The 57,671-nt window shown below is 65.3% G+C and carries 50 protein-coding genes and 1 tRNA gene (2 of these 51 only partly in view); 19 read left to right on the top strand and 32 right to left on the bottom strand.

Annotated features, from left to right (window positions below):
* Window positions 1-791 carry the beginning of a hypothetical protein gene (locus AYK61_RS14370; protein WP_397484955.1) on the bottom strand. Its footprint begins 946 nt before the window's first position, so only the first 791 of its 1,737 coding nucleotides appear in the window; its start codon is at window positions 789-791; its stop codon lies beyond the left edge, outside the window.
* Between the two features lie 25 nt (window positions 792-816).
* Between AYK61_RS14370 and AYK61_RS14365 the strand changes: the two genes are divergently transcribed.
* A complete protein-coding gene (locus AYK61_RS14365) occupies window positions 817-2,022 on the top strand; it encodes a polysaccharide biosynthesis protein (protein ID WP_183130284.1) in 1,206 nt (401 codons plus the stop codon).
* A gap of 67 nt (window positions 2,023-2,089) precedes the next feature.
* On the opposite strand, the gene AYK61_RS14360 is transcribed toward AYK61_RS14365, so the two are convergent.
* Both AYK61_RS14360 and AYK61_RS14355 read right to left on the bottom strand, forming a co-directional pair.
* Window positions 2,090-2,788: a phosphotransferase enzyme family protein gene (locus tag AYK61_RS14360; RefSeq protein ID WP_259468191.1), complete on the bottom strand. Its 699-nt coding sequence runs from the start codon at window positions 2,786-2,788 to the stop codon at window positions 2,090-2,092.
* Between the two features lie 98 nt (window positions 2,789-2,886).
* On the bottom strand, window positions 2,887-4,023 hold the full coding sequence (locus tag AYK61_RS14355) for a DUF3068 domain-containing protein (RefSeq protein ID WP_121871265.1): 1,137 nt from the start codon (window positions 4,021-4,023) through the stop codon (window positions 2,887-2,889).
* Window positions 4,024-4,189: 166 nt separating this feature from the next.
* Between AYK61_RS14355 and AYK61_RS14350 the strand changes: the two genes are divergently transcribed.
* The gene (locus AYK61_RS14350) at window positions 4,190-5,338 is read left to right on the top strand and encodes an acyltransferase (protein WP_259468061.1); all 1,149 of its coding nucleotides are present in this window, start codon (window positions 4,190-4,192) and stop codon (window positions 5,336-5,338) included.
* Here the strand turns inward: AYK61_RS14350 and AYK61_RS14345 are convergent.
* The 3 genes from AYK61_RS14345 to AYK61_RS14335 all read right to left on the bottom strand — a co-directional run bounded on the left by AYK61_RS14345 (window position 5,316) and on the right by AYK61_RS14335 (window position 10,327).
* Window positions 5,316-9,563: an alpha-(1->3)-arabinofuranosyltransferase gene (locus AYK61_RS14345; protein ID WP_121871263.1), complete on the bottom strand. Its 4,248-nt coding sequence runs from the start codon at window positions 9,561-9,563 to the stop codon at window positions 5,316-5,318. The two genes, AYK61_RS14350 and AYK61_RS14345, sit on opposite strands and share 23 nt — an antisense overlap.
* Window positions 9,564-9,585: 22 nt before the next feature.
* Entirely contained in the window at window positions 9,586-9,756 is a 171-nt protein-coding gene (locus tag AYK61_RS14340; protein ID WP_082073827.1) for a DUF2613 domain-containing protein, read from the bottom strand.
* A 103-nt stretch (window positions 9,757-9,859) separates the two neighbouring features.
* A complete protein-coding gene (locus AYK61_RS14335; RefSeq protein ID WP_027495380.1) occupies window positions 9,860-10,327 on the bottom strand; it encodes a universal stress protein in 468 nt (155 codons plus the stop codon).
* A 154-nt stretch (window positions 10,328-10,481) separates the two neighbouring features.
* Here AYK61_RS14335 and AYK61_RS14330 point away from each other — a divergent pair, with 154 nt between their 5' ends.
* Window positions 10,482-11,657: a glycoside hydrolase family 3 N-terminal domain-containing protein gene (locus tag AYK61_RS14330; RefSeq protein ID WP_121871262.1), complete on the top strand. Its 1,176-nt coding sequence runs from the start codon at window positions 10,482-10,484 to the stop codon at window positions 11,655-11,657.
* Window positions 11,658-11,719: 62 nt separating this feature from the next.
* On the top strand, window positions 11,720-12,322 hold the full coding sequence (locus AYK61_RS14325; protein WP_121871261.1) for a TetR/AcrR family transcriptional regulator: 603 nt from the start codon (window positions 11,720-11,722) through the stop codon (window positions 12,320-12,322).
* Between the two features lie 67 nt (window positions 12,323-12,389).
* On the opposite strand, the gene AYK61_RS14320 is transcribed toward AYK61_RS14325, so the two are convergent.
* Entirely contained in the window at window positions 12,390-13,247 is an 858-nt protein-coding gene (locus AYK61_RS14320) for a MaoC/PaaZ C-terminal domain-containing protein (protein ID WP_121871260.1), read from the bottom strand.
* Window positions 13,244-14,590 carry a 3-oxoacyl-ACP reductase gene (locus tag AYK61_RS14315; RefSeq protein ID WP_121872753.1) on the bottom strand — a complete coding sequence of 449 codons (1,347 nt, stop codon included), beginning with the start codon at window positions 14,588-14,590 and terminating at the stop codon, window positions 13,244-13,246. Before AYK61_RS14315 ends, AYK61_RS14320 begins: the two co-directional genes overlap by 4 nt.
* 83 nt (window positions 14,591-14,673) lie before the next feature.
* On the opposite strand from AYK61_RS14315, the gene AYK61_RS14310 reads away from it, so the two are divergent.
* Window positions 14,674-16,017: an acetyl-CoA C-acetyltransferase gene (locus tag AYK61_RS14310; protein ID WP_121871259.1), complete on the top strand. Its 1,344-nt coding sequence runs from the start codon at window positions 14,674-14,676 to the stop codon at window positions 16,015-16,017.
* A 150-nt stretch (window positions 16,018-16,167) separates the two neighbouring features.
* Here the strand turns inward: AYK61_RS14310 and AYK61_RS14305 are convergent, their stop codons facing one another.
* Genes AYK61_RS14305 through AYK61_RS14285 form a run of 5 tightly spaced genes read right to left on the bottom strand, consistent with a single transcriptional unit; the run spans window position 16,168 to window position 21,000 of the window.
* On the bottom strand, window positions 16,168-17,487 hold the full coding sequence (locus tag AYK61_RS14305) for an ABC transporter substrate-binding protein (protein WP_121871258.1): 1,320 nt from the start codon (window positions 17,485-17,487) through the stop codon (window positions 16,168-16,170).
* The gene (locus AYK61_RS14300) at window positions 17,484-18,527 is read right to left on the bottom strand and encodes a branched-chain amino acid ABC transporter permease (protein ID WP_121871257.1); all 1,044 of its coding nucleotides are present in this window, start codon (window positions 18,525-18,527) and stop codon (window positions 17,484-17,486) included. The genes AYK61_RS14305 and AYK61_RS14300 overlap by 4 nt, the downstream gene beginning before the upstream one ends.
* Before the next feature lies 1 nt (window position 18,528).
* The gene (locus tag AYK61_RS14295) at window positions 18,529-19,407 is read right to left on the bottom strand and encodes a branched-chain amino acid ABC transporter permease (RefSeq protein WP_121871256.1); all 879 of its coding nucleotides are present in this window, start codon (window positions 19,405-19,407) and stop codon (window positions 18,529-18,531) included.
* 26 nt (window positions 19,408-19,433) lie between these two features.
* The gene (locus tag AYK61_RS14290; RefSeq protein WP_121871255.1) at window positions 19,434-20,156 is read right to left on the bottom strand and encodes an ABC transporter ATP-binding protein; all 723 of its coding nucleotides are present in this window, start codon (window positions 20,154-20,156) and stop codon (window positions 19,434-19,436) included.
* Complete coding sequence (locus AYK61_RS14285) at window positions 20,146-21,000, bottom strand: ABC transporter ATP-binding protein (RefSeq protein ID WP_259468060.1); 855 nt, start codon at window positions 20,998-21,000, stop codon at window positions 20,146-20,148. The genes AYK61_RS14290 and AYK61_RS14285 overlap by 11 nt, the downstream gene beginning before the upstream one ends.
* Before the next feature lie 148 nt (window positions 21,001-21,148).
* On the opposite strand from AYK61_RS14285, the gene AYK61_RS14280 reads away from it, so the two are divergent.
* From AYK61_RS14280 to AYK61_RS14265, 4 genes are all read left to right on the top strand, one after another.
* Entirely contained in the window at window positions 21,149-22,453 is a 1,305-nt protein-coding gene (locus tag AYK61_RS14280; RefSeq protein ID WP_310886828.1) for a helix-turn-helix domain-containing protein, read from the top strand.
* Between the two features lie 229 nt (window positions 22,454-22,682).
* Window positions 22,683-24,995: a VanW family protein gene (locus AYK61_RS14275; protein WP_121871254.1), complete on the top strand. Its 2,313-nt coding sequence runs from the start codon at window positions 22,683-22,685 to the stop codon at window positions 24,993-24,995.
* A 150-nt stretch (window positions 24,996-25,145) separates the two neighbouring features.
* The gene (locus AYK61_RS14270) at window positions 25,146-25,637 is read left to right on the top strand and encodes a flavin reductase family protein (protein ID WP_068049175.1); all 492 of its coding nucleotides are present in this window, start codon (window positions 25,146-25,148) and stop codon (window positions 25,635-25,637) included.
* Window positions 25,638-26,150: 513 nt separating this feature from the next.
* Window positions 26,151-27,137, top strand: a complete 987-nt coding sequence (locus AYK61_RS14265) for a hypothetical protein (protein ID WP_121871253.1) — start codon at window positions 26,151-26,153, stop codon at window positions 27,135-27,137.
* Window positions 27,138-27,373: 236 nt separating this feature from the next.
* Here AYK61_RS14265 and AYK61_RS14260 read toward each other — a convergent pair whose 3' ends face one another.
* From AYK61_RS14260 to AYK61_RS14250, 3 genes are all read right to left on the bottom strand, one after another.
* Complete coding sequence (locus AYK61_RS14260; protein ID WP_121871252.1) at window positions 27,374-29,209, bottom strand: acyl-CoA dehydrogenase; 1,836 nt, start codon at window positions 29,207-29,209, stop codon at window positions 27,374-27,376.
* 79 nt (window positions 29,210-29,288) lie between these two features.
* Complete coding sequence (locus AYK61_RS14255) at window positions 29,289-29,912, bottom strand: bifunctional 2-polyprenyl-6-hydroxyphenol methylase/3-demethylubiquinol 3-O-methyltransferase UbiG (protein WP_121871251.1); 624 nt, start codon at window positions 29,910-29,912, stop codon at window positions 29,289-29,291.
* Between the two features lie 23 nt (window positions 29,913-29,935).
* Entirely contained in the window at window positions 29,936-31,006 is a 1,071-nt protein-coding gene (locus tag AYK61_RS14250; protein WP_121872750.1) for a DUF4185 domain-containing protein, read from the bottom strand.
* A 178-nt stretch (window positions 31,007-31,184) separates the two neighbouring features.
* Between AYK61_RS14250 and AYK61_RS14245 the strand changes: the two genes are divergently transcribed.
* The gene (locus AYK61_RS14245; RefSeq protein WP_121871250.1) at window positions 31,185-31,619 is read left to right on the top strand and encodes a MarR family winged helix-turn-helix transcriptional regulator; all 435 of its coding nucleotides are present in this window, start codon (window positions 31,185-31,187) and stop codon (window positions 31,617-31,619) included.
* Between the two features lie 6 nt (window positions 31,620-31,625).
* Here the strand turns inward: AYK61_RS14245 and AYK61_RS27330 are convergent, their stop codons facing one another.
* The 5 genes from AYK61_RS27330 to AYK61_RS14220 all read right to left on the bottom strand — a co-directional run bounded on the left by AYK61_RS27330 (window position 31,626) and on the right by AYK61_RS14220 (window position 35,129).
* The gene (locus tag AYK61_RS27330) at window positions 31,626-31,787 is read right to left on the bottom strand and encodes a hypothetical protein (RefSeq protein ID WP_183130283.1); all 162 of its coding nucleotides are present in this window, start codon (window positions 31,785-31,787) and stop codon (window positions 31,626-31,628) included.
* A 196-nt stretch (window positions 31,788-31,983) separates the two neighbouring features.
* The gene (locus tag AYK61_RS14235) at window positions 31,984-32,634 is read right to left on the bottom strand and encodes a DUF2064 domain-containing protein (RefSeq protein ID WP_121871248.1); all 651 of its coding nucleotides are present in this window, start codon (window positions 32,632-32,634) and stop codon (window positions 31,984-31,986) included.
* Window positions 32,631-33,284 (bottom strand): glycosyltransferase, encoded by a 654-nt coding sequence (locus AYK61_RS14230; RefSeq protein WP_121871247.1) that lies wholly within the window; start codon window positions 33,282-33,284, stop codon window positions 32,631-32,633. The genes AYK61_RS14235 and AYK61_RS14230 overlap by 4 nt, the downstream gene beginning before the upstream one ends.
* The gene (locus AYK61_RS14225; protein WP_121871246.1) at window positions 33,277-34,335 is read right to left on the bottom strand and encodes an NAD(P)-dependent oxidoreductase; all 1,059 of its coding nucleotides are present in this window, start codon (window positions 34,333-34,335) and stop codon (window positions 33,277-33,279) included. The genes AYK61_RS14230 and AYK61_RS14225 overlap by 8 nt, the downstream gene beginning before the upstream one ends.
* A complete protein-coding gene (locus AYK61_RS14220; RefSeq protein ID WP_121871245.1) occupies window positions 34,332-35,129 on the bottom strand; it encodes an S-methyl-5'-thioadenosine phosphorylase in 798 nt (265 codons plus the stop codon). The genes AYK61_RS14225 and AYK61_RS14220 overlap by 4 nt, the downstream gene beginning before the upstream one ends.
* A gap of 111 nt (window positions 35,130-35,240) precedes the next feature.
* On the opposite strand from AYK61_RS14220, the gene AYK61_RS14215 reads away from it, so the two are divergent.
* Window positions 35,241-36,524 (top strand): hypothetical protein, encoded by a 1,284-nt coding sequence (locus AYK61_RS14215; protein ID WP_397484943.1) that lies wholly within the window; start codon window positions 35,241-35,243, stop codon window positions 36,522-36,524.
* Here AYK61_RS14215 and AYK61_RS14210 read toward each other — a convergent pair.
* From AYK61_RS14210 to AYK61_RS14190, 5 genes are all read right to left on the bottom strand, one after another.
* Window positions 36,511-37,176, bottom strand: coding sequence for a methyltransferase domain-containing protein (locus tag AYK61_RS14210; protein WP_183130282.1), 666 nt, complete (start codon window positions 37,174-37,176; stop codon window positions 36,511-36,513). The two genes, AYK61_RS14215 and AYK61_RS14210, sit on opposite strands and share 14 nt — an antisense overlap.
* Window positions 37,173-37,643, bottom strand: coding sequence for a hypothetical protein (locus AYK61_RS14205; RefSeq protein ID WP_121872748.1), 471 nt, complete (start codon window positions 37,641-37,643; stop codon window positions 37,173-37,175). The genes AYK61_RS14210 and AYK61_RS14205 overlap by 4 nt, the downstream gene beginning before the upstream one ends.
* A gap of 91 nt (window positions 37,644-37,734) precedes the next feature.
* Window positions 37,735-38,418: a hypothetical protein gene (locus AYK61_RS14200; protein WP_121871244.1), complete on the bottom strand. Its 684-nt coding sequence runs from the start codon at window positions 38,416-38,418 to the stop codon at window positions 37,735-37,737.
* Between the two features lie 164 nt (window positions 38,419-38,582).
* Window positions 38,583-40,169 carry a GMC family oxidoreductase gene (locus AYK61_RS14195; protein ID WP_121871243.1) on the bottom strand — a complete coding sequence of 529 codons (1,587 nt, stop codon included), beginning with the start codon at window positions 40,167-40,169 and terminating at the stop codon, window positions 38,583-38,585.
* Window positions 40,170-40,201: 32 nt separating this feature from the next.
* A complete protein-coding gene (locus AYK61_RS14190; RefSeq protein WP_183130439.1) occupies window positions 40,202-41,920 on the bottom strand; it encodes an aldehyde dehydrogenase family protein in 1,719 nt (572 codons plus the stop codon).
* A gap of 190 nt (window positions 41,921-42,110) precedes the next feature.
* On the opposite strand from AYK61_RS14190, the gene AYK61_RS14185 reads away from it, so the two are divergent.
* Window positions 42,111-43,298 (top strand): CdaR family transcriptional regulator, encoded by a 1,188-nt coding sequence (locus AYK61_RS14185; RefSeq protein ID WP_121871241.1) that lies wholly within the window; start codon window positions 42,111-42,113, stop codon window positions 43,296-43,298.
* A gap of 3 nt (window positions 43,299-43,301) precedes the next feature.
* Here AYK61_RS14185 and AYK61_RS14180 read toward each other — a convergent pair whose 3' ends face one another.
* The 6 genes from AYK61_RS14180 to AYK61_RS14155 all read right to left on the bottom strand — a co-directional run bounded on the left by AYK61_RS14180 (window position 43,302) and on the right by AYK61_RS14155 (window position 50,392).
* Window positions 43,302-44,258, bottom strand: coding sequence for a triacylglycerol lipase (locus tag AYK61_RS14180; protein WP_121871240.1), 957 nt, complete (start codon window positions 44,256-44,258; stop codon window positions 43,302-43,304).
* Window positions 44,259-44,425: 167 nt separating this feature from the next.
* Window positions 44,426-45,277 (bottom strand): glycoside hydrolase family 16 protein, encoded by an 852-nt coding sequence (locus tag AYK61_RS14175; RefSeq protein ID WP_121872746.1) that lies wholly within the window; start codon window positions 45,275-45,277, stop codon window positions 44,426-44,428.
* A gap of 271 nt (window positions 45,278-45,548) precedes the next feature.
* Window positions 45,549-45,622: transfer RNA gene (locus AYK61_RS14170), tRNA-Gly, on the bottom strand.
* A 31-nt stretch (window positions 45,623-45,653) separates the two neighbouring features.
* Window positions 45,654-47,435 carry a bifunctional diguanylate cyclase/phosphodiesterase gene (locus tag AYK61_RS14165; protein ID WP_121871239.1) on the bottom strand — a complete coding sequence of 594 codons (1,782 nt, stop codon included), beginning with the start codon at window positions 47,433-47,435 and terminating at the stop codon, window positions 45,654-45,656.
* A gap of 117 nt (window positions 47,436-47,552) precedes the next feature.
* Window positions 47,553-49,682, bottom strand: coding sequence for an Rv1355c family protein (locus tag AYK61_RS14160; RefSeq protein ID WP_121871238.1), 2,130 nt, complete (start codon window positions 49,680-49,682; stop codon window positions 47,553-47,555).
* Window positions 49,679-50,392: a hypothetical protein gene (locus AYK61_RS14155; RefSeq protein ID WP_121871237.1), complete on the bottom strand. Its 714-nt coding sequence runs from the start codon at window positions 50,390-50,392 to the stop codon at window positions 49,679-49,681. Before AYK61_RS14155 ends, AYK61_RS14160 begins: the two co-directional genes overlap by 4 nt.
* Before the next feature lie 140 nt (window positions 50,393-50,532).
* Between AYK61_RS14155 and dcd the strand changes: the two genes are divergently transcribed.
* The 7 genes from dcd to AYK61_RS14120 form a co-directional block, all read left to right on the top strand.
* A complete protein-coding gene (gene dcd / locus AYK61_RS14150) occupies window positions 50,533-51,111 on the top strand; it encodes a dCTP deaminase (protein WP_032396620.1) in 579 nt (192 codons plus the stop codon).
* A gap of 168 nt (window positions 51,112-51,279) precedes the next feature.
* Complete coding sequence (locus AYK61_RS14145; protein ID WP_147458333.1) at window positions 51,280-52,809, top strand: Hsp70 family protein; 1,530 nt, start codon at window positions 51,280-51,282, stop codon at window positions 52,807-52,809.
* A 55-nt stretch (window positions 52,810-52,864) separates the two neighbouring features.
* Entirely contained in the window at window positions 52,865-54,307 is a 1,443-nt protein-coding gene (locus AYK61_RS14140) for a CYTH and CHAD domain-containing protein (protein WP_121871235.1), read from the top strand.
* Window positions 54,308-54,388: 81 nt separating this feature from the next.
* Entirely contained in the window at window positions 54,389-55,489 is a 1,101-nt protein-coding gene (locus tag AYK61_RS14135) for a hypothetical protein (protein ID WP_121871234.1), read from the top strand.
* A 151-nt stretch (window positions 55,490-55,640) separates the two neighbouring features.
* The gene (locus tag AYK61_RS14130; RefSeq protein WP_121871233.1) at window positions 55,641-55,928 is read left to right on the top strand and encodes an ANTAR domain-containing protein; all 288 of its coding nucleotides are present in this window, start codon (window positions 55,641-55,643) and stop codon (window positions 55,926-55,928) included.
* Between the two features lie 140 nt (window positions 55,929-56,068).
* Complete coding sequence (locus tag AYK61_RS14125) at window positions 56,069-57,037, top strand: Hsp70 family protein (RefSeq protein ID WP_259468059.1); 969 nt, start codon at window positions 56,069-56,071, stop codon at window positions 57,035-57,037.
* Window positions 57,038-57,087: 50 nt separating this feature from the next.
* Window positions 57,088-57,671, top strand: partial view of a fused (3R)-hydroxyacyl-ACP dehydratase subunits HadA/HadB gene (locus tag AYK61_RS14120; protein ID WP_121871231.1) — the 5' portion only. Its footprint extends 532 nt past the window's final position; 584 of the gene's 1,116 nt are visible here — the first part of the coding sequence; its start codon is at window positions 57,088-57,090; its stop codon lies off the right edge, out of view.

Here is a 57,671-nt window from a genome sequence, read left to right as displayed (position 1 = left end):
CCTGTCCGAGAGCCGGGTACGGCATCGGAATTCCAGATTCCGCCGAGACCGGCGAGGCTGCCGAGGGTGCCGAGACCCGGCTCGGCCCGCGCCGCGAACGCCGCCCAACCCGCCGGATCCGCCTGCTCGACGCCACCGCCGGACACCGCCGTCGCCACCAGCCACGGCGCCGACGCCACCGCCGCCAGCCCGAGGGCGCCGACCACGCGCAGGCCGCGTCGAGCACCCCCGGGGAGGGCGAGGACCACCAGGGCGATGGTTGCGGCGAGCAACGCGCCGGTGGGGGTGAGTCCGGCAGCGGCGAGACAGACTGCGAGCGCCCACCAGGAACGGCCATCTCTGACCGCGAGTGCAGCGACCACAGTCCACGGGAGGGCGGCGTATCCGACGAGCAGGCTCCAGTGCCCCTGCAGCAGTCGCTCGGCGACGTACGGGTTCCACACCGCCACCGTCGATGCCACGAGCAGTGCGGGTAGTGGGGCTGTCGGCAGCATCGTTCGTGCCATCACCGCTGCGCCCCATCCGGTCAGCCACAGGGCCAGCAGCAGAATGGACTTGACCACCAGACCACCGTCGAAAACCGTCGACAGCGCGGCGATAGCGGCGTCCTGTGGTACTGCCCTCGCGGCCGCGTCGGCGATTCCCCAGGCGGAGTCGGTGAAGTAGGAACGGGGGGTGCTGACGGCGTCGCGCAGCAGGAGATAGCCGGGACCGAGCAGCGGGCCGAGAATCACCAGTGCGAGCAGCAGGCTGTAGAGCGGCGGTGTCCACCTCGACCTCGACCACGCCATGATCGGCACCCTATACCGTGGGCTCATGTCTTTCCGCGCCTCGTCCGAGGCAGAGCACACCGCGGGTGCGTCGGTCGCCGGGATGGGGATGGTGACGGCCGGTTCGATGTTCGCGAACGTTGCGGCGTACCTGCTGCAGGTTCTGGCGAGCCGGATGCTCGGCGTCGAGGGCTACGGAGAATTCGCGAGTCTGCTTGCCGCGCAATTGGTTCTCGCGGTTCCGGCGTTGGCGTTGCAGTCCGTCGTTGCGCGTGAAGTGGTGCGCGGGCGCAGTTCTCGCGAACTGCGAACAGTGGGGTACCGGTGTGCGGCGGTGGTGGGGGTGCTCGCTCTGGCACTGGCACCCGCACTCTCTGCGGCCATGGACATCTCGATGGCGGCGACCGTGTCGGCGGTCATCGCTGCGCCGGTGCTGGTGCTGTTGGCCGCCGAACAGGGTTTGTTGCAGGGACGTGGGCGATTCGGAGCTCTGAGTGTCGTGTTGGCCGCCGCCGGGTTCGGCAAGGTGGCTCCGGCCGTGCTGGTGTTGGTGCTCGGCGGTGGTCCTGGTTCGGTTCTTCTTGCCACGGCCGCGGGCATCGGCGTGGTGGCGCTCGGTGCGCGATGGACGGCCGGGGTGCCGGTGAACTCTGTCTCGGAAACCAAGGTCACGGTTCTGGCCGTGCTGCAGGCGTCTCAGGTGCAGTTGGTGTTGATCGCGATGTCGGCGCTGGATCTGGTGCTGGCGCGCACGCTGCTCAGCTCCAACGAAGCCGGGCTGTACGCCGTGGGTGCTGTCGCGTCCAAGGCAGCGTTCTGGTTGCCGCAGGCCGTCGGCGTCGTTCTGTATCCGCGGATGGCGAACCCGCTGCATTCGGCCTCCGCGGTGCGATCGGCGCTGGCCGTCGTCGCGGGGCTCGGTACGGTTCTGGTGGTCGGCGGCGCGCTGGCGTCTCCGCTGTTGCCACTGGTGGTGGGCGATACGTATTCCGGTGTGCAGAAGTACGTCTGGCTGTTCGTGCTGCAGGGTGCGTGCCTGGCCGTGCTGCAGAGCGCGTTGCTGTGGGCCATCGCGGGCGAGCGCACCCACCTCGCTCTCGTCGCCTGGTTCGCCCTCGGCGTCGAGGTGTTGCTGTTGCTGTTCGTCGCGTCGACACTCGCGCAATTCGTCGTCGTCGCCGCAGTCACCGCAGCGGTGACAATGGTGGTGGTGTGTGGACTGGTGTTGTGGGGAAACCGCGTGGATCGCTAGCGGGCCCTACAAACCCATCGCTCTGTCAGCTAGAAAGTCATTCGGCTACAACAGAATTCGAAATCGATCAACGTGGGTCTGCGTCGGTGAAGTCCTGCACCAGTGACCTGGCGTAATCGGGTTCGGGTATCCAGCACGTGGCGATCTCCCACGCCAGATTCGCTCTGAGTTCGGCGGGCCCGATCGGTAGGTCGTAGTGGGGCTGGTCCACCCGCGCTTCGTCCCAATCGATCAACACGCAGCGGCCGTGCTCGTCGATGATCGCATTGCGCGCACCCGCATCGCCATGGACCACGCATGTCGGGGACTGCGTTCGTGCTTTTCGCCACGCATCGACTATCCGATGGGCCAAACCTGTTGGCAGTGCGGTCAAGTCGACGTCGCCACCGACGAGGAGTTCCGAGAGATCGGTCGCACTCGCCGACCCCGGGCGCTGCGGCCAGCCCACGGTTGCGGCGTGAACCTCGGCCAGGGCGTCGGTGATCCGAGGGTCCTTCGGTTCGGGGTGCGAACCTTCCACGTACTCGTAGACGTGCCAGCCGTCGACGTCCGAGTTGCCCGCCGACGACGGTACGAGCACTGGCACGCGGATTCCACATTCGTGGAGGTGGCGAAGTAGGTGCCACTCCCAGGATCGAGAATCAGGAGTGCGAAGTGAGTGACGGATGACAACGCGGACCCCATCGAGTTTTCCGGACCAGATGTCGTTTCGCGCACCACCGGTCAGCGGGCCGTCGACTACGAGACCCGGCCAACCTGACCGCATCGACTCGGGGAGCATCACTCAGTCGGCCCCATCTCCAGATAGAGCAGTGGCGTGGTTGTGCGCCCTCACGGGCACTCAACCACGCCACTGCAAAGCACTTATTCCTTGTTGAGGTTCGTCCTCGGAATCTCTTCGGTGCGATCCGTCGTCCAATCACGGTTGCTCGAAGGCGCGGGAGCTGCTCCGCCGCCGGGGGTCGGTCGTGGAGCGTTGTCCATACGGGCCGGCTGCCGATGTCCGCCGTTTCCGCCGCCGCGCAGGAGCAGGAACACTCCGGCGATCAGCGAGATGACACCGAGAATTCCGGCGATGATCGGGACGGTACGGCCGAAGAGCGAGATCTGATCCTGGCCGTCCTTGGCCTGCTGGATCTGATATTCGACCGTGTTCTCGTCGAACGTGATCGGAGCATTGAGGACGTCGACCTCGGGCTGGCCTGCCTCACGCGCGTAGTACTGGTGAATCTGCTCTTCACCCTTGACGACGACGCCGGTCTCGGGCTCGACCCACAGGGTGCGGGTGTTCTCGTACCAGCGGGTCATCGTCACCGGTGCGTCTCCACCCTCGACACCCCAGGTGTCGGCGGGCAGGGTGACCTTGTTGGTCGGCAGGTTCACCACGGTCGACAGGTCGACCGGGCCGACGGTCTGCTGGTACTGGTACACCGGCGTGCCGTTGATCTCGGTTGCCTCGACGAAATCGATGTCCTTGGTCGCCCGGGCATTGACGTCGAAGTACGGGTAGCTCTTCTGCTCCGAGTTGAACGGGAACTTGTACTGCAGTCCGGTGTGGGCCACCTCTTCGGCGGGCGCGTCGCCTGCCACCTGGATGGTGCCGATCGGGTTCTCGACGGGCATCGACGTCTTGCGGTCGATGGTGACGCGGTCGACGCTCGCGGTCAGCAGCCCGGTATCGGCCTGCTTGTCGCTGCGACGCAGAGTCTGGCCTGCCTGCAGCGTCATGATGTCGGCGTCGGAGGGATCCTCGACGGTGACGAATCGCTGGGAGACGAGGGGAACGTTCTGGTCGACGACTGCGCGACCGGCCGCGAGGGAGCTGGCGTTGAGCACACTGCCCTCACCGGTGGAGACGGTGGTGACTTCGAGGTCCAACGGCGTCTTCTCGAGCGCCGAAATGGTGTACGTGGGAATGAGGATGGCGGCGACCACCAGAAACGCGCCCAAGCCGATGAGTACGAGGGCAAGTATCCGGCTCGGCCCTGAGCGCTCCGCCATGCTGAATCTCCTTAGTTGACCGCTTCATGGAAGACACCGCGAGCGGGAAACACGTTCGCCCCGACCCGATGCCCGATTTATTACGACACGTCGCAGGTGACAGTAACAGTCGACAGTGGCACCGGTCTCGTCTGCGCCGGTTCGACACGGCACACTTGAGGCCACCATGAGCACACAGACCCGTTCGGCAGGCGTTGTCCCGCTTGGTGGATTCGTACCGTCACTCGAGGGGATGCGTGCCGTCGCGTGTATCGGAATCGTTGTCACCCACGTGGCCTTTCAGACCGGTGGCGCGACGTCGCCGATCTTGGGTCATATCTGGGGAAGGTTCGACCTGACTGTGGCGATCTTCTTCTCGCTGTCGGGATTCCTGCTGTGGCGTCCGCACGCGGCGGCGGCCCGCGGTCATCGGAGTGCCCAGCCGCTCGGCCGCTATTTCCGTTCGCGGCTCGCGAGAATTCTGCCCGGTTACTGGGTCGGCGTGATACTGATCCTGCTGTTTCTTCCCGATGCCGGCGGTGACTACCGCGTGTGGCTGGCGAACCTGTCGTTCACTCAGGTGTTCGTGCCGTTGACCCTGACCCAGGGCTTGACGCAGATGTGGTCGCTGTCGGTCGAGCTCGCCTTCTATCTTCTGCTGCCGGTGTTCGCTTGGCTGATGGTGCGTCTGCGCGGCGCGGCCGCCGCCCGCCGTATCCCAGTCATTCTGGGCGCTGCGGTGCTGACTCTGTCGTGGGCATTCGTTCCGGTGTCGACCCCCGACGGCATTCACCATGACAACTGGCTCCCCGGCTACTTCCCGTGGTTTGCGGCTGGGATGCTGCTCGCCGAGATCTCGGTGGGGCCACCGACCTGGGTGCATCGGTTGGCTCGTCGCCGATTTGTCATGTCGTCCATCGCGGTTGCCGCGTTCGCCATGTCGGCGACTCCTCTGGCGGGTCCGCAGGGCTTGGTGCGTCCGGCGGCCTGGCAGTTCGAGATCAAGATCTTACTCGGCGCGATACTGGCCTTCGCGATGCTCGCGCCGCTGATTCTCGCCGAGGACGGTCGCCGGCATCGCTTCCTCGAGCATCCTGTGATGCTGACGCTGGGCCGCTGGTCGTACGGATTGTTCATCTGGCATCTGGCTGTGCTTGCCGTCGTGTTCCCGGTGTTCGGCATCATCCCGTTCACGGGCGGTATGTGGTTCGTCTTGCCGGTGACCCTCGCACTGTCGATTCCGGTGGCTGCGGCGAGCTACGCGCTGGTGGAAGACCCTGCTCGACGACGCTTCGCTGCCAAGAAGACGCCGATCACGGTTTCCGCATCGCACTGATCGCCAACGCGACGATTCCGATCAGCGCGGCCAGCTGCACTCCGTACGATTCGCCCACGTACCCGTCGGGCGATCGCCATGGACCGAGCGAGAGCAGCGCCGCGCCCAGCAAGGCGAATCCGCCTGCTGCGCTGACCAACACGCGCGAGGAGAGCGCGCGACCGTAGCGGCGGTCCAGGAACACTGCACCGACACCGATCACGGCCACAGCGGCAGCACCGGCGATTCCTGCCAACACGATCGTCGCTCCGAACAGCGCCACGATCGCCGCCGGGAGGCTCTGCCAAGGCCGCGGTGCGGGCCCGAGATCGGGCATGCTGCGCGGCCGACGCAACGCTGCGAACAGCAGGGGAATCAGCAGCAACAACCCACCGAAGATGCCGAGTCGATACCAGCGATCGGTGGCGAAATCCAACGAGATCGTGCCCGACGCCCCGGCCGGAACGACCCAGGCCTGCTGCCACCCGTCGACCACCACCGGGGACAGTTCGACGCCTCCGGGAGTGGTTGCGCGCCAACCACTGTTGTTGCTTTCCGGGATGACCAGCAAGCGATCCTCCGTTGTGGAGGTCAGCGTCACCTCACGGTGATCGGGGCTCCAGGCGGTGGTCCTGGCGACCTGCGGTGCCGAGCTCGTCGGCCACTGTGCCGGAATGGGCATGGTGCGCAACCGAATACCGTCGACGAAGAACGACGCTCCCGGCTCCACCACCACGTCCTGGCGACCCTCGGGCAGCGATACCGGGTTGACGAAATTCTCGTTCACCGGGGTGTCGGCGTCGCACACCGATGCCTTCAGCGGCTCACCGGAACGGAACTGCTCCGCGGTGGCCGTCACCGACGTGCGCACCGTCTGCCCGGCGATGGAGAGGATGGGGCCGGCGAAGCAGTCCACGGTGATCTCGCGGTCACCGTCGTACGGTGCGCCGATCGGTTCACCACCGGACAGCGGCGTCACCTCGGCGAAGCCGGGTGGCTGAGACTGGATGAAGCCCAGCGAGTTTCGATCCAGAACTCCCTCCCAGTCCACGATCGACAGGACGATCCGGTCCGTCACGTACGGTGCCAGTTCGAGGGTCGTCGAGCCGTCGGTGTCGACGTCGCGCACCATCGGCCCGTTGCCGAGGTTGACCGCGACGCGGGTGGGGTGCGCCGGGAGTGCGCCCAGGCTGGGCCTGAGTTCGAGCCCGTCCACCAGTGTCGGAGCGGGCAATTCGATGGTCAGGGTGGGGTTGGTTCCGGCTCGATCGGTGATCGACTTCTCCGGCGCCGCCCAGGACGTGCGCGGATCACCGTCGGTCGCGGCGAACGCCGAACCGTGCAGGTCGGCGACGTCCGACGCCCCGCCGGCCAACGGCCGACCCGGTTGCGCCAGTAGCGCTTCGAGTTCGGGAGACTGACGCGTGCGGACCGTCAGATCGGGAATGACGGCGGTACCCATCGGGACGTCGATCGTGCGTGAGAAGCGCCCCAGTTCCTCGGGCGACTTGGACAGTCCACTGCTGCAGCGGATTCGATCCTCGGTGTCGAGGCACCCGGACCGGCCGGGGAATTCCTGGCCCAGTTCCCAGGCATCGACGCTTGCTCCGGCGGGAGTCTCGGGCAGCACCGCGCGGTGCACGATCGGTACCTGCTTCGGGTTGTCCCGGTCGGAGTAGTCGTCCACCGACACCTCGCTGATGCCGAACTGGCTGCCGCGGGTTCCGTCTACCGTCGACTTCGCGGTGATGCGCAGCCACGGCGTCTCACCGCCCGGCAGCGACACCGTCATCGGCTCACCCGGCTCGTCGACGCGCGCGGCCGTCGAGCCGTTCGGGGTGGTGATCTCCACCCACTTCACCGGGTCGCCGATCGTCCCCGGGCTGGTACGCATACGCAGCAGCCCGCCGCGCACCGGAGTATCGAAGTCGAGCTGAAGCCATTGCCCCACAGCACGTTCGATGCCGTTGCTGATCCAGCTGGTGGCCAGATCGCCGTCCACAGCGGCGGCGACACCGCTGCCGGGGGCGCTGCCGCCGATCTGTGTGGCGTCCGACGCCGAGCTCGACGCCGTCAGGGTCGCGCCCTCCCACTCGGCGTCCACGGTCTTCGACCCGTACACCGGGTAGTCGGAAACCTCGTTGAGCGAACGTCGCGGCTCGTCGGCGGCCCGCAGCGCAGAACTGTGATTGTCGACCTGGCCGAAGTCCGTCTCGCGATTCATCGGGGTGTCGGTCACCGTCACCGAGTTCACGGCAATGCCCGCCGCGGCCGCATCCGAGGCCAGCAGCGTGGGGCCCGACGGCACCGGATTGCGAATATCGTTGTTCCGCAACTCGTTCGAGCGCAGAATGGACTCCGGACCACCCTGGACCACCGGAACGCGATCGAGATCGACGGTGTAGGGACCGGACGCGGGAATGTCTGCCGAATCGCCCACCGAATAGATCTCCACAGCCGGATACGGCGGTCGCAGATCACCGTCGAGTACGACGCCGTCGACCTGGCCGGGAGCCACGTCCTCACCGAATTCGGCCACCTTCTCGAGTCTCGGCGAACCGTCGAGCACCTGGTGCACCGATGCCGGACGGGTGGATCGCGAGTTCTCGGGATCGAGGTCGTTGCGTACGACGACGTAGCTGATGCCCTGGCCCAGAAGGGTATCGGCCAATCCGGCCGACGGCCGACCGTCGGCGAAAAGTCGTTGCACGGAGTCCAGTGCCCGGATGGCACCGGGCGGGGTGAGCGGTACGGCGTCGCGGACGGCCCAGGGGGTGGTGGCCAGCGCCTGCAGTGGTTCGTCTCGGGTCAATCCCCAGGTCTGCAGAGCGAACGGTGCGCCGGGCACGATCAGGGCCCGCTGTGCGTCGGAACCGTCGGGACTCGATCCCGACGCATTCTCGGTGAGCCAGTCCGCGGCGTCGTGCCAGTACTGCGGAACGGCCTCGTACGCTCCTCGGGGCGCGAGCTTGCCCGTCCACGCCAGCGAGGTGGACAGCGTCAAGGCCACCAGGACCAAGGCGGTCACCGCCATCATCGGATGCTTCTCGGGATGCGCGACGGCCGATCGCCACTGCGTCCGCGGCGCAGAACCCGGCAGTGGAACGCGGCCCAAGAGGTGAGCCAGGCCCAGTACCAACGGGATTCGAATGACCGGCTCGAGTTTGTGGATGTTGCGCAGTGGTGCGCCTGCAGAATCGAGGAACACCCGAACCGAAGCCGCGAACGGACCGTCCAGATCGCCGACGAACCCGGCACCGAGGCCGACCAGACCGATGAACAGCATGACCGTCAACCGGCCGCGGGCGGGCATAGACCGCATCGCCAGGCCCGCGATTCCAGCAGCCGCTATCAAGCCCGTCGCGATGACGGCCGCGGGCTGAGTCACCAGAACGGCACCGGCCACTCGCTCGGGAGAGACGAACGGCGTCCAGCTGCCGGTGCCGCGCAGCACCTCCGTCAGCGACGTCCACTGTGTGGTGGTGCCGGACGATTCGATGTAATCGAGAAACGGTGGAGAGACCTTGCCCAGCAACAGCAGTGGAACGATCCACCACAGCGTCGCGAGCACCAGAAAGCCCGACCACCATCCGCCGAAGACGAACCAACGCTTGTTCGGCCGATGCGTCAGCATCCAGATCACGGCCACCAGAACGGCTGCGGCAGTGGCGACGGCATTGACCGCGCCCATCAAGGCCACAGCCAGTGCAGACTGCGCGGCGGCGCGCCGAACCGTCTGTTTCGCATCATCCCCGGCGAGATACCGCACCATCGGGATCAGAACCCACGGTGCGAGCATCATCGGCATCGTCTCCGAGGAGATCGACGCGAGGGTGGTGATCACTCGCGGCGAGAGCACGAAGGCCGTCGCGGCGATCAGACGGGAACTGCGGCTGCCGATACCGAGGGCTTCGGCGAGCCGGACGATTCCCCAGAACCCGGCGATGAGCAGCAAGGCCCACCAGATGCGTTGAGTGATCCACGGCGGGATCGACAGCAGATCACCGCCGGCGAAGAACGCACCGTGGGGGAAGAAGTAGCCGTAGGCCTGGTTCTGCACCTGGCCGAGCGGAGCCGCGCTGTTCCACTGATGGGAGGCGCGTTCGAGAAATCCGAGTGGGTTCTGAGCCAGGTCGTACTTGGTATCGGCGACGGTGAAGCCGGGGACCTGCAGAAAGGTGAGGAGGAACGCCAGAATCGAGACGCCGAAGAGCCATTTACGGCCGAGCGGCTCGGCCGAGATCACCGATTCACGAAAGCGACCAGCGTCAGCGGCTGCCGTACTCAACCTGGTTCAGCAAGGACGAGTCGGCGTTTCCGGAGCGATCGATATCCGGACGAGAGTTGTCGGCTGCAGCTGCGGTGACTCCGAAGACGACGCCCGCACCCAGTACGGCTCCGACGACGGCGGCAATGACACCCGGGACAGCAAACTTCATCTCGGTTCTCCAGTCAGTCGGCTCAGGAAAGAAGCGGGCGAGGTGGACCCCCACGCGGGCATCACGGTATCACTCGCACCCGCCCATCAGGCCGGTGGACGCGTTACTTGCCGGGCGGAACGATCAGGACGGGCCGATGGCTGTGCCGCAGTACATGCTCGGCCACCGAACTCTGGAGCAGCGCACGAAGACCGGTGGTGCCTCTGGTGCCGGTGACGATGATGTCGACGTTCATCTCGTCGGCCTTCTCCACGATCGCGCTCCAGATGGCGGTGGTGCATTCGGTGCACTGGCCCTCCACCTTCAGGCCTGCGGCCTCGGCCAGCGCGACGCCCTCGCTGTTGGTCACTTTCGCGTCGGTGAGCGCAACGTCCTCGGCCTCGTCGTCGGGAACCCATTCGGGTTGCATGACGCCGGAGAGTCCGGACATTCGAGCGGCCTGACGCACCATCGGCTCCCACGCGGTGACGACGATCGCGCGCGAGGTGGTGAGAAATCGGCCTGCGTAGTCGATCGCACGCTTGGCATTGTCGGAGCCGTCGTAGGCAATGAGTATGAGGTCTGCGGTCATGGTTCGAGGTCCTCCTCATGTCGCGTTCGTCCAGATTACCCTCACCCCTCGTCGGATCGATGTGGGTTTCAGTCGGTCGGAGTGCAACAAAGGCGCATCGATCCGAACCCCGGGTGGGCAGCGACACCGACGATCTCGGCTACCGTCGTATTCCATGCGACTTCGGTTTTCGGTTCGGTCCGCTGCGGTGATGACGGTCGGTGTCGGCCTCTTGGTTTCGTGCTCCACCGAGTCTGCGCAGGTCGCATCCACACAGTCGGCGGCCCCTGCGTCGACGACCACCCCCGTCGACACGACGGTGCCGCAACCGGTGCCGCCCGTCGACGGCTGCGTTGCGTTCGTCGATGGATTGTCGGAGCGGCAGCGGCTCGCTCAGTTGCTCACCGTCGGAGTCACCGGAACTGCGGATGCGGTGCAGATCATGTCCACCGAGCAGGTCGGCGGCATCTTCGTCGGCAGTTGGACCGACGAGTCGATGCTCGGCAATCGGGAAGTACCGCAGGTGTTCGACGCCTCCGTGGTGGCTCCGATGGTGACGATCGACGAAGAGGGCGGGCGGGTTTCGCGGGTCGCGGATCTGTTGGGAGTTGCCCCGTCGGCGCGGGAGTTGGCGCAGACGGTGTCGGTGGACGAGGCGTATTCGATGGCGTTGACGCGTGGTCAGGGGTTGAAGGATCTCGGCGTCACCGTCGACTTCGCTCCGGTGGTCGACGTGAGCAGTCAGCCTGCTGATTCCGTCATCGGAGACAGGTCGTTCTCCGACGATCCGCAGGTCGTGATCGAGTACGCGGGGGCGTACGCGCGGGGTCTGGAAGACGCGGGTGTCAAGCCCGTCATCAAGCACTTCCCCGGGCACGGTTCGGGTTCGGGCGACTCGCACACCGGCGCGGTGACGACCCCGTCGCTCGACGAGTTGAAGACCAAGGATCTGTTGCCGTTCGCGGCGCTGAACAACTCCGGCGTCGGCGTCATGGTCGGGCACCTCGATGTGCCCGGACTGACCGAGCCGGGTGTGCCGGCGAGCATCAGCCCGGCGACGATGGCGTTGTTGCGCGATGGCGTCGGATACGGTGCCGCGCCGTTCGACGGCCCGATCTTCACCGACGACCTCAGTGGCATGGCGGCGATCACGGCGCGACTCGGAATCGTCGACGCGGTCGAGGCGGCGTTGGTCGCGGGAGCCGATGTGGCGCTGTGGCTCACCACCGATCAGGTGCCCGCGGTGTTGGACAATCTCGAAGACGCGGTGGCGACGGGACGCCTGCCGGCGGCTCAGGTGGACGAGGCCGCAGCGACGGTTGCTCGGTTCAAGGGGGCGTGCGGGGCCTGATTGCGCGGTACTGGACCTTACTGTGGAGTAACGTCTAGTACTTCGTACGTATTGGAGGGTCCATGGCTGGCGGCACCAAAAGATTGCCCCGCGCCGTCCGCGAGCAGCAGATGCTCGACGCGGCGGTGGATGTGTTCTCCGACAACGGGTTTCATGAGACGTCGATGGATTCGATCGCCAAGAAGGCGGCCATCTCCAAGCCGATGCTCTACCTGTACTACGGGTCGAAGGACGAGTTGTTCGCCGCGTGCATCCACCGCGAGGGCGTCAAGTTCGTCGAGGCCCTGACTCCCGCTGCAGATCCGACGCTGACGCCGCGCGAGCAGTTGCGCAAGGCTCTGATCGGATTCCTCGGATTCGTCGGCGAGAACCGGAAGTCGTGGATGGTGCTCTACCGCCAGGCCATCGGTCAGCAGGCGTTCGCCTCACAGGTGCAGAGCAGCCGAGATCGTCTGATCGAGCTGACGGCCGGTCTGCTCGCGATGAGCACGAGAGATCCGGAACATTCACAGAATTTCGGGCTGATGGCCGTCGCACTGGTCGGGGCGGGCGAGGCTGTGGCCGACAGAGTGGCAGGCGGCGAAATCGAGGTCGACGCGGCCGCGGACCTGCTGGAGAATCTGGCGTGGCGCGGCCTGGCCGGAAAGAAAACCGCCACCACCTGAGACGCCGAACTCGAAGTTGTGGACGGAAATCCGGGGAAATCCGTCCACAACTTCGAGTTCGAGCCGGTTACCGCAGGGTTCCCGTCAGATGCGGGTAGCCCTTCTTCGGGTTCTTCAGCGACAGGTCCCAGCCGGTGCCGACGGCCTCGGCGTAGGCGTTCACCGTCGCGGGCAGGACGATCGGCTTGCCGAAGCGGATGCTGTAGTTCACAGCTTCCGGGATTCGACCCTCGACGGTCTGCAGGACGGCTGCCGCGCTCCACATGCCGTGCGCGATGGTCTTCGGGAACCCGAATGCCTTTGCGCCCAGCGAGGATACGTGAATCGGGTTGCGGTCTCCGGAGATTGCCGCGTACCGGCTGATGATCCGCTGGTCGACGCGCAGGGTGCGGGTCGGGGGCGGCGGAACCTCGTCGGCGGGCGGTGCCTCGCGGGGTCCACCGGACAGTGACGTCTTCTGCAGGCTCAGGAAGCTCGAAGTCTGCTTCCAGACCAGTTCGCGTCCTACCTTGACCTCACTGATCAGGTCGACGAGCAAGCCCTTGCGGTGCTCGCGCAGGTTCTCCGCGTGCACTCGCACGTCCAGCGGCTCGGAGGACGAGATGCCACGGAACTGCTCGATGACGTTCTCGGCGTGTACCGAACCGATGGCGGCGAACGGAAAGCCCTTGGACACCATCAGTTTCATCACCGTCGGGAAGACGAGGGTGAAGGGGTAGGTCACCGGGAGCTGATCGCCGAATCGCAGCCCCGTCGCGCGGCAGTACCCGGCAAGGTTGTCGGGGTCCACTCGCAGACCCTCGAGCTCGTACACCGTGCTGGGAACCGAAGAAGACCTGGATCCGAAGAACGGCAGCGCGCCGAGCGCCGCCGAAGTGTAGATGTCGGACGTCTTCGGCTGCGCGGTGAGCGTGACGGTGCTCATGCGCCGAGCAGGCTCTGGCCGCACACGCGCACGACCTGCCCGGTGACGGCGTTGGATGCGGGAGAAGCGAAGTACGAGACCAACTCTGCGACGTCGACGGTCTCGCCGCCCTGCAGCAGCGAGCTCATGCGTCGTCCGGCCTCGCGGGTGGCGAACGGAATCGCGGCCGTCATCGCGGTCTCGATGAAGCCGGGAGCGACGGCGTTGATGGTGATGTTCTTCTTCGCCAGCACCGGTGCGGACGCGTGCACCAGGCCGATGACGCCGGCCTTGGACGTGCCGTAGTTGGTCTGGCCGCGGTTGCCCGCGATACCCGCGATGGAGGAGACGTCGATGACGCGGCCGCCGTCCTTGAGCGCGCCGGATGCGACGAGCTCGTCGGTGATGCGCTGCGGGGCAGCTAGATTGACGCCGATGACCGAGTTCCAGCGGGCGTCGTCCATGTTGGCGAGGGTCTTGTCGCGGGTGATGCCTGCGTTGTGCACGATGATGTCTGCGCCGCCGTGACGCTCGAGGAGGTGCTTCGAGAGGACCTCTCCGGCGTCGGGTGAGGTGACGTCGAGTGCGAGCGAGGTGCCGCCGACCTTGTTGGCGGTCTGCGAGAGTGCTTCTCCGGCAGCGGGAATGTCGGCTGCGATGACGGTGGCTCCGTCGCGCGCGAGGACCTCGGCGATGGTGGCACCGATACCGCGGGCGGCTCCGGTGACGACGGCGACCTTGCCTGCGAGCGGCTTGTCCCACGAGGCCGGGGCCTGTGAGTCTGCGTCACCGACGGCGATGACCTGGCCGTCGACGAATGCGGACTTGGCCGAGAGCAGGAAGCGGAGGGTGGATTCGAGGCCGGACAGGCCGGTCGACGCCTTGGGGGAGATGTAGACGAGCTGCGCGGTGGCTCCGCGCTTGACCTCTTTGCCGACGCTGCGCGTGAAGCCTTCGAGGGCGCGCTGAGCGATGTGCTCGTCGACGCTCGAGGTCTCTTCGGGCGTGGTGCCGATAACGACGACGCGAGCGGACGGTGCCAGGTTGCGGATGACCGGCTGGAAGAATTTGAAGAGCTGCTCGAGCTCGGCGACGTTGCCGATGCCGGTGGCGTCGAACACCAGTCCGCCGTGCTTGTCGTCGTGCGGCTGCGACTGCGGGTAATCCGAGAGCAGCTCACGCAGCGGCTCGACGAGGCGGCCACTGCCGCCGATCAGGACCGGCCCGGCCAGCGGCGGCTCGCCTGCCTTGTAGCGGCGCAGCTTCTCGGGCTGCGGCAGGCCGGCCTGCTTGGCGATGAAGGCTCCCGGCGCGGACGCGAGGAACGTTGAGTAGAGATCTGGGGCTCCCTTGGAGGCTGCCACTGTCGTACCTTTCATTCAGCGCTGCTCGCTCGAGGAGCGAGGCGCACGACCGGGTGTCGACAACCAACTTACTCGCCAGTAAGATGAAACTCCACCAGGGCCTTTTTCGACGATGTTTGGAGACGTCAGTGACAAGCAAGCAGCTACGACCGGTCGCAATCGTCGGTGGCAACCGCATTCCTTTCGCGCGCTCGGACAAGAAGTACGCGCTGGCGTCCAACCAGGACATGCTCACCGCGACCATCGACGGGCTGGTCTCGCGATTCGGTCTGCAGGGCGAGCGCCTGGGCCTCGTCGCCGCCGGTGCCGTCCTCAAGCACTCACGCGATTTCAACCTCACTCGCGAGGTCGTACTCGGCAGCGCATTGAGCCCGTACACCCCGGCCTTCGACATCCAGCAGGCCTGCGGCACCGGCCTTCAGTCGATCATCGCCGTCGGCGACGCCATCGCATCGGGCCGCATCGATGCCGGCATCGGTGGCGGTGTCGACACCACGTCCGACGCTCCGATCGGTGTCAACGACGAACTGCGTGAGTTCCTGCTTTCGCTGAACCGGGCCAAGAGCACCACCGACCGCATCAAGCTTCTCGGTAACGTCCGTCCCGGCATGCTCGGTATCGAGATCCCGCGCAACGGCGAACCGCGCACCGGCCTGTCGATGGGTGACCACGCCGCCATCACCGCCAAGGAATTCGGCGTCCGCCGCGAGGACCAGGACGAACTGGCCGCAGCGAGCCACAAGAACATGGCAGCCGCATACGACCGCGGTTTCTTCGACGATCTGGTGACGCCGTTCCTCGGCCTGACTCGCGACGACAACCTGCGTCCGGGATCGACCGTGGAGAAGCTCGCGACGCTCAAGCCGGTCTTCGGAACCAAGCTGGGCGACGCAACCATGACGGCAGGCAACTCGACGCCGCTGACCGACGGTGCGTCGGCTGCCCTGCTGTCGAGTGACGAGTGGGCTGCCGAGCGCAACCTGCCGGTGCTCGCGCATCTGGTCGATTCCGAAACCGCAGCAGTCGATTACGTCCACGGCAACGGATCGTTCAAGGACGGTCTGCTGATGGCTCCGACCTACGCGATTCCGCGTCTGCTCGCGCGCAACGGCCTGACGCTGCAGGACTTCGACTACTACGAGATCCACGAGGCGTTCGCTTCGGTGGTGCTCGCAACTCTGCAGGCATTCGAGAGCGACGAGTACTGCAAGGAGCGGCTCGGCCTCGACGCTGCGCTCGGTTCCATCGATCGCAGCAAGCTCAACGTCAACGGCTCCTCGCTCGCCGCGGGTCACCCGTTCGCTGCAACCGGCGGACGCATCGTGGCCTCGCTGGCGAAGATGCTGGCCGAGAAGGGCTCGGGCCGTGGCCTGATCTCGATCTGCGCGGCCGGTGGCCAGGGCGTCACGGCGATCATCGAGCGCTGACCGGCGGCAGCTTCGGCTGCTCCCAATCCGGGGGGACACAGTCCGGGGGACAGAAGGGTCGGCGGATCCGATAATCGAGGGGTTTTCGGATCTGCCGACCACCACGTGAAAAAGGGGCACGCATGCGCCGCGTGCCCCTTTTTCGTGTGATCAGCCGGGTATGCCGCTTTCCGGCGGGGTCGATTCCTCGCCCGTGTACTCCTCCACTGCCGAATCCCCGATGTCGGTCTGCAGCACCGGAGTCAGATACTCGGGTACGCCGCCGCGGATCTGGAAGACACTGGCACCGGAAATTCCGAGGTGACTTTCTTCCGAGTAGCGGAACGGGGCCAACTGCGGACCTTCGAAGTCCATGCCGCCGTCCTGGATGGCCGCGACGATGCCCTCACGGGTGGGATTCTCGCCCGCCGCCTGCAGCGCTTGGACGAATGCGTACGCCTGGCTCAGACCGTAGATGCGGTAGTTGGTCAAGGGGTCACCGGTTCCGTTCTCGGCCCAGACCTTCTGCCACAGTTGGGTCCACGGATTCTCAGGAGAGTCGACGCCCGGGATGTACTCCAGCGAGATCATCCCTTCGAGCGACTGCGCGCCGTCGGTGACCGCACCCTGGGAGAAGCGTCCGAGCAGGGAGCCGACGAGGTCGACGTCGGAACCGATCGAGCTGTAGAACCACTCGGGGTCGTAGTTGAGCCGCATGGCTGTCAGCTGGCTCAGTGCGGTGTACGAGGGAACGTTGAAGCCGAGGATCAGATCTGCTCCGGCACCTTGCAAGGCCGCGATCTGAGGTGCGACGTCGGTGTTGCCCGAGGTGTACCGCACGACCTCGACGATCTGATCGTCGAGATACTGCCGCACCGCCTCTTCGCTGTCTCGGCCGAGGTCGTCGTCCTGGAGGAACAGTCCGACCTTGGCGTCGGGTCGGTTCTTCGTCACCCAGTCACCGATGATCTTGCCCTCGACCTGGTAGTCGGGCTGCCAGCCGAAGGTATTGGGGTACTTCTCGGGGTCGTTGCCCCACATGATCGCGCCGGAGGAGACGAACAGATCCGGCACACCCTCCTCGTTGAGGAAGTCGATGACAGCGCTGTGGGTCGCTGTGCCGAGTCCGCCGACGACGGCGAACACCTCGTCCTGGAGAACCAGTTCGTTGACGACCTGGGTGGTGGTCGTCGGATCGTAGGAGTCGTCCCGAACCACGTATTCGATCTGTCGGCCGTTGATGCCTCCCGCTGCGTTGACGTAGTCGAAGTAGGCCTGTGCGCCCGTGGGGATTTCGCTGTAACCGGGCGCTGCGACCCCGGTCAACGGAAAGTGGGCACCGATCTTCACCGAGGTGTCGGTGATGCCGACCGTCGACCCTTCCGAGGATTCCGTCGTCTCTTCTCGGCCACCTGCACCACACGCCGCGGCCAACGAGACGACGGCGACGAGCGCGGTCGTTCTGAATGCCACCGATCCGAACTTTTTCATTTCATTCCTTTTCTGGTCAGACGGAACTTGCGATACGTGCCCACCAAACCCAGTGGGGCGAACAGGATGACGAGGACGGTGAAGATTCCGGTCACCAGTGGTGCGAGTTCGGCAGATTGCAGACTGCTCAGACCCAGATCGAGCCCGAGGTTGGTGACCACGGGTGGGATGTAGGTCAGCAGAACAGCCCCGATCAATGCACCGGAGAGGGTTCCCAGCCCGCCGATGACGACGGCGGAGAGCAGGGTCAGCGAGAGGGTCAGCGTGAATCCGCTCGGTGCCGCGATTCGTGCCGACATCGCCAGTACTGCACCGCCCGCGCCCGCACAGGCCGCGCTGACCACGAACGCGAGAATGCGTGCGCGCCCCAGGTCGATTCCGGCCAGTTCGGCGGCGACTTCGTCGTCTCGAACGGCCCGCCAGCGACGGCCGATCCGGCTCGACGAGGCGTTCGCCAACAGGAAGAACACGATCACCAGCAGTATCCAGCTGACATAGGCGACGAATTTCGTTCCGCTGAGCTCGTTTCCGGTGACGAAGAACATCATGTCGTCGATCAGCTCGGGCACCTTCGGTGCCGGCACGACGAGTCCCTGTTCACCGCCGAGGTAGTCCGAGAAGTACAGGGCCAGGCCCGGTACCGCGACGGCGAGCGCAAGCGTCGCACCGGCCAGGTACGGCCCGTGCAGTCGGGCGGCGGCCACACCGACCACGACACCGACCACCGCCGAGACCACGGTGGCGGCGAGCAGAACGAGGGGTACCGACCATCCCGAATCGTTGGCCCGCAACATCAATGCCGCGGTGTATGCGCCGACCGCCATGAACGCACCGTGCCCGAGCGAGAGCTGGCCGCTGAGCCCGGTCAGCACCGTCAGTCCGCCGGCTGCGATGGCCAGGTAGGCCACCGAGGTGAGTTGGCTCTGTCGGAAGGTGCTCAGAGATTCGAGGGCGAGCACGATGACGATCAATCCGATGAGGGAACCGAGGATGTGGCGTCGAACCGGTGTTGCGGTGAGGCGAGTGAGAGTTGCGTTCATGTCACACCCTCCTGGCCGCAGAGCTGGCGAACAGCCCGCTCGGTCGTAGCAGAAGCACGACGATCAGGATCACCAATGCCGCGCTGGAGACCAGATCCTGACCGAGATAGCCACTGACGAAACTGAGCCCGATGCCCATCAGCAGGCCGCCGACCACTGCTCCCGCCGGACTGTCCAGTCCGCCGAGAACCGCTGCAACGAAACCGAATACGACGATCGAGTCCATGTAGCCCGGATGCACGAGCGACCCACCTGCGATGAGGAGTCCGGCGAGCGAACCGACCACTGCGGCCAGCGCCCAACCGAGAGTGAGCATTCGACTCACGCGTACGCCGAGGAGTTTGGCGACCTCCTGCTCGAAGGCGCTCGCGCGCATCTTCAGTCCCAGATCGGTGAACCGGAAGAGCAGGATCAGCAATCCCAGGACCACGAGGACGGCGACGATCTTGAAGATGTCGTACCCGGTCAACGCTACGTTCATGTCGCCGATCCGCTGTCCGGTGAGACCGAACGGTGCAGGGAAGGAACGGAATTGGTTACCGAAGACGATGGCGGCCACCGCGTGGATGATGATGAACAACCCGAGCGTGAGAATGACCGGGTTGATGTGCGATGAGCTGTCGACGAATCGGATGACGAGTCGCTCCGTCAACGCTCCCAGTAGCAGGCCGCAGAGGAGCGCGACTCCGAATCCGATCCAGTACGAGTAGCCGGCGTCGATGACGACCAGTGCCACGTACGTGGTGATCATGGCCATCGGGGCCTGCGCGAAGTTGACGATGCGGGTCGATCGCCAGATGAGTACGAGGGCGAGCGCGAACGCGGCGTAGATCATGCCTGTGGTCACGCCGTTGATGAGGATGGTGAGCAGTTGTTGCACTGTGGCTGGCGTCCTTTCGGCTTGCTCTAGAACCCGAGATAGGCGTGTCGGAGGGCGTCGTCCCCGGCCAAGGTGTCGGCGGGACCTTCTACCGCGACCTTGCCCAGATCGAGGACGACGGCATGTTCGGCGATCGACAGCGCACTGCGGGCGTTCTGTTCGACGAGCACGACGGTCATCGACTCGGAGTCGACGAGTCCGCGCAGCGTCTCGAATATCTGCGCGGCGACTTTCGGTGCGAGTCCGAGAGACGGTTCGTCGAGCAGAAGCACCGACGGTGTCGCCATCAGCGCTCGGCCGATCACGAGCATCTGTCGCTCTCCGCCGGACAGGGTGTGTGCCGAGGATGCCCGACGACCGGTCAGGGGCGGAAACATGTCGTAGATACGGTCGAGGGTGACGGCGTCGTGACTTCGGTTGCGTCCCATCGCGCCGAGTCGAAGATTCTCGTCGACGGTCAACTCGGCGATGACGCCCCGACCCTCGGGAACGTGCGCAAGACCTTTGCGGGACATGCGGTCCGGTGCCACGCCGACGATGTCGACCCCGGCGAGTTCGATCCTCCCCGACACCGGTTTCAGCAATCCCGAGATGGTGCGCAGCAGAGTCGTCTTGCCTGCTCCGTTCGCGCCGAGTACGGCCGTGACAGCTCCGGCCGTGACGGTCATCGACACCGAGTCGAGGGCGGTGACCGGTCCGTATCGAACGGTCAGATCGGTGATCGTCAGGTGCGCCGCGTCAGTTCTCATGTGCCACTTCGTTTCCGAGGTATGCAGCGAGCACGGCCGGATCCTCGCGAATCTCGTCGGGCGTTCCCTGCGCGATGACCTTGCCGAAATCCAGCACGTAGATCCGGTCGCACACACTCATGACGAGATCCATGTGATGCTCGACGAGCATGATCGATGTGGCCGGTCTTTCCGGTTCGGAATCCGGTGAGGGGGCAGGAGTGGAGCCTGCGGAACGACCCGGTGAGGAAGCGAGAGAGCGGATCTCGTCGCCGAGTTCGCTCATTTCGTCACTGGACAGACCCGAGGCGGGTTCGTCCAGCAGTAGCAGTGTCGGTTCACTCACCAGGGCGCGTGCGAGTGCGACGCGTTTGCGCACCGCGTACGGCAGGCTCGGTGGCAATCGGTGCGCATGGCCGTCGATCCGCAAGCGTTCGAGGGTGGCCATCGCGGTGGAGCGGACCGCGGCATCGTCGGAGGCACTCGACGGTAGGCCGAGCAGGCCCGCGAGGATTCCGGTCTTCGCTGTTCGATCGGCACCGACCATGACGTTGTCCAGAACCGTCATCCGATCGAACAGTCCGAGTCCCTGGAGAGTTCGGCTCATGCCGAGCCGGGGTAGGTCGTGCGGTCGTAGACGGGTCAACGTTTCGCCGTGTCGTCCGAGCGTTCCCGATTGCGGACGAACGAGTCCGCACGCAACGTTGAACAGCGTCGTCTTGCCTGCACCGTTGGGCCCGATGACGCCGAGAACTTCGCCGGGTCGCACCTCGAGACTGACTCCGGACAGCGCGACGATTCCGCCGAAGGACACTTCGACGTCCGTCATGGTGAGGACCGGGTCCTTCGTGTCGATAGCGTTCAAGTGATCCACCTCACAATCTGTTGCGTCCACTATGGTGCGTTTCGCACAACGGGCGATATGGGCGCTGCGCACAGAATGTTTGGGTGCCTGGGCACCAGTAACGGTCAAATCGACCTGCCATGTGGGCTCAGTGCGCAAAACTGAGCAGGTGGGTGCCCCCGATGGTCGACGCGCATCGGCGCGTTCGGCTGCCCGGGGAGCGGTGACGGACGCCGACCAGGAGCAGATTCGACGTGCATGGGCAGCCCTGACGTCGCGAGCGGATTCGATCGCGGACTCCATCACGCTGGCGTTGATCGAGCAGGAACCCGCCTACCTGGCCAGCTCCACTCCGGACATCGCAGGCGAGATTCGGCGCAGCACTCGCGAGCACATCAATCAAGGTCTCCGCACCCTGTCGGGGCTGCCCGCCGCGGGTGACAACGCGCGCGAGGTGTGGCGTCGTACCGGCAGAGAGCGCGCACGCCAAGGAATTCCGATGGAACTGGTACTCAAGGCGTACACGCTGGGGAGTCGGACGCTGTGGGAGGAGCTGATGCTCGAGCGCGAGCAGTGCCGAACCAGCATCGACGAGCATCTGCTGCTCGTGGCGGGTCAGCAGCTGTGGCGCGCGCTCGACAGCCAGTACGAAACCCTCGTCGAGGCATACCGGCAGGAAAGCGCGCGGATGCAGCAGCGCGATCTCGCCAACGTTCTGGTGATACTCGACGGCCTTCGATCGGGGCGCGGCGGTGATCCGGCGTTCGTCATGGAAGCACGTGCCACCCTTGGCCTTTCGGCATCACAGCAGATCGCGTGTGTCGTCGGTCCGCTCGACGACCAAGGGTCGCCGCCGCTCCCGGCACCCGAGGACGCGTTGGATCAGATCGGTGCGGTCTCGCATTGGAACACCAGGGACGGCCACCAGTTCGCGCTCGTCGCACTCGGAACGGGATCGTGGCACTCCGTCGTCGACGCCCTCGCTGCCAAGGCCGTCGGGCCTGTGGGGGTCGCGCATTCGCCCGAGGGCCTGTCGTCGTTCGCTGCGGCGTATCGGCTCGCGGCATTGACGGCCGAGACCATCACCGAAGACAGCGGCGTGGCTCTGGCGACGGACCGACTGCCCCGCGTGATCATGGCGGCCGACGACCGATCGTCGGAGTTGCTGGTGCGCCACGCTCTGGGAAAACTGTGGACGCACCCGGAGCCGCATCGAGGAACGCTGCTCGACACCCTGGCCCACATGCTCGCGTCGGACGGCTCGCCCACCAACGCCGCCAAGGCGCTCTACTGCCATCGAAACACCGTGATCTACCGGGTCCACCGCATCGAGGAGTTGACCGGGCATGATCTGACCGATCCGCGAGATCGGCTCCTGCTCACTCTCGCGCTGGTCAGGACGGGACATTGGGCCCGAGCCGTCGGGCAAGGGGACAGTTCGACGGCCCGCGGATCATTCAACCGAATGAATTGACGAGACAATTTTGCAGTCGTTGTAACGGCGTGGCGTGGTGTGCATATATTCCCAGTGGCTCCGTGCTGCTGCCTGACCCCCGACCCGGCAGCAGCGCGGGGCCTTTCTCGTCGCTGTGCCGATGGTCTCCGGAGTGAGCGTCACCGTTCGGTTTGCGTAAGCTCGTGCGAGGGGTACGCCGTGCAGAAGGGCGGAACAACAACCAACGGTGGTCCTGGAAGGGTCGAACGTGAGCGAGGGCAACAGTAGGTCGGGTGACGCGCCCAACGGTGCCGAACCGAAACCCGATGTACCGCCGTACGACGCTCCCACAGAGGTCTTCGGTGCGGTCCGCGACGAGACGGACGCTCCGAAGCATTCGTCCGAGGCGGAGCAGGTTCCGGAAGCCGAGGCCGAGCAGCCTTCCGGCGCGGAAGCCGATGTCGATGGGCCGGGGTCGGGCGATGGAGGTTCGGGCGATGCTGGGTCGGTAGACGAAGATCCGGTGGCCGAAGACCCGGTAACCGCAGATCCGGTCGTCGACGATGCCGAGGCCACCGAAGCCCACGCCGCTGCCGTCGTGCCGGGGGACGCCGAGCCCGATTCGATCCCGGCCCCGGAGCAGCCGCCCGCAGCCGACGAATCGCCGACCATCGCGCAGCCTGTAGTCCCCGCACAACCTGTCGCCGCCGCGGAACCTGTTGTGCCTGCTCAGCCCGATGTTCCTGCAGAGACAGAGGTCTCTCCCCAATCCGAATCGCCGGTCCAGCCACCCGTGATTCCGCCGGAGGGCGGCTCGCCGCAGCCCGCCGACGGGTCCGGGTTCGTGCCGCCGTGGCGGAAGATCGCGATCGGGACCGGCGCGGTGGTAGCGGTTCTCACGCTGCTGTACGCGGCGGATTGGATCACCTCCAGCGACCGAGTGCCACGCGGCGTCACCGTCGCCGGGATCGAGGTCGGCGGCAAGAGCCACTCCGACGCCGAAGCTCTCTTGCGTTCGGAGTTGGGTGCCCGCGCCGAGCAACCAGTATCGGTCGACGTCGGCGATCGACAGGTCGAGGTACTCCCGGCCGCTGCCGGTCTCGGTGTGGACTGGAACGCGACGCTCGACCGCGCCGGATCACAGCCGATCAATCCGATCACTCGGCTGACGTCGTTGTTCGGCAGCCGCGAGATCGGCGTCGTGTCGACCACCGACGAGCAAGCACTCACTGCTGCCGTCGACGGACTGCGCGTCGAGACCGACCGCGAGCCCGTCGAAGGTGACATCGTGTTCGACGGCAGCACACCGATTGCCGTCGCGCCGCTGTCCGGCCGGGTACTCGACGCCGACGGGACGCGGCGAAACCTGCAGGCCGAATGGGCCTCGGGCGCAACGGAAGCGGTCTACGAAACAACACCCGTCACGGTGACCCAGGACGCCGTGGATCGCGCCTTCGCCGACATCGCCGCTCCTGCGGTCGAGGCACCGGTGACCGTAGCGGGCCGGCAGGACGTCGAGGCGATCCTCCCGACGGATCGTGTGGGCGAGGTTCTGCGTTTCGACCCGGACGGCCAGGGCGGACTGACCCCGATCTACGACACCGACGTCGCCATAGGCATTCTCGCGCCGCAACTCGTGCGCACCGAGATACCGCCGACGGACGCGTCGTTCACCTTCTCCGGCGGTGCCCCGACCGTCGTTCCCGGAGAGATGGGCGAGCTGGTCGAGTGGCGCAAGACTCTCGAGCAACTGCCCGCGCTGCTGTCCGCCGACGGACCCCGCACCACCGAGGCGATCTACGAACCTGCCCCGCCCGCTCTCACCACCGAAGCCGCGCAGAATCTCGGTGTGCGAGAAGTGATCGCCGAGTACGCCACCGGTGGGTTCGAGTACGCGTCGGGCGTCAATATCGGGCTGACGGCGCAGATCGTGAACGGTGCGCTCGTGAAGCCGAAAGAAACGTTCTCGCTCAACGGGTACACCGGTCCCCGAGGCACCGCGCAGGGCTTCGTGGAGTCGGGGATCATCGACAACGGTCGACCCGATCGCGCGGTCGGCGGCGGCATCAGCCAGTTCGCGACGACGCTCTACAACGCGTCGTACTTCGCCGGCATGGAAGACACCGACCACACCGAACACAGCTACTACATCAGCCGATACCCCGAGGCGCGCGAGGCGACGGTCTTCGAGGGTGCCATCGACCTGAAGTTCACCAATCCGAACGACACCGGCGTGGTCATCCAATCGTTCGCCGACTCGTCCAGCGTCACCGTGCGACTGTGGGGAACGAAAACGGTCGACGTCGAATCGATCACCGGTTCGCGAACCAATTTCACCTCACCCAACACGGTGACATTGCCCGCAGGCGCAGGCTGCGTCGCGTCCGGCGGAGGCCAGGGATTCACCGCCAGCGACACCAGGGTGATCAGCGATGCCGCGTCGGGCAGAGAAATTTCGCGGAACACCAGAACGGTGAAGTACGACCCGATCCCCATCGTGCGGTGCGTCCAGCCCGATCGCCCGGACCCGGCCCCGGCACCCGCAGCGGATCCCGCCCCGGAACCGGACGAAGACGAGTGATGCCGCAACCGCGAGTCGGCAGTTCGAATCATGTCGATTCGGACTGTGGCGTCGCCGCCCGATCGGGTGTTTGCTTGCACTAGGTGTTCGCTCGATGCAATTGTGCCCACGCGGGGGGTGCACCACGAGATCGAAAGGGGAGCTTCGTCCATGACGCTCACACGTACCGTCCTCGATCAGCAGACGCTTCGTGAGGCTTACGCGCAGTTCCCGAGCGGCGTCGTCGCAATCGCCGCGAAGATCGACGGCGTCCTGGTGGGCTTGGCGGCCAGCAGCTTCGTATCGGTGTCCATCGACCCGCCACTCGTCGCGGTGTGCATCCAGAACACGTCGACGACATGGCCGAAACTCGAATTGGCACCCAATATCGGCGTCAGCGTTCTCGGCGAGGCACACAACGACGCCGTCCGTACCCTGGCAGCCAAAACCGGTGACCGCTTCGCCGGCCTCGATCTCACCGTCACCGACGGGGGCGCAGCCTTCATCGTCGGTGCCACCGCATGGCTCGACACCACCATCGAGCAGCAAATCCCTGCAGGCGATCACGCAATAGTGTTGCTGCGCATACATTCCCTGGACGTGCAAAGCGAAGTGAACCCAATCGTGTTCCACGGCAGCAAGTTCCGGAAACTGCAGCAATAGCGGCTGGTCGATTCGCTCCTGCTGGGCTCCGCTTCGCTCCTGCTCGGCTCGGCTCCTCAGGGCTCGGCCAATTCGGCTTTGTTCGGCCCCTGCGGCTCCCAGTCTTCGCAAACGCGCGCGCATTTGCTGAACGCGCGCGAAATGGTGACCGTATGACGGGCGATTCTGCGCGCATCTGGCAAACGCGCGCGCGTTTGTGGTCCGGTGACTCGTGTCGGCCGTCGACGCTGGGCCCGGTATGTGTTGCGCCGCCGACGCGCTCGGTGTTCGGATCTCCCCGGTACCCGTTCGGCCCCTGTCTTCGCAAACGCGCGCGCATTTGCTGAACGCGCGCGAAATGGTGACCGTATGGTGCGCGATTCCGCGCGCACCTGACAAATGCGCGCGCGTTTGCGTGGCGGACGGCGTGGCGAACTGGTACCCCCGTACCTGTATTCATCCACAGGTCCGAAGTTGTGCACAGGCGGCCAGTTTCGTCCTCGGGTCGCTGCACGTGTAGCCGAGACTCGGAGAATGAAGGATGACCGAATGGTGCGACGCTCGGAGGCGCTTGCCGACGGCCGTGCCGATCACGAGTTGCGAGCACTCTATGAACGCGAGGGCTGGGAGCGTCTGGTGAACGGCGTCTACGTTCCCTCGTCCAGGCTCGCCGGCCTGTCGGAGCGGGAACGGCATCGGCTGTTGATCGACGCCATATTGCCGACGATTGCGGAGGGCAGCGCAGTGAGTCACCGTTCGGCGGCGCTACTGCACGGATTGCCTTTGCCCACTGGCGGATTCCACAGGGTCCACGTCACGCGACATCGCCGCGGCGGAGGTCGCACGAACGCGTCGGTGATTGTGCACTGTGCCCCGTGGGTGCCGTACGCGACCGTCGACGGCATTCCTGTGACCTCGTTGGCGCGGACGGTTGTCGACCTAGCCCGCACTGAGCCCCTTGTCTCGGCGGTGATCGCAGGTGACGCGGCTCTGAAGCGCTGCGATCCGGAGGAGCTCGGCGCGGAGTTGCAGCGTGCTCGGGGATGGAAAGGTGTGGCGCAGGCGCGACGAGCCGTGTCCCTCATGGACGGGCGGAGTGAAAACCCCGGCGAGTCGCAGAGTCGAATCATCCTGCGCGAGAGTGGATTCGACGTGGAGTCCCAGGTAGAGATCCTGGATGAGGATGGGCGGCTGCTGGCGCGGATCGACTGGCTGGTCGATGGCGTCGTCGTATGCGAGTTCGATGGTAAAGCCAAGTACACCAAATACTTACGGCAGGATGAGAACCCCGGCGACGTGGTGTTCAGGGAGAAGGTACGGGAGGACGCGGTGCGCGATCTCGGCTATCCCGTGGTGCGCTGGACCTGGGCAGACCTGGCGAATCCGGCGGAGTTGGTGGCGCGTGTTGCCCGAGCGGTGGAGCGGGCTGCTGCCCTGCCGCCACCGCGAGGGAGCGTGCGGGGCACGCCGTGTGGCCCGCAAACGCGCGCGCATTCGCCGAACGCGCGCGAAATTGCCTGAGGATCCCGCAGAAAGCGCGCGCATCTGACAAACGCGCGCGCTTTTGCGGCAGCCGAAGTCTCGCAACGATGCCCCACCAACAATTGCGCGCGCTTTTGCGGCAACCGGAGCCCCGCAACTATGCCCCACCAACAAACGCGCGCGCATTTGCGGCAACCGGGGTGCGCCCCCCACCATCCCCGGCACACGACAACGGCCGCACTCGAGAACGAGTGCGGCCGTTGTGAGTCAGTGGATCAGAACGCTGCTTCGTCGAGTTCCATGATGTCGTTGTCGATGTTGGTGAGGATTGCTCGGGTGGAGGTGAGCTGCGGGAGGATGTTCTTGGCGAAGAACGATGCCACGGCGATCTTGCCCTCGTAGAACGCCTTGTCCTTGCCCTCTGCACCGTTGTCGAGTGCAGCGATGGCGATTTCGGACTGACGCAGCAGCAGCCAGCCGATGAGCAGGTCGCCGAAGCCCATCAGGAAGCGCACCGATGCCAGGCCGACCTTGTACAGCTCGGTTGGCTGGTCCTGTGCACCCATGAGGTGCTGGGTCATCGAGGTGACGATGGCCTGCACGTCTTCGAGTGCGGTGGCCAGCAGTGCGCGCTCGGCCTTGAGGCGGCCGTTGCCTGCTTCGCTGTCGATGAACGACTTGATCTGTCCGGCAACGTGAGCGAGCGCTACGCCGCGGTCGCGGGCGATCTTGCGGAAGAAGAAGTCCTGCGCCTGGATGGCGGTGGTTCCTTCGTACAGCGAGTCGATCTTGGCGTCGCGGATGTACTGCTCGAGCGGGTAGTCCTGCAAGAATCCGGAGCCGCCGAGGGTCTGCAGTGATTCTGCGAGTACCTGGTAGGCGATTTCGGAGCCGACGCCCTTGACGATGGGCAGCAGGAGGTCGTTGACGCGGTATGCGATGTCTGCGTCCGCGTCCGAGACCTGCTTGGCGGTGACCGGATCCTGGTGTGCGGCGGTGTAGAGGTACACCGCGCGCAGGCCCTCCGAGTACGCCTTCTGCATCATGAGGCTGCGGCGCACGTCGGGGTGGTGGGTGATGGTGACGCGGGGAGCGGTCTTGTCGGTCATCTGCGTCAGGTCTGCGCCCTGGACGCGCTCCTTGGCGTACTCGAGTGCGTTGAGGTAGCCGGTGGAGAGGGTACCGATTGCCTTGGTGCCGACCATCATTCGGGCGTGCTCGATGACGTCGAACATCTGCGCGATGCCCTTGTGAACCTCGCCGACGAGCCAGCCCTTGGCGGGGACGCCGTGGCCACCGAAGGTGAGCTCACAGGTGGCGGAGGCCTTGAGGCCCATCTTGTGCTCGACGCCGGTGACGAATGCGCCGTTGCGCTCGCCCGGTTCGCCCTTCTCGAAGTCGAAGAGGACGGACGGTACGAAGAACAGGCTCAGGCCCTTGGTGCCCGGTCCGGCACCTTCGGGACGAGCGAGTACGAGGTGGAAGATGTTCTCGAACATGTCGTCGGAGACAGCCGAGGTGATGAAGCGCTTGACGCCCTCGATGTGCCACGAGCCGTCGTCCTGCTTGATGGCCTTGGTGCGGCCGGCACCGACGTCGGATCCGGCGTCGGGCTCGGTGAGCACCATCGTGGCACCCCAGCTGCGCTCGACAGCGACCTTGGCCCATTCCTTCTGCTCGTCGGTTCCGTTGTGGAACAGGATGTTCGCGAAGCCGGGGCCTGCGGAGTACATGAATGCTGCGGGCTGCGAGCCGAGGAGCATCTCGTTGATGCCCCACAGGAGGTTGCGCGGGGCAGGCATGCCGCCGATTTCCTCGTCGAGGCCGACGCGCCACCACTCGCCGTCGTAGAGCGCCTTGAACGACTTCTTGAAGGAGTCGGGCAGCTTCAGGCTGTGGGTGTCGGGATCGAAGACGGGCGGGTTGCGGTCGGCGTCCGCGAAGGACTCGGCCAGCGGTCCCTCGGCCAGGCGTACGACCTCACGCAACATGTCGCGGGCAACTTCGCCGTCCATGTCGCCGAAGTTGTCGCCTTCGAGTGTCTCGTCGAGTCCGAAGAGCTCGAAGAGGTTGAACTCGAGGTCCCGAAGGTTGCTCTTGTAATGGCCCATTGCTCGTTCGCTCTCCAGTCGGTGGTGCGGTCTCGTGAGTACCGCCCAAGTTAGCTACTCGTCGGTAACTTAATGGATATTACCCCCGATCCGGTTCGCTGCCAAGGGGAGACCTACTCGCCAGTAGCAGTGCATCGATCGCTGTGCCGCCGGTCACGTCGCGATAGCGGTTCTCAGCCGTGAGAACGGTCAGCCGAGAACCGATGTCCGACGCCAAATCCTCTGGTGTGTACAGGATTTCGGCTTCCTGCGGGCCGCCGACGCCCCACTCGATGTTCTCGGCGTGGTGCCCGAGAATCATGAGGGTTCCATCAGGTTTCAGCGCTGAAACTGCCGTCGATACGGCCGTGCGCCGCTCTTCCGGGGGCAGATGGAGGTAGAACATGAGAACCAGGTCATAGTTCGGTTCTGTCGACAACTGCGTCACATCGGCGTGGACCCAGGTCAGGCGCTCGCGCACCGAGCGCGGTGCCGAGGCGGCAACACGACTCGCCTTCGTCAGTGCGACCGACGAGAAATCGACGGCGTCGACGGTCCAGCCGCGGGTTGCCAGCCAGATGGCGTTTCGGCCCTGACCGGACGCGAGGTCGAGTGCCCGACCACGTTTCAGCGTCGTCGCGACTTCCACCAATGTTGCGTTCGGTGCCTCGCCGTAGACGAGTTCTCGGCCTTCGTACTTGCGATCCCAGTCTGCGGCGTCCACCCGGGGAAGCCTAGTGGGGCCTCCTACAGCGTTGTGCGCAGCAGGAGCACGTTGTAGTTCTGGTAGACCGTGGCCAGGAAGTACAGGTCGCGGCCGGTCGAGTAGGGGTGGATGTACGGCGCGTAGATGGAGCTGACCTCGCGGGTGTCGACCAGAACCTCCGGCGGGCTCCACGGCCCGACGGGCGACGGCGAGCGCCGCAGCACGATGGAGTTGGCGTTGTCGGTCGTCATCATCAGGTACTGACCGAGGGTCGCGTTGTATGCGACGGAGAGTTCGCCGACGCCGCCGACGATGGGTGCGGCCGCGGCCGGGTCGCCCTTCTTCCAGTCCTGGCCGGTCCAGTACTCGTATTCGCCGAGCCGGGCGATGTCCTGTTCCTTGACGCGGGCGATGTGTCCGAGGTTGAAGCGGCCGGGCGGTGTGCCGTACTGGTAGACGTAACCGCCGTCCTTGAGGTAAGCGCTCTGCTGGAAGTTGCGATCGCCGCCGACACTGGGCCGCTGGGTGTCGGGAAGAGCTGCCCAGTTCTCCCCGTTGTCGTTCGACACGGCCAGGCCGGAGAAGTTGGTTTCCCAGGTGCCTGCGGGTCCCCAGTTCTTGACCGACATCAGGTTCAGGTACTGACTGTCGCCGACGGCCACGCCGGCCGTCGGGATTCGGCTGATCTCGACGAACGGGATCTTGGGGCTGGGGACGACCTCTTTGGTCTGACCGATCGGGTCCAGCACGACGCTGTCGAAGTTCATGCCGTCGGCGAGGTTTCGGTCGTTGCTACGCACGATGGCGTTGCTGCGCCACGACCACAGGCTGCCCTGCAGCAGGTTGGGTACGCCGAGACCGGCGGTATCGCCGAAAGCCGTCAACACCTCGCCGCGGCCGTTGTCCCACATGATGCCGAGATCGGTGCCGATCATGTTGACGTTCTGTGTGTTGTTGGGGCTCGAAATCCCGGTCACTTGAGCGACGGCTTGTGCACGACCGTTCAGCTGCGGCAGTCCGAACGTGCCGTTGAGTCCGGCAATGGGATTGACCGCGTTGGGATTGGCGAGCGCGTTGGGCCCGGTGACCAGCAGCGACGTAGCCACGGCCATGACGGCAACGGTCAATACTTTGGAACCCACGCGACTCACGACGTACTCCCGATTTCGATTTCACTCCCCGGCAACCGTGGAGAACCATATCAGCGGTTTGTTCGGGAGGTATTGAATCGATGGATCCGCTGTTTCGAGAAATCGGGCGAATGCAACTCGGTGTCGTAATCTGGACAGTGTGAGTGATCTGCCCGATTCCCGGCTGGCGAGGGATTTGTCCGTCAGTGCGATGCGGCTGAATCGGAGGCTTCGTCTGCGCCATTCCAGCGACAGATTGCCGGTGGCTCACCTGTCGATTCTGACGACGTTGCTCCGTGAGGGGTCGATGACGACGGGGGAGTTGGCGGCACGGGAGCGGATCAAGCCGCCGTCGGTTTCCAGGTCCTCGCACGCCTTGGTCGAGTCGGGGCTGATGTGCCGGGAGCCGCATCCGACGGACGGTAGGCAGGTGGTTCTGTCGCTGACCGATGCCGGGACGGCGACTGCGCGTCAGGAGGTCGCCGCTCGGGAAATCGCGCTCGCCGAGCAATTGGAGGAGTTGACGCCGCAGCAGCGGGAGACACTGGCCGCGGCGGCTCGTATTCTGACCGAGATCGTCGAACGGGTCGACTGAACGCCGTCAGTTCTCGTGGTGAACTTCGTGATCGAGAGCGTCGACGTCCCACTCGATGGTGGACCCCAGTTCTTCGGAATCGCCCCGGCGTGCGACGCGACCGAGGACGGTGGCGACGACTGTCGCGAACACCACCCACACGGCTACGCCTATCAACAACCCGGTCATGTCACACTTTCTAGCACCTGTGTCTGTGAAATCGCCGTGAAACGGTGGTTCGGCTTTGTTGCGATTCGATATTGGTCGCGTCCGGTCCGGCAATTCGGGCAGATCGAAGGCTCTGTTCCACAACGGATGTGGAGGTTTCGGGCACAAATTCGAGTTTCGTCGAAAACAGACCTCTCGGAACGGACCGAAACCCCGATCAATTACCCATTTGCCTGACGGCGATACGGAATCGGCTGGTCGGTGCGCACAATTGCGCCACCGCTTCGAGATCGGACTCGAAATCGACATCGCGCAATTCGGGGAGCATCGTGATCGACGCTCCCGCTGCGGCCAGAGCATCGAGCGTGTCGGTGCCCGTCGACGGCGCAGACATGGGCACGTCGAGCAGGGACCGTGCGAGGGCGGGGTTGCGCAGCCCCAGCGCCCACCAGCCGCCGTCCTCTGCCGATCCCAGCACGTCGCTGGTGCCGAGATGAGCGGCAGCGTCGGACAGCAATTGCGCCGTCACCTGTGGGGTGTCCATGCCGATCTGCAGTACCGCGCCGGTGGTGGCTGCGTCGGCGTGTGCATTGGCCAGTCGTTCGCCCAATCCGTCGCCGCGCTGCGCTATCACCGTGAACGACGCCAGAGCCAGGGTGAGTTCGTCGGCACGGGCCGCGTCGGCGAGGGAGCCGGTGAGGGCCACGACGCGGCGGTCGACGTCGGCGGCCGAGACGGCGTCGAGGGTGTCCAGCAGCGAGGCCGCGGCCAGTTCGGCTGCGGCGGCGTCGCCGATCGTGGCGGCGAGGCGCGTCTTGGCCAGACCCGGAACGGGGGCTTTGGCGACGACGAGAGCGGTGACGGTCACGAGAGCACCTTCCAGAAATCTCGCACGGCGACGATCGTCCCCTTCACCGAGCCCGAGACCTTGGACGTTCCGGCGGTCCGTGGTCGGTAGTCCACGTCGTGTTCGACGACGGTCCAGCCGGCTTCGGCCGCCAGCACGAGCAGCTGCAGCGGGTAGCCCGAGCGGCGGTCGGTGACGTCGAGGTCGAGCAGTGCCTGACGGCGTACTGCGCGGATGGCTCCCAGGTCGTGGACGGGAAGCTTGTACTTGGTGCGAAGTCGAAGTGAGAGAACGGCATTGCCGATCCTGGCGTGCAGGGGCGAGCTTCCCTTCGCCGGTCGGCGGCGACCGACGGCGAGGTCCGCGTGATCGAGGGCGGTCACGAGGGTCGGCAGGTCGCGTGGATCCATCGAGCCGTCTCCGTCGAGGACACAGACGATCTCGGTGTCGGCCGCGACGACGCCTGCATGGACTGCTGCGCCGTAGCCGGGCACCGTTTCGGTGACCACTGTTGCTCCGTGGGCAGCGGCCACGGCGGCGGTGGCGTCGGTGGAGTTGTTGTCCACCACGATCGTCAGGTAGCCCGAGGGGACCGAATCGAGCACTGCAGGAAGCGATTCGGCCTCGTTCATGCAGGGGATGACGACGGTGACCGACTTCTGCTCAGACACGGGGTGGTCCCGTGCCCTCGGCGTCGCGCAACGGTGCGTCGGCGAATGCGGTGAGACCGTCCCTCGGCATGATCTTCGCGCGGAATCCCAGTGTCTGTTCGGCCAGTCGGGAACTGGCGACGATGTGCCGTACATCGCCCGCTCGGTAGCGTCCGGTGATCTCGGGCGTGGGCCCGCCACGTGCGTCGGCGAGGATGGTGGCGACCTCGCCGATGGTGATCGGCTGCCCCGAGCAGACGTTGAGGGCGGTGAAACCGTCTACCTCCGCCTCGATCGACGCGATGTTGGCGGCCGCTACGTCGTGAACGTGCACGAAATCGCGGGCCTGCTTGCCGTCCTCGTACACGGTCGGGGCCTGACCGAGTTCCAGAGACGACCGGAACATCGCGGCCACACCGGAATACGGGGTGTTGCGCGGCATGTGTGGTCCGTAGACGTTGTGGTACCGCAGTGCGACCACGGAGCCGCCCGTGGCGAGCGCCCAGGCGGAGGCGTAGTTCTCCTGTGCCAGTTTGCTCGCGGCGTAGATGCTCCTGGGCTCGAGTAGCGAATCCTCTTCCACCAGAAGCCAATCGAGTGGCTCACCGGACCGCGGATCGCGATTGTCGAAGAGCCCGGCGTCGAGATCGGCGCGGGTGCGGGGAGGCGGAACGACGGTTTCGCCCGAGGAATTGAGGTATCGCCCCTCACCGTAGACCACCATCGAGGAAGCGAGAACCAGTCGGGAACAGCCTGCCTCGTACATCGCGGCGAGCAGAACCGCCGTCCCGTAGTCGTTGTGGCTGGCGTAGGCCGGGGCATCCGCGGCATCGACTCCGGCTCCGACGACGGCGGCCTGGTGACACACGACATCCACCCCGCGCAGTACGTCGACGAGCGAGTCCTTGTCGCGTACATCGAGATCGATGATGCCGTCGGCTCGCGCTCCTGGGCCGTGAGCCGATTCCAGCATGGCGTCGACGGCAACCACCTCGTGGCCGGAGACGGCGGCCGCATCGAGAATGTGGCCGCCGATGAATCCGGCTGCGCCGGTGAGCAGTACCCGCGTCATGGCAGTTCGATCGGCAGCGTGAGGCCGGTGTGCACCCGACACGTGGGGCAGTCGCCGGTGGGAGCGTCGGAGATGGCCGAGCGCACCAGTGCCTTGAGCGGCTCGATGTTCTTCTGGAATTCAGCGAACACGTCCACCGCCTTGACGCCCTGACCCGATTCGATGCCGGCGTCGAGGTCGGTCACCAATGCGATCGGTGCATAACAGAGTTCGAGTTCGCGAGCCAGGACCGCCTCGGGGTGGCCGGTCATGTTCACCAGTGTCCAACCCTGGCGGGCGAACCATTGGCTCTCGGCACGAGTGGAGAACCGAGGGCCTTCGACGACGACCATGACGCCGCCGTCGATCGCCGAATCCTGGACCGCGGACTTCCTCAGCGTGGGGCAGTACGGGTCTGCGAATTCGACGTGAATCCCGCCCTCGTCGAAGTAGGTCTGTGCACGCCCTGAGGTTCGGTCGACGAGCTGATCGGGAATCACGACGGTGCCCGGGCCGTACTCGGACACCAGGGATCCGACCGCACACGGCGCGAGCACTCGCCTCACCCCGAGCATCCGCAGCGCCCACATGTTGGCGCGATACGGCAGCGTGTGCGGTGAAAACTCGTGGTTTCGGCCGTGTCTGGGCAGAAACGCGACTCGCCGACCTTCCACCTCGCCCAGCGTGATCGGGGCGCTGGGAGCGCCGTAGGGGGTGTCGAGCACTACCTCTTCGGCGTCGCCCGCGAAGAACGAGTAGAAGCCGCTGCCGCCGATGACGGCTATCTCGGCCCGCCCCGTCGCGTCGTAGTTCATCTACTCATCCTCCATCACCGTCGGTCGATATGCTGGTCCGAAGTCGCGTTCGCCTCGAGTCCGCAGGGAGAAAAGACTATCCGTTACTGGAGAGAAGCCGTCGCAGGCACGTTGGCCGTCGTGCTCGTCGCGGTCGCGTTCGTCGTTCCGTACCTCGGCAACGAACTCGTCACCCCCATCATCAACAGAACTCCGCAGCAGGTGCGCGATTTCGCCGATGCGGCACCGCTGTTCGGCTTCCGCGAGATTCACGTGGGATGGGGAACTCCCGTCGCCGTCCTGATCGCCGTGGCCACGGTGTTGTGGGGGCCGACGGTGGCACGTCGACTGTCGTGGACGCGACTGTTGTTCGTCGTGTGGGGTGCGTCGGCGGCCTGGACGATGTCGCTGGCGATGGTGGACGGTTGGAAGCGCGGCTTCGTGAACCGGCTGGCATCGACCGACGAGTACTTGCACGAAGTGCCCGGCGTCACCGACATTCCCGCCACGCTCCGCGGCTTCTCCGATCGCATCCTGGACTACCAGGCCGATTCGTGGACGACGCATGTGTCGGGTCATCCACCCGGCGCGTTGCTCACCTTCGTGTGGCTCGACCGTCTCGGCCTCGGCGGTGGAGCCTGGGCGGCGACGCTCTGCGTGCTGGTCGGTACGAGTGCCGCTGTGGCGCTGGTACTCACACTCCGGGTACTCGGCGACGAGAACATCGCACGGCGTGCAGCACCGTTCGTGGCGATCGCCCCGGCGGCAATCTGGATCGCCGTCTCGGCCGATGCGTTCTACGCAGGTGTCGCCGCGTGGGGAATTGCGCTGCTGGCGATCTCCACGAAGCGCTACCTGTGGCCCGCGTCGATCGGCGCGGGAGTGTTGCTCGGTTTCGGCGTGTACCTGAACTACGGGTTGGTGCTGATGGGCCTGCCCGCCGTCGCGGTACTGATCGCCGGACGGAGGATTCTGCCGTTCGTCGGCGCGCTGATCGGTGCACTGATCGTCGCCGGGATCTTCACCGCGTACGGATTCTGGTGGTACGACGGCTACTTGCTGGTGCAGGAGCGCTACTACCAGGGCATCGCGACCGATCGCCCGTTCGAGTACTGGGGTTGGGCCAACTTCGCGGCGATGTTCTGCGCGCTGGGTGTTGCTGTGCCCGCGGCGTTCCCGCGGATTCTCACCCGGCTCGAGCCGATCAATCTGTTGGTGATCGCGGCGATCGCCGCGGTGGTGATGGCTGATCTGAGCCAGTTGAGCAAAGCCGAGACCGAGAGAATCTGGCTGCCCTTCGCGATGTGGATGCTGATCGCGCCCGCGGTGTTGCCGATCAGGACGCATCGTTTCTGGTTGGCACTGCAGGTGATCGGTGCGTTGGCGATCAATCATCTGCTGTTCACGAATTGGTGAACGGAGCCAGCGTCATCTGAGCGAACCAGCGCCCGTCGATCGGTGCCACGTCCACCACTCGAAGGCCGGCGGCACCGGCGAGATCCGCGGTGGCGTCGGCGCTGACACTCGACCAGGCGAACCAGTCGCCGACCATGGTGTCGGTTTCCCATCGAACGGTGCGGTGGCGAACTCCTGTGTCGCTGGGCGCATCCACTTCGGCAATGACCGCTCCGTGCGGTGCCAGTAGATCCGCCGCGCGGCGGAGCAGTCGCACCGGGTCGCCGCCGATGCCGATGTTGCCGTCCGCAAGCAGGACACAAGACCAGTTGCCGGTGTCGGGCAGCGGCTCGAAGAGGTCGCGGAGCACGGCATTGCCGCCGCGGCCGATGGTCAGATCGACAGCTGCTTTGGAGGTGTCGACTCCGAGTGCCGAAACACCGCGTCGGGCAAGCGCTTCGGTGAGGCGCCCGGGCCCGCAGCCGAGATCGATGGTGGAGCCGGTGCATCGGCTGAGCATGGCGCGATCGGCGCGGCGATCCTCCGCGGACGAGGCGCTGCCACCCATCCAGCGGGCGGTGGGGAGCTTCTGCCTGCTGCCGTCGGAATCGCCTATCCAGCAGGGTAGTCCAGCTGCTGCGCGGTTGAAGAGTGTATCGGCGGTAACGCTCATGCTCGGCTCCGTACGAGGATCAATCGAATGAAGTAAGCGATTGCGCTCACGATGAACAACGCAGCGGTCAACGCGAGCCAACGTCCGAGGAATGGCTCCTGCGTCGAACCGGTTGCGGCGCGGTAGGACTCCGCACCCTGCGAGAGTATCCCGGGGAAGAACATCAGAAACGTCAGTGCGGTTCCGAGGGCGGGGACACGAACGAAATTCACCGGTGACACGGCCAGGGTTCGGCGTGGGATACGGGTGATCACTCGATCGGCCAGCGAGTAGAGCGGGAACAGTACGGCGTCGTGCAGCAGTACCGATCCGAAGAACCACACGAGTATGGACTTCCACCAGATGTCGCTGTTCCACAGACTCTGCGGCCCGGCGAGAGTGACGACGTAGCCGACCAGCGCGAACGACAGCAGTAGACCGACCGCGTGCAGCGGGTGCCCGCCGTAGATCTTCGTGAACGCCCTCATTCGAGGCTCCTGACCATGCGACGCAAACACCCGTGCGCGAGGGCCGCCGTCTTCGACGGCGGCGACTCGCGCACGGGCGTTCAGGAAGTGATTATGCGGTGTTGATCGTGATGGTCGCAACGCCCACGAGCAGTCCCGGGGTCACAGCATCGGTGTTGAAGGTGCTGTTGAGCAGTCCGGCAGCGGTCTCCGAGATCTTCACCTCGGTGCCCTGCAGGATTGCGGTGTTGTCGGGTCCGGTAGCGAGCGGCTGCAGGGTGCGGCCGTCGAGATCGAACAGAACTGCGTCTGCAGCTGCTTCTTCGCCGTTGACCATGACGTCACCGGTGAGGATCGAAGTGCCCGGGTCGATGTCGAAGTTGATGAGCTCGACGACGGTCTCGCCTGCGGTCAGCGACAGGCCGCTGCCGTCGTGGTTGATCTCGCCCTGGACGTAGGGGTCGACGGTGCCGGGCTCCCAGTACTTGACGTCGCCGCCGGTGATCGGGAACGCGATGGAACCGTCTGCCAGGGTCGCGGTTCCGACGACGCCGGGCGTGAGGCCCAGAGTGGTCAGTGCGCCGGTGAAGCCGGCATCCAGAGCAACTGCGGTGTCGACACCGGTGAGGTCCTCGACCTCGGCTGCGGGCTCGGGCTCGCTCTCCACGGCTTCTGCTGCCGAAGAGGTGGCTGCGTCGACGGTGTCGGATGCTTCCTCGCTGGAGCATGCGGCAAGCGGGACGATGGTGAGTGCACCGATTGCGGTGGCGGCCAAAGCTTTACGAACAGTGAACATGTCGGTCAACCTTCCGTGCTCGTCTCTCGAGCGTTGTGGGTCATTCGGCGCTGCTTGCCGAGCGGATGGGTTCCATCTCGATCCCCTGCAAGGGAGCGTGCCCACCTGTTACCCGACAAACCGGACTCCCAAACCGGAAATTTTCCGAAAGGTTCACGTGCGGATCAACGAAGGATCAAGTCCGCTGCTCGTTCGCCGATCACCACCGAAGGCGCGTGAGTGTGTCCGCGGATGATGCTCGGCATGATCGACGCGTCGGCGACGCGAAGGCGGTCGACGCCCCGCACCCGCAGCTCGGCATCGACGACACTGTCGGCATCGTTGCCCATACGGGCAGTGCCGACGGGGTGATACAGAGTGTGCGCATTCTGCTCGAGGGCCTCGGTGAGCAGGTCCGCCGGGGAGATGTTCGACGCCACCCTGGGGCGTACGACGTCGCCGAGCAGTCCCTTCAACGACGGGGTTTCGGAGATCGCGACGCAGACGCGGAGGCCTTCGATCATCGCCTTGCGGTCCAGTCCGCCGGGGTCGCTGAGGTAGCGGGGTTCGACGATGGGCTTGGCCAACGGGTCGGCCGATCGGAGGGTGATCTCGCCGCGGCTCTCCGGCTTCACCAATACGGACCCGATGACTGCGGCGTGGGCGTCCTGGGCGATGAGGCCCTCGTCGAAGAACGGTGCCGGGCCGAAGATGAGTTCGACGTCGGGCAGGGCCAGGTCCTCGCGGCTCTTGATGAATCCGTACGCCTCGCCGACGTTGGAGGTGAGCATGCCGCGTCGGCGCGCGAGGTAGTTGACCAGTTCCGGGATCTTCTCGGCGTGGAAGAGGGAGTCGGTCTCGGTCTGCCAGCCGATGAGGGCGGCCAGATGGTCGAGCAGATTCTGCCCGACGCCCGGTGAGTGATGCCGGACCGTGATGCCGTGCGACTTCAGTTGTTCCTGGTCGCCGATGCCCGAGAGCATCAGCAGTTGCGGGGTGTTGATGGCTCCGCCGGACAGGATCACTTCTCTGCGTGCGCGCACGGTGTGCAGCGATCCGCCGGAGGTGTATTCGACGCCTACCGCGGCGCTGCCCTCGAAGAGGACGCGGGTGGCCTGCGCGTCGGTGAGGATGGTGAGGTTCTTGCGCTTCTTCGCCGGCCGCAGGTATGCATCGGCGGTGCTCCACCGTGCTCCGCGCTTCTGGTTGACCATGGTTCGGCTGAAGCCCTTGGGCTCGGGCAGGTTCGCCGTTTCAACCGGGTAGCCGGCTTCTTCGACGGCGTCGAGGAACGAGGACGTCAGGGCGCGTGAGCTGCGCTGGTGCGAGACGACGAGCGGGCCGTCGGTACCTGCATCGAGTTCGGTTGTGCCCTCGATGTTCTCGATCTTGCGGAAGTATCCGACGAGGTTGCGGAACGACCAGGAGTCGTCGGACACCGCCGCCCACTCGTCGTAGTCGGCGGCGAATCCGCGAACCCACATCATCGCGTTCATCGACGACGAGCCGCCGAGCATCTTGCCGCGTGGCCAGTAGATGCTGCGATCACGCAGCTCCGGTTGCGGTTCGGTGAGGTAGTCCCAGTCGACTTCGCTACGAAAAAGTTTGGAGAATGCAGCGGGGATGTGGGCGAACTTGTTCTTGTCCTCGGGGCCTGCCTCGAGGAGGATCACCTCGTTGCGGGGGTCTGCGCTGAGGCGATTGGCCACCACCGCGCCTGCCGAACCTGCGCCAACCACGATGTAGTCGGCCGTCGTGCGCTGAGAGCTCATGATTGTCCTTCGGTCGTCGTCGACGCTGGGTTCTACCCGCGCAGGGCGGAGGCGAAAATTGCCGGCAGCTTGGACCAGGACGGTGCGCCCGCGAATGCGGTGAGCAGCTTGCCGGTCGATGCTGCGGTCTTGTTGGTGACGAACCACGGTGGCTTCGGGGAGATGGAGAGCTCGCCGTTGATCAGCGAGCGCGGCAGCGGCCGGAACGGCCCGCGCACCACTGTTCGCTCGGCCCCGTCGATCAGTAATGCATTGTGCACGATGCCGATTCCGCTCTGCACGTCGTCGACGGTGTGGCCGGGGAATGCGCCCCAGGTGGCCGCTGCGGTGAGGAAGCCGATGGCCGTCCAGGCGTTGACGGCGATGGTGCCGTAGCGCAGGTCGGCGAGCATGGTGTCGAACTTCTCTCCGAGTCCCTTGATGGTGCCGGGGGTGCCGATGATGTTGATGCCGAGTGTGCCGGTGAATTCCTCGTTCGCGGCCTGTACCGCCTTGGCCGCGAACGCGGCTCCGCTGTAGGGCAATTCGATGATGCCCATGACCGGTGCGAAGTACTCGGTCTGCAGCAGCGGTGCGTATTCGCCGGGGTTCAGATCGGTGATGAGCACGCGGCCGCCGCGCTCGCCGAGGCGTTCGGCGGACGGGTAGGTGGCGGTGGCGTCGGACACTCGCTTGTCGCTGCCGGGGTAGTAGGGCGCTCGTGCAGGCGCGCGGTCGAGGGCGGCGCGCAGGGCGGCGACGAACTCGTCGCGCTGCTTCCACTCCGAGGACAGCACGACGACCTGCGAAGCGACACAGTTGTATCCACTGTTGTGCAGGCGTTGGGTGGCGATGTGTTCGGCCTGGAACTCGATGTCGGCGCGGCTCCACTCACCGGGTAGAACGATGGTGGGCGAGACGCCGCCGAGTTCGCTGGAGATGTCCTTGGTGAGGATCGGGTCGTTGGCCGCCTTGCGCGCAGCTCCGTCCGGGCCCGGACCGAAGACGATCGCGTCGTGCGTGATGGCGCTGCCGGTCATGTGCACGTGGTCGACGGACACGTGCTGCACCAGGTAGGTGCCCACGTCGGCTCCGCCGGTGAGCAAGCGCAGTGCGCCGATGTCGACGAGCGGCGCGAGGATCTTCTCGAACACCGGCAGCAGCGGATCCATGATGGGGTTGAGCTTGAGTGCGACGACACGGTTGAACGCGATCAGTTCGTACAGCGCGTCCAGCGGCGCAATGGAGGTGATGTTGCCCGCGCCGAGTACTACTCCGATGCCTGCGGTGCGGGTGGGATCGAGCTGGGCGAGGCCCGCGGTCCGCTGTGCGGTTGCACGGTCGATTCCGGGCTTCAGCCACACCTCGGCCGTGAACCCGTTGAGCAGGAGTCGCTCGAAGATGTTGAGGGGCAGCACCGACACCGTCGTGCGCCCACCGGGTGCCGTCCCGAACGTGGCACCGGCCAGTGGGCTGGTGCCGGCTTCCAGCGCCGCGAGGGTGTGCGCCACGGTGCCGAGTCCGTTCAGGAACGAGTACGGACCCGACAGCCATTCCTCACCGACGAGACTGGACGAGGCGTCGAGTCCCTTGATCGACGATGCCGCGCTCACCCACTCCTGCGCGTGAGCTGTGGTCAGCGCATGCACGCGTTCGAGGAGGGCCCGCCGTTCGGCGAGGGTGAGACGTCCCCAGTTCTTCTCTCCCTCGGACAGATCGACGAGTGCGGAGTCGACTGCCTCGGTGGGTCCCGTCGTCGGTACGGATTGCAGGTGTGGGGTGACGTCGCTGGTCAACTTCTCGGCTCCACTCGTCGTTCGGGTACACGGCTTCCACTGTGATTGTGGTCGCACTCGGACGCGGGACGCTATGGGCCACGGGCCTGAAATCGGGTGCGACGGTTTGTGCCGCCGCACAATTTCGCTGTGGCGTGGCTTACACGGGTGAGGCTAGAGTCCTGTCATGACCGCGACCGAGTTCGACGTGCATCCGTCACCGACCGATCTGGCCGCGACGATGCTCGACGGCGTCGACGATCTCGCGACCGAATTGGTACGACGGATCCTGGGTGCCGAGCACGCCTACCTCGAATCGACGCTGCTCACCACCGAGCAGCTCTACGAGGCGTCGCGAAGCAATCTGGCGTCGATGCTGGGCAAGCTGTCCGGTCGTGCTCCCATGCGACTCGAGGCGGCTCGCGACGCGGGCCGCCTCAAAGCGGAGCAGGGCGTACCGCTGGCCGCTCTGCTGCATGCTTTTCGGCTGGGCGGCAGGTTGGTCTGGGACGAGTTGATGGAACGCTCGGATGGCCGGGCCAGTCATGCGTTGCTGGACATGGCCGCTCAGGTCTGGGCGCTGGTCGACGTGTACTCCGACGAGGCAGCGGAAGCCTATCGAGAGAGCGCCGACATGCGTGCGCGCGAAAGCGCCGAAGCCCGTGGACGACTCATCCGTGTGCTCTTCGCCGATCACGGTGCCAATCCGACTGCGGCAGCGGACGCGTTGCGCACGTTTCGCATTCCCGACCACGGCTACTTCGCAGTGGTCTCACAGGAGCCGTTGACCGCAGCGGTGGGGATCGACGGGTTGATCGCCCGTCTCCGTACCGTGGGTGCCGAATCGGTGTGGGATGCCGAGGTGGACGGTAGCGTCGGGCTGATCTGTGCCGCAACGGAATCGGACATCGATTGCGCGTTGATCACGCTGAGCGAGCTGTGTCCGGGACGGGTGGGGGTGAGTTCGGTCTTCCGGTCTCCGTCGGGTATCGGTGATGCCGTCGGTCAGGCCCGATTGGCGAGGTCGTGCACCCCGAACGCGGCCTCACCGTCCGCGCCGGTGCGCTACGACTCCGTGCCGGTACCGCTGCTGCTGGTCCGCGATCCCTCGTCGGGCCGCATTGCCTCGCGTCAGATACTCGGTGATCTGCTGGCGTTGCCGCGAGCCGAACGGCAGAGCCTGCTGGACACTCTCGACGCCTGGTTCTCGTGCGGCGGTTCCACCCGCGACGCCGCCGAATCGCTGCACTACCACCGCAATACGGTGTTGTATCGGCTGCGTCGCATCGCCGAGCTCACCGGCCGCGACTTCCGTGATCCGATTCAAGCCGCGGAACTCTACGTCGGGCTCAGGGCGTATCAGCTGCTGACGTGAGGGTCAGTGGCTGGCGAGGACGACGTCGAGAATTCCGGCTCCCAGCGGCACCGGTACGCAGGTCGGGGGACGCGCGTTCGCCGGGTCGAGTGCGTTGAGCGCCAGTCGCAGCGCGGTGGGGTCGTAGGTGAACGTGAAGTGCGCTACCTCGGTATCGGGGCACACGTCCTGCACCACGATGTTGTGCGCTCCCGGATCCCGCAGCAGCGCATTGGTGTACGGCTGGATCACCTCGTCCACCCTCGTTGCGATGGAGGTGTACTCCACTCCGGGCACGGTGTCGCCGCCTGCATTGAGGCGTTCGAGAAAATCGGATCCGGCCATCAGTTGGGCGAGACCAGGGCCGAATTCGCCTGCTACGACACCGGTTGCACCTGGCACTGCCTGTACGACGGGCGCAACCCCGTACATGGTGCCGCCGTAGGTCGGTGATGCGATCCCCACCCATCTGTCGACCACATAGGAACCGCCGAGCCTGTTGACGAAGTATCGAGCGACCGCGGCACCCTGCGAGTAGCCGACCACGTCGACGGCTTCGGCACCGGTTGCCTGGAGTATCGACAGGGTCATCGACTTCAGTTGCGCCGCACTGTCTTCGATGACGCCGTACCCGTTGGACTTGCCGTCCGGCGAGGTGCCGTAGTTGATGGCGAAGACGCAGAATCCGGCTGCTTTCAGGATGGGTGCGAAGCCGGCCCAGTCGGAGTACGCAGTGGCGTCGGTGCCGTGTACCAGGACGACTGGATTCGGGTGCGCCGCAGTGGGCTTGCAGCCCATGTCGTTGGCTCCGGGAGGTGCGGCGTCGCGATTGGATGCGGCGTAGCGAATGGCATCGGCGTGATCGGGTTGCTCGGGGGCAGCGGCGATGGGCATCAGTGGCCCCGCGTGCGCGGAGGGTGTCAGCAGCGCAGCGGCAGCGACGATTACGAGGGTGATCAGACTTCGCCGTGGCCCGCGCATGAATAGACGGTATTCCTCGAACTGTGGAATGTCCCTATGAGTGGGGGTGCTGACTGAGAAAAGTCACAAGAATTGTTCTTCGGGCGAAATCGTGCCCGGCGCGTACACCGCACGGGACCCAGCCGTGGTGGCTGGGCCCCGTGCGGAGAGAAGGATTGCTCTGCAGGTCAGAGGCGACTCACACGCAGCCAGTCGACGCTCATCGTCTGCGGGTACGGCGTGCTGTTCAGCGTCTTGCCGGTCCAGTTGTTGCCCACGGCGACGTTGAACAGGATGTAGTGCGGCCATGCGCCCGAGAACGCCTTCCAGTTGCCGCCCTTCGCCTCGTACTGGGCCTGAGTGAAGGAGTATCGAGCGACTCCGTCGACGAACCAGGTGATGCTGTTCGGTAGCCAGTCGATGCGGTAGGTGTGGAATCCGTTGCCGACCGGATTCATGCTGCCGCCGGTCTTCACATCTTGATTGGAGTTCCACTTCGAGGGACCGTGCAAATTGAATGACGGTCCGTACAGTCCGGGAATTTCGACGATGTCCACTTCCCCTTGGCTTGGCCATGAATATTCGCCACCGGGTTGTAGACCGAGGGTCCAGAATGCGGGCAGCAGGCCCTGGGCGCTCGGCATCTTGATCGATGCTTCGATGCGCACCGGCGGTGTCACCGATTGCTTGCCCATGCTGACCACGCGGGCGCTGGTGAAGTTGTACGGTGCCCGCTTGCGGTCCGGTGGCGTCTCTCGACGCGCGGTGATGTTCAGTGAGCCGTTGAACTGGTTGGCGTTGTTCCAGGAGTCCGTATAGTACTGCTGCTCACCGGAACTCGCGCCCCAGCGGCCGGTCTGAAACCCCCATTTGGAGGGGTCGGGTCCGCCGTACCCGTTGAATTGGTCTTCCCACAGCACGGTTCCTGCTCCGCCCTGGGTTCTCGGGGGCGCGGCCAGTGACGGGGCTGCGGTCGCCGACGAGACGGCAACGGCCATCGTCGTCAGGGCGACCGAGACAATTGTGAATAGTGATCGCATGAGGGGGATTCCTGTCAGGGTCATATGTCGGTGAACAAATGTCGACATTTGATTTCTAGCACGGCAAACTAGGCGGCAGAAGTTTCTTTTGAAATGCAGGAATTCTTGCGAATACAATGAATGAATTCACCTATGTTACTGGTCGGTAGCAAGGGTATCGACCAATGGTATGCAGTAGTCGGTTTGTTTCAGGAGTGACCGCAGTGACTCGGGAGGGTTCAGGAGTTGAGCGGTGCGAGCTAGACGGAAGCGACTCGTAAGAGAGCCAGCGTGGAGCCGGTGACGGGAATCGAACCCGCCTCTCAACCTTGGGAAGGTCGCGTTCTACCAATGAACTACACCGGCGTGTGGTGCGGTTCGAAGGTTACCAGGGCGTTCAGATGTCGATTCGCACGCCGTGTAGCAGGGTGAGGGCGTCGTGTGCTGGTACCGGCTTGGAGAACAGGTATCCCTGTGCGCGGGTGCAGCCCAGTTCGATCAGGGTGTTTCTGGCGGTCTGTGTTTCGACGCCTTCGGCGATGATATTGAGTCCGAACGCGTCGGCGAGTCCGATGATGGATTGGACGATGGCCAGGTCGCCGGTGTTCGTGGCTCCGAGGTCGGTGACGAAGGCGCGGTCGATCTTGAGTGCGTCGACGGGGAGTTCCTTGAGGTGCGACAGCGAGCTGTATCCGGTGCCGAAGTCGTCTATGGCCACTTGCACGCCGAGTTCGCGGAGCTCGCGCAGTGTCACGCGGGTGCGGGAAAGGTCCTGTACCACAGCCACTTCGGTGATCTCGAGGCAGAGGTCGGGCCCGGCTATCGAGAACTCCGTGAGTGCTCTGGCGACGGCGCCGACGAATCCGTTGGTGACCAGTTGGACGGGAGATATGTTGACGCGCATCGCGATGTCGAGGTGGGGGATCTCGCGTTGCCAGTCGGCGAGGGTGCGGCAGGCGTGGTCGAGTACCCAGCGGCCGAGTTCTCCGGCGAGGTTCGTCTCCTCGGCCACCGGGATGAAGGCGGACGGGGGGAGCAGACCTCGGGTGGGGTGTTGCCATCGGACCAGTGCTTCGACTGCGGTGATGCGTCCGGTGACGAGGTCCACCTCGGGCTGGAAGTGCAGGGTGAGGGAGTCGCCTGCGATGGCGTCGCGCAGATGGATCTCGACGTCGTTGCGGAGTTCGGCTTCGGCGTGCATCTCTTCGGTGAACAGGGCGATGTCGTGGCCGCCTGCGCGTTTGGCTACCAGGGCGGCTTGATCTGCCTGCCGCAGAAGCGACTCCGCCGTGTGCTTGCCCGGCTGGCCGAAGGCGATTCCGATGCTCGCACTTCTGCTGATGCGTTCGACTCCGAGGGTGACGGGGGCGTACATGGCGTCGGCGATCATCTCGGCGTGGTGTGCTGCGACGCGGGCCGAGCATGGCCCGGCCAGCACCACCAGGAATTCGTCGCCGCCCAGGCGTGCCACGAGACCGGCCGACTTGCCGACGAAGCTCTGCAGTCGGTCGGCGATGGTCTGGAGGTAGTGGTCTCCGGCGAGGTGTCCCAGGAAGTCGTTCAGTGCTTTGAGTCGATCGAGGTCGATGTGCATCACGGCGACGGGACCGGGCATGGCCGGGTCGAGTCGTTCGCGGAGGTGTTGTGTGAGCGCAGCGCGGTTCGGCAGTTTGGTCAGGTGGTCGTGCAGCGCCGAGAACCGGAGCTGCTCCTCGGCGCTCACTCGCGCCTGCAGTTGAGAGAGCAGTGCTGCAATCGCTTTGAGCGCGTTGAGTTCTGCCTCGGACCACGTTCGGTCGCCGATCTTGATGAAGCCGAGGATGCCGGTGGTGCGTTCCGAGTGCAGCAGCGGCACGACGGCCATCGAGGTCGCGGAGAATCCCGACGCGTCCTCGACGCGGCGGCGGTAGTCCTCCTGCTCCGGGTCCGGCCGGAACACTGCCGGTTCGGTCAGTGTTTCGGCCAGGCGGAACACCGAGTCTGCTTCGTCGAAGTAGACCACTGCCAGTGGGTCGGGATCGGGCACGCTCAGTCGCGGTGGCCATTCTGCGCTGAGTCTGGTGGCCCTGGCCTCGAAATCGTTGTGCCGGAGAAAGCTGAAGTCGATGCCCAGGTAGTCCACGAGTTGCCGCAGCACGGAGTCGTAGGCCTCGCGCACCGTCGCCGCATCGACTCCCATGAGTTCGGTTGCGACGCCGGTGACGAGGACCTCGAGCGTCTGGTTGTGCTCCAGGGCCCCACTCCCGCCTCTCGTAGACGCAGTGCAGGACTGTTCCCCCTGGTCTTCGCCGGAACTCTACCCCGATACAGACGCTGAAACAGGAAGTCTGCGACTATGTATCGGGGTTTTCGGGGCGCTACCGAGCCGCAACACCAGCGCGACGGACTCTGTGTTTTCGATTTCAAGCAGTGCGCGGAACTCGAAACTCAACTGCTGCAGCGTTTCTGCGTGGTGTGGTGCCAGTTGTCGATATTCCTCCGCGGTGCGCGCGTAGAGGAACGCGGGGGAAACCGGCTGCACTGCCAATCCGCGCAAATGCGCAGTAACCCAAACGTTCTCCGTTGCAGATCCCCCGATGATGTAATCTGCTGCGGTCGATCCGGGTACGACGACCACTGCGAGTGCCGAACTCGACAGCACACGGTCGCGCATGTCGGTCCCCAGCGCTGCACCGGCGTCCCACGCCTGCACGAGCTCCATGACGTCCGGCCGTTTGACGATCTCGAGCTTGGACAGATCCGCGTCGTCGATCCCCAGAGTCGACACCTCGATTCCCCGGTCGGGATCGAGATCCCCCGGCCAGCGCAACTCGGAGAACATGTCTCGATGCAGGTGCGGTGTGAGATACCGGATTCGATCGGCGGCGGCGAGGATATCCGCGGCCGCCGCGATGGACTCGCGTGCCGTCAGCAGCACTGCCCGGCCACCCTCTGCTTCTGCCGCCGCGACGATGTCGGCGACGATGCCGGCGTCCAGGGGTGCGCCGGTGCCCATTTCCCGATTGGTGCACCGCTCGAGAACGCCGTCGAGCAGGCGTCGATCGGTGACGGGTTGTGGGTCGCCCGCACTCAGGGTGATCTCGACTCCGTGGTCGGTGACCTCGCTGCGGTCGAGCCTGCCCTGCGCGGTGGCCACCACGCGCGCGTTGAAAGCGGCCGCACCCACTGCCACGCAGCTGCCCCGGAAGGCGACGTCGAGGGTCGACGTTCGGGAACGATCCACCCCGATCCGCACGGTGCGTCCTTCTCGGGTGAACGTCCACGGCTGACTGTTTCCACCGGACGGTGCTCGGCGCGCAGCGTCGAGAACGAGCGCGTCGGGATCGACGGATGCGTGGTGAGCGTCGACGGCGGTGTCGACCGAAGACTGCTGCGCCCTCGGTGTCGGGGCCGGGGCCGCGAGCGCGTCGAGATGGGTCTCGAGATCGACGCGGATTCGTCCGGAGGGCAGGTGCGCTCCGGTGCCGAAGCGTCGAACGGCTGCTGCGATGGTCGCGCCGCCGAGTTGAACGTCGCCACCCAATTGTGGCCAGGTCTCGATCGTTTCGCTCACTTCCACCATCGAGGCGGCCATCCGGGCCGAGAGCAGTGAGGCGTCGAGCTGATCGAGGACGATGGGGATCTTGTCGCGCGTGCCCAGCCCCCGCAGGCTCGTCGAGTCGATCTCGCCGAGGACGCCGTGGAACACCGGACGGTCGGGTTCGAGGTCGAAGCGCTCGACGTCGAGCAGTCCTCGGTCGGAGGTCTCCATCAGTACCGGGATCCCTCGCGAGCGGGCTGCCTCGCGGGCGCGGACCTTGACATCGAGGGAGTCGCATTCCTCGACGAGCAGATCGAGTCCGTCGAAGAACTCGTCGATGGTGTTCTCGGTGATTCCGTCCTCGGCGATCTCGACGCGCAGATACGGGTCGATCTCGGCAATGCGTCGGGCTGCGACGACCGCTTTGTTGACCCCGAGATCGAGGATCGACGCGGGAATTCTATTGAGGTTGGACAGTTCGATCTCGTCGAAATCGGCGAGTCGAAGCGTCCCGCAGATTCCTTCGAGTGCGAGAGTGTGGGCAATGGCGTGCCCGACGCTGAGGCCGATGATTCCGATCGTGAGATCTCCCAAGGAATTCTGTTCCTCGAGGGTTATCTTGTTTCTGTTCCTGTCGAGCCTCAGGTGTCGAAACGAGCGGGGTCCGAGTACGGCGACGACCGTCTTTCGCCACGGAAAGAAAACCCACCTGTCGTTTTCGTCGAGAAGGCTCTGCTCAGGGCCGGGAAGCAGTGAGCGCAGGCCTTTTCGCTGCGTCTTTCGCTCGTCCAGGAAAGTGAGGGTTCGGTCGCGTCGGAGTTCGTCGAGTGCGTCGCGCTGTGTGGCGTCCGTCTCGTCGAATATCACAGGCTTCCAGTGGTGGCCGGGTGTGGTTCGATCGTTCATGATGCGACTGCTTCCGGGAGTTCGACGGCTGCGCGGCGGTGTGCCAGCAGGGTGACCGTGTTGTGCCGCATCCGGCGCCAGGTGGCCAGGTCGGCGTTGAATGCGAGTGTTGTTCTGTCCCACCAGAACACCTCGGTTCGATAGCGATCGTCAGGGTAGGGGATCGGCTCGATCTGGGTGGCGATGACGGCACCGGTGTCGAGCCATGCGGTGCGGACGTGGGAGGCCGCGGTGGCAAGGGCGTAGCGCGCGCCGAGAAGTGCCGTGCTGTAGGCGGGTGATTCTGCGATCATCGCGGTGACGGCTCGGCCGTGGGGTGCGTGCTGAGCGACCCACGCGGACTTGAGTTCGACGACTCCGTGGTCGATGCGTTCGTCGAGCATGGTGTGCACGTGCCGTAGGCCTTCCGGATGGTCGGCGAATTCGATCAGTGCGTGCGATTGATCGACCGAGGAATACGGTCCTTGCACCCGTACTCCGCCGACTATTTGTCCGGTTCGGTCGAGTGCGGCGAAGAACAGCGCCGTGGTGCTGCCGTCACGAATGGCCGATATTTCGAGAGCGGTGGTGACACCGTGTCTCATATAGCTTTCCTCTGCGCCGTCGAGGAATTGTTTCCACAACCCCGGGTTTTCTGTGGGAGTGGTGGCCAGAACGAGGCATTGGGATCGCTGATCCCAGTACGAGGGGACGTCGAACGGAATTGTCATTTCAGTCTTCCTGACAGGAGTTTGCCGAATGTGAATGGTCGTGCCGCTCGATTGTCCGGCTTTTCCTTTGCAGAGCTATGCGCCGCGATCGGGACTCGGGTGTGTCGCGGGGGACCGCCCAGGACCAGTAGCCTGCAGAGGTGCTGCTCTCCGACCGTGACATCCGTGCCGAAGTGACCCTGGGAAACCTGGCGATCGAACCGTTCGACCCGTCGATGGTTCAGCCGTCGAGTGTCGATGTGCGGCTCGACAAGCTGTTTCGGGTGTTCAACAACACTCGCTACACCCACATCGACCCGTCGCTGCAGCAGGACGAGTTGACGACGTTGGTCGAACCTGCGGCCGGCGAGCCGTTCGTTCTTCATCCGGGCGAATTCGTTCTCGGCTCCACTCTCGAATTGACGACGCTGCCGGACTACCTGGCCGGTCGGCTCGAGGGAAAGAGCTCGCTCGGGCGGCTGGGTCTGCTCACGCACTCGACTGCAGGTTTCATCGATCCGGGCTTCAGCGGCCACATCACGTTGGAGTTGTCCAACGTCGCCAACCTGCCGATCACGTTGTGGCCGGGCATGAAGATCGGGCAACTGTGTCTGTTCCGGCTGTCGTCGCCGTCCGAGAATCCGTACGGCAGTGCCGCGGTGGGGTCGAAGTATCAGGGTCAGCGCGGGCCGACGCCGTCGAAGGCCTACCTGAATTTCGTCCGGTCGAGCGTCGAGTAACGATCTCGCAGTTTGTTTGCCAGCCGTAAAACATGACGAACGACCGGTTGTAGCGGTACTCTGGTGACCTCACGTGGGTTGGGGCCTACCAGAGCGAGGTTTCTAGTGTCCGCGGTTCACGATGTGTCCGTCCTCGGCGCTTCTTTGGGGTCGAGTGGTCTCCGCAGCGTGATCAGTGCCGACTCGCGCTCCGGTGCCGTTCTGGAAGTGCACGAGCCCGTCGCGTCTCGGCCCGCACCCAACGGCCTCGCCCCCGATCCGTGGGATGCCGTCGTCACCTCGGTACACAATCTGGCGACGGAGTATGCGTCGGCGGATTTCTATCCGGTGCTCGCATTGCGCGAGAGCGACCCCCGAACGGCTTACGACCAGGACTTCTCAGACGGTGTCGTCCTCGTATCCGAACTCGGCGCCCAGTTGGGTGCACTGCGTGAGACACGTGTGCTGGCAGGCGAACGCTGCGTCGCCCTGTTCGACGTCGGCGCATCCGGTACCTCGGTCTCCGTCGTCGACATCGACAGCGGTGACGTTCTCGCGTCGCGTCGAACCGACGCGCTCAGCGGCGATGAGTGCGATCGAATGCTGTGCGATCACCTCATCGCGACATTCGGTGCGGCCGAGGCGCCGACGATCGAGGCTCGCAGGCGGCTCGTGCACGACGTCCGCGACGGCAAACACGAGCTGGCCCTGCTTCGCAGCGTGTCGATCATCGGGCCGTTCGTCGGCGGACGAGCGTCGCTGTGGCGTGGCAATCTCGACGAGGTCATCGGCGACGCCGTGCACCGAGCCGTTTCGATGGCCGTCGACGTCCTCGATGCGGTCAGCGCGCAGGGCGTTCGCGTCGACGCCGTCGTCGCCGTCGGCGGCGGTGCCAACATGCAGATAGTTCGCCAGGTCCTGTTCGACGCGGTGGCGGTGCCGGTCTACGTGCCCGAGCAGCCGGAACTGCTGGCGGCTTACGGCGCTGCCGGGATCGTTCGGACGGTGGGTCTGCGGCCTGCGCCGGCGGCACCTGAGGTGCTCACCGATCGATTCGCTGCCGTGGACCGGGATTCCGCAGACCTCGAGGTGGCCGCGGTGGTCTCCAAGCGTCCCCGGCACAGCGACACCTCCTTCAAGCGGATGACCAGGGCCAACAAGGCTCGGCATCTCGGCGGCGCGCTCGCGGCACTCGTCGCGGTATGTGCAGCCGGCACCGTGGTCACTGCGGCGGCACGGACCAGCGGCGAAGATCCAGCGACGTCGGTGACCACGTCGCAGGACTCCTCGCAACCCGCCCGGTCGCAGTCCGTGGTGCCTGCGGCGGACGGGTCAGCCGCCGAACCCGCCGAACCCGCCGGGCCCTCGGTGCCGTTCGCGACCACGACGGCGACGCCGACCTCGTCTCCGGTCGGCGCGCCGACAACGTCGTCCTCGTCCCCGGCACCGGCCACGACGGTCGCCGAAAGCGCCACCGCCACACGGCGCGTCGTCACCACGACCGGTGCCCCGTCCGTCATCGAGCAGACGACGGCACCGAGCAGGCCCACCGTCGATTCGTCGACCGTGGTGCAGACGACGGTCCCACCCGCCGCCACGACTCGTCCGACCACAACGCGTCCCACCACGACCACCCGGACCACGACGCCGACGACCACCACGCGGTCGACCCGGACGTTCGATTTTCCGTTGCCGGATTTCGACTTTCCGCGACGCTGACCGGTCTGCGCTTTCCGCCGTCACCGGCCCGGGCACTCGAGGCAGGATGAGCAGTATGGAGTCGATTCAGACCGAGCGCGAAGACAAGTTCGACGTCGACGCAGATTTTCAGTTGCCCACTCTCGCTTCGCTGGTACCCACCGGCGGCGCACTGGTGTCGAGCGAGACCGACCTGAGCAGTGAGTACTTCGACACTGCCGGCCACGACCTGTTGCGACGCGGGATCACCGTCCGGCGTCGTACCGGTGATTCCGACAACGGCTGGCATGCGAAGGTCCCGGCAGAGAAGGCGCGGACCGAGATTCGGCTCCCTCTCGGCAGCGGTGCGCACAACGCGGTGCCGGACGAGCTCAACGATGTGCTGCGCGGTGCGGTGATGGGCGCGGAGTTGGCCGCGGTCGCGACGCTCACGACGCGTCGAACGATTCACACCGTGTCCGACGCCGATGGGGCTGTCGTCGCGGAAATCGCCGACGACGAGGTGTCGGTGGTCTTGATCGGCGGCGCGACCGGTCCGCGGTGGCGCGAGGTGGAGGTGGAACTCGGCCCCGCAGGCTCGGAGTCGTTCCTGAAGAAGGCGGGCAAGGTGTTGCGCGCCGCCGGTGCTCGGCCGTCGGCGCATCCGTCGAAGTTGGATCGGGCGCTGTCGGTGGTGCGCCAGGAGCCTGCCGAACCCGGCGTGGCGCTGCTGGCGGATTATCTCGACGATCAGGCGCAGGCGATCGTCGCAGGAGATGTGTATCTGCGTCGGGGGCTGGATCCGATTCACTCCACGCGGGTGGCCATTCGGCGCTACCGCAGTACCCTCCGCGTATTCGGGAGTTTGTTCGAGGACGAGCCGGCTGCCCAACTCGAGGCCGAACTATCTTGGTATGCAAGCATTCTCGGCGAGGTTCGAGATCGTCAGGTGCAGCGTGCTCGGTTCGCGGCAGCGCTGCGCGAACTGCCGCCCGAACTGGTGCTCGGGCCGGTGGCGTCGCGCATCGAGAACGATCTGTTGGCCGAGCAGATCCGATACCGCGAGGCGGCGATGACCGAACTCGACGGAGAGCGATACCGCGCGCTGCTCACGACGCTGTCGGAGTGGTCGCGGGGGCTACCGATCGACGGCGAGGTCACCGACCGCGTGTTGGTCAAGCTAGCGCGCAAGGCCGGAAAGAAGGCGATCGATCGCACGAAGAGTGCCGTGCGCGGTACCGACGACGAGGCGTTGCATCGTGCACGGAAGGCGTCGAAACGTGCGCGGTATGCGGCCGAGTTGGTTGCGCCGGTGGTGGACAAGAAGGTCTCGAAGGCGAACATCAAGCACTACAAGACGATTCAGGAGGTGCTGGGAGAGCACCAGGATGCGGTGATCGCGGCGGAAATTCTGCGGACTCTCGGCGCGCGGGCAGGGACGACGGCGGGGGAGAACGGTTTCACCTTCGGCCTGCTGTTCGAGCGCGAGTGTCGCGCCGCCGAGGTAGCCCGGGACGAGGCGAGCAGGTTGGAGTTCTGATCAGCGAAACCGGGATGATTCCCCGATTCGAGACCCGAAGGGTACTCTGAGCCCGAATCGAATTCGGGGGAGTCGACGATCATGGCCATTGCGCTCGGGGTGCACGTCGGTGACGACGAAATATCTGCTGCATTGGTCGAGGCCGATCTACCCGAGCTCGGCCCCATTTCCACTCGCACCGTCTCCGTCTCCTCGGTTCCCGGGGGTGTCGGTGACGCCGTCACGACGATGCTCGGAATCATGAGGGTGCAGGCGGCCCAGAACGACCTGCTGATCAGCGGTTCCGGGGTGGTCTGCGACAGCATCGCGCTCTGCGGGACCGTTTGCGCCGCTCTGGCCGCCCACGATGTTCACGACGTCGGGGTGGTGGATGCCGGAGATCCGCGGTTGAACTCCGCGGTTCCATTGGGAATTGCAGCGGCACTGATCGGAGCCAAGGCCGCCCTCGCCGAGCCGGTGGCCGTTCCGAATGCGACGGGTGACGAGGACCGGAGTGGTTCCGGCAGCGATGTGGCCGGTACACCCCGCAGCGCGAGACTGACGATGATCGGGTTGGGCGTCGCGGTTCTCGCGGCACTGAGCGGAGCCACCGTGTGGGCTCTGGCGGCGTCCGATCCGACGCAGAGTTCCGTGGTCGATACCGCCGATGTTGCCGAGGTCCCGTCGAGCGGAAACAACGAAGCCGCGTCCTCGGCGGTGGTGGTCGCCGATTCGGCGGTCCCCTCTACCGACCCGTCGGCGATTCCGTCCGTCGACACCGGGTTGCTCGAGGTCCCCGCGTACGGGCCGATGCCGGTCGGTACCTGGAGTGCAGCACCCACTGCGGGTTCGGTCCCCACTCCGTACGTCGAGGCGTCGTCGGGTGGCGGCAACTCCGGTCGCGTCGATTCGGGTGCCGTCGATGCTGGTGCCGTCGATTCGGGTGGCGGCAGACCCGGCGGGGGCAACTCCGGTGGCGGTGATTCCGGCGGTGATTCCGGCGGTGGCGACTCGGGTGGCGACTCGGGTGGTGACTCGGGTGGCGACTCGGGTGGCGAGGAAACGTCGACCGTCGATCCCCCGCCCGAGCCGGAACCCGAAACCGAGGTGCCGTCCACGGACCCGGCCGAGCCGACCACCGAGGTTCCGGAGACCACCGACCCCACCACCGTTGGAGAACCGCCGGCAGATCCGGTCGAATAGCCCTCGATCCGTTGATTGCATTGTGAGCGAGCGGTTTTGATACTTGTACAAGTCCTTCGCGTGACGGGTATGTGAATTCGACTCGGACACCTGAACTTCTGCTCACCCGTCGCTACCATCGAGTGATCGACCAGTAGACGGTGAGTATTCGATGACCGAACATTCCGCAGCAGAACCGGTGACCCGCACGACCATCGACAGGGCAGTGGGTGTTCTCATCGCGCTGCGTGGCTGTAGCCCTGAGGATGCGTTCGCCGAATTGGCGGCGCACAGCTTCCGCTTCGATGTCTCGCTCGTGCAGTCCGCCCGCTCCATCGTCGCGGCCGCGCGTGGGATGGACTCGGCCAACGGTGTCGCCTGTGCGGCGATGTCGTCGGCGCAGGAGGAGTGGGGTCCACTGCTGGCGGACCGTCGAGATCCTTACGATCACGTCGCCTGAGATCGGACTGTACGAGTTTCGCTGCTTGTTATATCTCCCAAAACAAACCGAAAGTTCATTCAAATACCGAGATTGCTGTCCAGACGGCGGTTCGGCGGCTACTATCGGCAGGTCGGAGTAGCCAGTCGAGTCGAGGAATCATGAGAACAGTCCTTGGTGTTTCGGTGGGTTCCGCCACTGCCCGAGGGGTCGCAGTCGATGCGATCGACGAGTCGGTGCGGTCGGCCCACATCGTTCACTCGTTCGATCCTGACGACCACCTGCAGGTCGCCATCGACTTGCTGGACTCCATGTCACGCGACCAGATGGTCGACCGAACCGACATCGTGTTGGCCGTACCCGACGATCCCGGTGCTCGCGCGCGGACGTCCGCCTACTCCACCTACGAGGCCGATCGCCTGCTGGTCGCTTCCGAACTCGGTGCTCAGCTGCGGTATCTGTGGGGCACGGGCCAGCTCGAGGGCGCTCGCACCGTCGCGGTCTGTGACGTCGGGGCATCCGGCACCACGGTGTCCGTCGCAGACCCGGCCAGCGGTACGGTCTTCAGTTCGGTGCGCACCACGCTGTTCGGAGGCAACAGCTGCGACGAGCAGCTCGCCCGCTACTTGCTCTCGACGTACGGAGCGGACGAGTTGACGTCCGATCACGCCCGCGCAGAATTGGCGGTGTCGGTCCGCACGGCACGCGAGCAGCTTTCTCGACTGCGGGTGGCGGAAGTTGCCGGACCCTTCATCGGTGGTCCTGTCAGGTTGTGGCGCAATACCTTCGACGATGTCCTCGAGCGCAGTATTCGCTCTTTGGAGGACTGGGTGGCCAGTGTCATCGTCGACGCACCCTGCGCCGTGAACGCCCTGGTGATGGTCGGCGGCTGCGCCAACATCCCGACGCTGCGGCGCCTGTTTCGTCGTGATCTGCTGCTGCCGGTCGTTGCGCCGGCCAATCCGGAGTCCCTCACCGCGCACGGTGCGGCTCTGATGGCCGTCGACGCGGTCGCGTCGCGTCGACATCGCCCGCGTGGTGCCACGATCGCCAACGTTGCGCCGTCGCAACACGCCTCGATGGTGGGCATGGTGGGCTACCACGACTCTCCGCGACACCGCTCGGCTTGAACCCTCCGGCCTGGCCAACGAACGCCGTTGTTCGGTAAGTTGCTCGGGTAATGGTGAACAGTGGGGTACGAGACGGTGGGACAACAGTGGCAGAGCAGGTAGCGGAGTCCGGTACGGCAGCAACCGACGGGGAAGCATTCGATCCGGCAGAACATGCTCGGAGCATGGTCGGTTATCACTACCGCACCGAGGACTACTACGAGGTGGGCCGCGAAAAGGTCCGTGAATATGCCCGCGCCGTCCAGGACTTCCACCCCGCCCACTGGGACGGTGACGCCGCGGCTGCGCTGGGTCACAGCGCCCTCGTCGCACCGCTGACGTTCATGTCGCTGGTCGGCACCCTCGCGCAGAGGAAGCTTCTGCAGTCCATCGCCGAGGGCTACGACCTGAGCCAGATTCTGCAGACCGATCAGGTGCTGGTGTTCCAGAAGCCGATCCTCGCCGGCGACCAACTGACATGCGATGTCTCGCTCGACTCGTTCAAGACGGTCATGGGTCGCGACATGATGGTGACCAAGAACGTCGTGTCCAATCAGAAGAACGAGCTGGTGCAAACCACGTACACCACGCTCCTCGTCGGTCGGTCCGGCGAGATCGATCCGGCCATCTCCGAGTCCGCGCAGAATCTGGTGAT

This window comes from Rhodococcus sp. SBT000017, from assembly GCF_003688915.1.
Classification (GTDB): Bacteria; Actinomycetota; Actinomycetes; order Mycobacteriales; family Mycobacteriaceae; genus Rhodococcoides.
This window is presented reverse-complemented; position numbering and strand designations above follow the sequence as displayed.

Bases quoted from the DNA above. Each gene is read 5' to 3' on its own strand.
- AYK61_RS14350 (WP_259468061.1), top strand. From the start codon at position 4,190: ATGAGCACACAGACCCGTTCGGCAGGCGTTGTCCCGCTTGGTGGATTC.
- AYK61_RS14325 (WP_121871261.1), top strand. From the start codon at position 11,720: ATGGCTGGCGGCACCAAAAGATTGCCCCGCGCCGTCCGCGAGCAGCAG.
- AYK61_RS14185 (WP_121871241.1), top strand. From the start codon at position 42,111: ATGACCGCGACCGAGTTCGACGTGCATCCGTCACCGACCGATCTGGCC.
- AYK61_RS14290 (WP_121871255.1), bottom strand. From the start codon at position 20,156: ATGAGAACTGACGCGGCGCACCTGACGATCACCGATCTGACCGTTCGA.
- AYK61_RS14305 (WP_121871258.1), bottom strand. From the start codon at position 17,487: ATGAAAAAGTTCGGATCGGTGGCATTCAGAACGACCGCGCTCGTCGCC.
- AYK61_RS14270 (WP_068049175.1), top strand. From the start codon at position 25,146: ATGACGCTCACACGTACCGTCCTCGATCAGCAGACGCTTCGTGAGGCT.
- AYK61_RS14175 (WP_121872746.1), bottom strand. From the start codon at position 45,277: ATGCGATCACTATTCACAATTGTCTCGGTCGCCCTGACGACGATGGCC.
- AYK61_RS14260 (WP_121871252.1), bottom strand. From the start codon at position 29,209: ATGGGCCATTACAAGAGCAACCTTCGGGACCTCGAGTTCAACCTCTTC.
- AYK61_RS14250 (WP_121872750.1), bottom strand. From the start codon at position 31,006: ATGGCCGTGGCTACGTCGCTGCTGGTCACCGGGCCCAACGCGCTCGCC.
- AYK61_RS14200 (WP_121871244.1), bottom strand. From the start codon at position 38,418: ATGTTCACTGTTCGTAAAGCTTTGGCCGCCACCGCAATCGGTGCACTC.
- AYK61_RS14165 (WP_121871239.1), bottom strand. From the start codon at position 47,435: ATGGGAGTCGATGCGGCGACGGTGCGCGAGGCCTACGACTCCGTGCTG.
- AYK61_RS14225 (WP_121871246.1), bottom strand. From the start codon at position 34,335: ATGACGCGGGTACTGCTCACCGGCGCAGCCGGATTCATCGGCGGCCAC.
- AYK61_RS14340 (WP_082073827.1), bottom strand. From the start codon at position 9,756: ATGAAGTTTGCTGTCCCGGGTGTCATTGCCGCCGTCGTCGGAGCCGTA.
- AYK61_RS14205 (WP_121872748.1), bottom strand. From the start codon at position 37,643: ATGAGGGCGTTCACGAAGATCTACGGCGGGCACCCGCTGCACGCGGTC.
- AYK61_RS14355 (WP_121871265.1), bottom strand. From the start codon at position 4,023: ATGGCGGAGCGCTCAGGGCCGAGCCGGATACTTGCCCTCGTACTCATC.
- AYK61_RS14365 (WP_183130284.1), top strand. From the start codon at position 817: ATGTCTTTCCGCGCCTCGTCCGAGGCAGAGCACACCGCGGGTGCGTCG.
- AYK61_RS14265 (WP_121871253.1), top strand. From the start codon at position 26,151: ATGAAGGATGACCGAATGGTGCGACGCTCGGAGGCGCTTGCCGACGGC.
- AYK61_RS14160 (WP_121871238.1), bottom strand. From the start codon at position 49,682: ATGAACGATCGAACCACACCCGGCCACCACTGGAAGCCTGTGATATTC.
- AYK61_RS14335 (WP_027495380.1), bottom strand. From the start codon at position 10,327: ATGACCGCAGACCTCATACTCATTGCCTACGACGGCTCCGACAATGCC.
- AYK61_RS14180 (WP_121871240.1), bottom strand. From the start codon at position 44,258: ATGCGCGGGCCACGGCGAAGTCTGATCACCCTCGTAATCGTCGCTGCC.
- AYK61_RS14220 (WP_121871245.1), bottom strand. From the start codon at position 35,129: ATGAACTACGACGCGACGGGGCGGGCCGAGATAGCCGTCATCGGCGGC.
- AYK61_RS14195 (WP_121871243.1), bottom strand. From the start codon at position 40,169: ATGAGCTCTCAGCGCACGACGGCCGACTACATCGTGGTTGGCGCAGGT.
- AYK61_RS14300 (WP_121871257.1), bottom strand. From the start codon at position 18,527: ATGAACGCAACTCTCACTCGCCTCACCGCAACACCGGTTCGACGCCAC.
- AYK61_RS14125 (WP_259468059.1), top strand. From the start codon at position 56,069: ATGAGAACAGTCCTTGGTGTTTCGGTGGGTTCCGCCACTGCCCGAGGG.
- AYK61_RS14155 (WP_121871237.1), bottom strand. From the start codon at position 50,392: ATGACAATTCCGTTCGACGTCCCCTCGTACTGGGATCAGCGATCCCAA.
- AYK61_RS14140 (WP_121871235.1), top strand. From the start codon at position 52,865: ATGGAGTCGATTCAGACCGAGCGCGAAGACAAGTTCGACGTCGACGCA.
- AYK61_RS14330 (WP_121871262.1), top strand. From the start codon at position 10,482: ATGCGACTTCGGTTTTCGGTTCGGTCCGCTGCGGTGATGACGGTCGGT.
- AYK61_RS14130 (WP_121871233.1), top strand. From the start codon at position 55,641: ATGACCGAACATTCCGCAGCAGAACCGGTGACCCGCACGACCATCGAC.
- AYK61_RS27330 (WP_183130283.1), bottom strand. From the start codon at position 31,787: ATGACCGGGTTGTTGATAGGCGTAGCCGTGTGGGTGGTGTTCGCGACA.
- AYK61_RS14135 (WP_121871234.1), top strand. From the start codon at position 54,389: ATGGCCATTGCGCTCGGGGTGCACGTCGGTGACGACGAAATATCTGCT.
- AYK61_RS14210 (WP_183130282.1), bottom strand. From the start codon at position 37,176: ATGAGCGTTACCGCCGATACACTCTTCAACCGCGCAGCAGCTGGACTA.
- AYK61_RS14360 (WP_259468191.1), bottom strand. From the start codon at position 2,788: ATGCGGTCAGGTTGGCCGGGTCTCGTAGTCGACGGCCCGCTGACCGGT.
- AYK61_RS14310 (WP_121871259.1), top strand. From the start codon at position 14,674: ATGAAACTCCACCAGGGCCTTTTTCGACGATGTTTGGAGACGTCAGTG.
- AYK61_RS14320 (WP_121871260.1), bottom strand. From the start codon at position 13,247: ATGAGCACCGTCACGCTCACCGCGCAGCCGAAGACGTCCGACATCTAC.